At 68.4% G+C, this 52,821-nt stretch carries 66 protein-coding genes, 2 tRNA genes and 1 other RNA gene (2 of these 69 running past the window's edge); 33 read left to right on the top strand and 36 right to left on the bottom strand.

The features are described 5' to 3' along the window. On the top strand, positions 1-882 hold the 3' portion of the coding sequence (gene glnA, locus AACZ75_RS07040) for a type I glutamate--ammonia ligase (RefSeq protein ID WP_339872071.1). The gene continues 525 nt to the left of window position 1, outside the view; 882 of the gene's 1,407 nt are visible here — the last part of the coding sequence; the start codon falls outside the window, past its left edge; the stop codon is at positions 880-882. A 73-nt stretch (positions 883-955) separates the two neighbouring features. On the opposite strand, the gene AACZ75_RS07035 is transcribed toward glnA, so the two are convergent. The 6 genes from AACZ75_RS07035 to AACZ75_RS07010 form a co-directional block, all read right to left on the bottom strand. Next, positions 956-1,222, bottom strand: coding sequence for a hypothetical protein (locus AACZ75_RS07035; RefSeq protein WP_339872070.1), 267 nt, complete (start codon positions 1,220-1,222; stop codon positions 956-958). 59 nt (positions 1,223-1,281) lie between these two features. After that, on the bottom strand, positions 1,282-2,166 hold the full coding sequence (gene tatC, locus AACZ75_RS07030; RefSeq protein WP_339872069.1) for a twin-arginine translocase subunit TatC: 885 nt from the start codon (positions 2,164-2,166) through the stop codon (positions 1,282-1,284). Next, positions 2,163-2,699 (bottom strand): Sec-independent protein translocase protein TatB, encoded by a 537-nt coding sequence (tatB, locus tag AACZ75_RS07025; RefSeq protein WP_339872068.1) that lies wholly within the window; start codon positions 2,697-2,699, stop codon positions 2,163-2,165. The genes tatC and tatB overlap by 4 nt, the downstream gene beginning before the upstream one ends. A 25-nt stretch (positions 2,700-2,724) precedes the next feature. After that, a complete protein-coding gene (locus AACZ75_RS07020; protein WP_339872067.1) occupies positions 2,725-2,943 on the bottom strand; it encodes a twin-arginine translocase TatA/TatE family subunit in 219 nt (72 codons plus the stop codon). 93 nt (positions 2,944-3,036) lie between these two features. Further along, positions 3,037-3,432, bottom strand: a complete 396-nt coding sequence (locus tag AACZ75_RS07015) for a type II toxin-antitoxin system death-on-curing family toxin (RefSeq protein ID WP_339872066.1) — start codon at positions 3,430-3,432, stop codon at positions 3,037-3,039. Then, positions 3,429-3,656 carry an AbrB/MazE/SpoVT family DNA-binding domain-containing protein gene (locus AACZ75_RS07010; RefSeq protein WP_339872065.1) on the bottom strand — a complete coding sequence of 76 codons (228 nt, stop codon included), beginning with the start codon at positions 3,654-3,656 and terminating at the stop codon, positions 3,429-3,431. The genes AACZ75_RS07015 and AACZ75_RS07010 overlap by 4 nt, the downstream gene beginning before the upstream one ends. A 60-nt stretch (positions 3,657-3,716) precedes the next feature. Here AACZ75_RS07010 and rnhA point away from each other — a divergent pair, with 60 nt between their 5' ends. Then, positions 3,717-4,169: a ribonuclease HI gene (gene rnhA, locus AACZ75_RS07005; protein ID WP_339872064.1), complete on the top strand. Its 453-nt coding sequence runs from the start codon at positions 3,717-3,719 to the stop codon at positions 4,167-4,169. On the opposite strand, the gene AACZ75_RS07000 is transcribed toward rnhA, so the two are convergent. From AACZ75_RS07000 to AACZ75_RS06990, 3 genes are all read right to left on the bottom strand, one after another. Then, positions 4,166-4,624: an NfeD family protein gene (locus AACZ75_RS07000; protein WP_339872063.1), complete on the bottom strand. Its 459-nt coding sequence runs from the start codon at positions 4,622-4,624 to the stop codon at positions 4,166-4,168. The genes rnhA and AACZ75_RS07000 overlap by 4 nt on opposite strands. Before the next feature lie 3 nt (positions 4,625-4,627). After that, entirely contained in the window at positions 4,628-5,650 is a 1,023-nt protein-coding gene (locus tag AACZ75_RS06995; RefSeq protein ID WP_339872062.1) for an SPFH domain-containing protein, read from the bottom strand. A 105-nt stretch (positions 5,651-5,755) separates the two neighbouring features. Then, positions 5,756-6,178, bottom strand: a complete 423-nt coding sequence (locus AACZ75_RS06990) for an NUDIX hydrolase (protein WP_339872060.1) — start codon at positions 6,176-6,178, stop codon at positions 5,756-5,758. Positions 6,179-6,266: 88 nt separating this feature from the next. On the opposite strand from AACZ75_RS06990, the gene AACZ75_RS06985 reads away from it, so the two are divergent. Further along, on the top strand, positions 6,267-7,673 hold the full coding sequence (locus tag AACZ75_RS06985; protein WP_339872059.1) for an FAD-binding oxidoreductase: 1,407 nt from the start codon (positions 6,267-6,269) through the stop codon (positions 7,671-7,673). A 117-nt stretch (positions 7,674-7,790) separates the two neighbouring features. Here AACZ75_RS06985 and AACZ75_RS06980 read toward each other — a convergent pair whose 3' ends face one another. Together AACZ75_RS06980 and AACZ75_RS06975 are read right to left on the bottom strand one after the other, a co-directional pair. Beyond that, positions 7,791-8,114 (bottom strand): hypothetical protein, encoded by a 324-nt coding sequence (locus tag AACZ75_RS06980; RefSeq protein ID WP_339872058.1) that lies wholly within the window; start codon positions 8,112-8,114, stop codon positions 7,791-7,793. A gap of 50 nt (positions 8,115-8,164) precedes the next feature. After that, positions 8,165-8,383 (bottom strand): hypothetical protein, encoded by a 219-nt coding sequence (locus AACZ75_RS06975; RefSeq protein WP_339872056.1) that lies wholly within the window; start codon positions 8,381-8,383, stop codon positions 8,165-8,167. Positions 8,384-8,520: 137 nt separating this feature from the next. On the opposite strand from AACZ75_RS06975, the gene yaaA reads away from it, so the two are divergent. Together yaaA and AACZ75_RS06965 are read left to right on the top strand one after the other, a co-directional pair. Further along, positions 8,521-9,297 carry a peroxide stress protein YaaA gene (gene yaaA / locus AACZ75_RS06970; RefSeq protein ID WP_339872055.1) on the top strand — a complete coding sequence of 259 codons (777 nt, stop codon included), beginning with the start codon at positions 8,521-8,523 and terminating at the stop codon, positions 9,295-9,297. Between the two features lie 71 nt (positions 9,298-9,368). Further along, positions 9,369-10,217 (top strand): 3-hydroxybutyrate dehydrogenase, encoded by an 849-nt coding sequence (locus AACZ75_RS06965; protein WP_339872054.1) that lies wholly within the window; start codon positions 9,369-9,371, stop codon positions 10,215-10,217. Between the two features lie 51 nt (positions 10,218-10,268). On the opposite strand, the gene AACZ75_RS06960 is transcribed toward AACZ75_RS06965, so the two are convergent. Together AACZ75_RS06960 and AACZ75_RS06955 are read right to left on the bottom strand one after the other, a co-directional pair. After that, positions 10,269-11,210: an L-threonylcarbamoyladenylate synthase gene (locus AACZ75_RS06960; RefSeq protein ID WP_339872053.1), complete on the bottom strand. Its 942-nt coding sequence runs from the start codon at positions 11,208-11,210 to the stop codon at positions 10,269-10,271. Continuing rightward, positions 11,207-11,767 (bottom strand): cytochrome b, encoded by a 561-nt coding sequence (locus AACZ75_RS06955; RefSeq protein ID WP_339872052.1) that lies wholly within the window; start codon positions 11,765-11,767, stop codon positions 11,207-11,209. Before AACZ75_RS06955 ends, AACZ75_RS06960 begins: the two co-directional genes overlap by 4 nt. A 134-nt stretch (positions 11,768-11,901) precedes the next feature. On the opposite strand from AACZ75_RS06955, the gene AACZ75_RS06950 reads away from it, so the two are divergent. Beyond that, entirely contained in the window at positions 11,902-13,686 is a 1,785-nt protein-coding gene (locus AACZ75_RS06950; RefSeq protein WP_339872051.1) for an acyl-CoA dehydrogenase, read from the top strand. A gap of 13 nt (positions 13,687-13,699) precedes the next feature. On the opposite strand, the gene AACZ75_RS06945 is transcribed toward AACZ75_RS06950, so the two are convergent. Continuing rightward, positions 13,700-14,509: a serine protease gene (locus AACZ75_RS06945; RefSeq protein WP_339872050.1), complete on the bottom strand. Its 810-nt coding sequence runs from the start codon at positions 14,507-14,509 to the stop codon at positions 13,700-13,702. 91 nt (positions 14,510-14,600) lie between these two features. Between AACZ75_RS06945 and AACZ75_RS06940 the strand changes: the two genes are divergently transcribed. Beyond that, on the top strand, positions 14,601-16,814 hold the full coding sequence (locus AACZ75_RS06940; RefSeq protein ID WP_339872049.1) for a S9 family peptidase: 2,214 nt from the start codon (positions 14,601-14,603) through the stop codon (positions 16,812-16,814). Positions 16,815-16,829: 15 nt separating this feature from the next. Here AACZ75_RS06940 and AACZ75_RS06935 read toward each other — a convergent pair whose 3' ends face one another. Both AACZ75_RS06935 and AACZ75_RS06930 read right to left on the bottom strand, forming a co-directional pair. Beyond that, on the bottom strand, positions 16,830-17,258 hold the full coding sequence (locus AACZ75_RS06935) for a response regulator (protein WP_339872048.1): 429 nt from the start codon (positions 17,256-17,258) through the stop codon (positions 16,830-16,832). Positions 17,259-17,497: 239 nt separating this feature from the next. Next, positions 17,498-17,571: transfer RNA gene (locus tag AACZ75_RS06930), tRNA-Gln, on the bottom strand. Between the two features lie 156 nt (positions 17,572-17,727). Between AACZ75_RS06930 and AACZ75_RS06925 the strand changes: the two genes are divergently transcribed. The 6 genes from AACZ75_RS06925 (at position 17,728) to AACZ75_RS06900 (ending at position 20,834) form a co-directional block, all read left to right on the top strand. After that, positions 17,728-17,804, top strand: a tRNA-Pro gene (locus AACZ75_RS06925). Between the two features lie 160 nt (positions 17,805-17,964). Beyond that, positions 17,965-18,507: a DUF924 family protein gene (locus AACZ75_RS06920; protein ID WP_339872047.1), complete on the top strand. Its 543-nt coding sequence runs from the start codon at positions 17,965-17,967 to the stop codon at positions 18,505-18,507. A 99-nt stretch (positions 18,508-18,606) separates the two neighbouring features. Then, the gene (locus AACZ75_RS06915) at positions 18,607-19,488 is read left to right on the top strand and encodes a thymidylate synthase (protein WP_339872046.1); all 882 of its coding nucleotides are present in this window, start codon (positions 18,607-18,609) and stop codon (positions 19,486-19,488) included. A gap of 183 nt (positions 19,489-19,671) precedes the next feature. Further along, positions 19,672-19,968 carry a phosphoribosyl-ATP pyrophosphohydrolase gene (locus tag AACZ75_RS06910; protein ID WP_339872045.1) on the top strand — a complete coding sequence of 99 codons (297 nt, stop codon included), beginning with the start codon at positions 19,672-19,674 and terminating at the stop codon, positions 19,966-19,968. Further along, positions 19,969-20,496 (top strand): dihydrofolate reductase, encoded by a 528-nt coding sequence (locus AACZ75_RS06905; protein ID WP_339872043.1) that lies wholly within the window; start codon positions 19,969-19,971, stop codon positions 20,494-20,496. It begins immediately after the preceding gene. 17 nt (positions 20,497-20,513) lie between these two features. Beyond that, positions 20,514-20,834, top strand: coding sequence for a YbjQ family protein (locus AACZ75_RS06900; protein ID WP_339872042.1), 321 nt, complete (start codon positions 20,514-20,516; stop codon positions 20,832-20,834). Positions 20,835-20,915: 81 nt separating this feature from the next. On the opposite strand, the gene AACZ75_RS06895 is transcribed toward AACZ75_RS06900, so the two are convergent. Beyond that, positions 20,916-22,013, bottom strand: coding sequence for an NADH:flavin oxidoreductase (locus AACZ75_RS06895; protein ID WP_339872041.1), 1,098 nt, complete (start codon positions 22,011-22,013; stop codon positions 20,916-20,918). Positions 22,014-22,075: 62 nt separating this feature from the next. Beyond that, positions 22,076-23,173, bottom strand: coding sequence for an Mrp/NBP35 family ATP-binding protein (locus tag AACZ75_RS06890; protein ID WP_339872039.1), 1,098 nt, complete (start codon positions 23,171-23,173; stop codon positions 22,076-22,078). A gap of 77 nt (positions 23,174-23,250) precedes the next feature. Here AACZ75_RS06890 and miaA point away from each other — a divergent pair, with 77 nt between their 5' ends. Continuing rightward, positions 23,251-24,132, top strand: coding sequence for a tRNA (adenosine(37)-N6)-dimethylallyltransferase MiaA (gene miaA / locus AACZ75_RS06885; protein WP_339872038.1), 882 nt, complete (start codon positions 23,251-23,253; stop codon positions 24,130-24,132). On the opposite strand, the gene AACZ75_RS06880 is transcribed toward miaA, so the two are convergent. Next, a complete protein-coding gene (locus AACZ75_RS06880; RefSeq protein ID WP_339872037.1) occupies positions 24,086-24,967 on the bottom strand; it encodes a hypothetical protein in 882 nt (293 codons plus the stop codon). The two genes, miaA and AACZ75_RS06880, sit on opposite strands and share 47 nt — an antisense overlap. Before the next feature lie 84 nt (positions 24,968-25,051). Here AACZ75_RS06880 and ssrA point away from each other — a divergent pair. Both ssrA and AACZ75_RS06870 read left to right on the top strand, forming a co-directional pair. Beyond that, positions 25,052-25,419, top strand: a transfer-messenger RNA (tmRNA) gene (gene ssrA / locus AACZ75_RS06875). Positions 25,420-25,530: 111 nt separating this feature from the next. Further along, positions 25,531-26,007: a ClpXP protease specificity-enhancing factor SspB gene (locus AACZ75_RS06870; protein WP_339872036.1), complete on the top strand. Its 477-nt coding sequence runs from the start codon at positions 25,531-25,533 to the stop codon at positions 26,005-26,007. Positions 26,008-26,015: 8 nt separating this feature from the next. Here AACZ75_RS06870 and AACZ75_RS06865 read toward each other — a convergent pair whose 3' ends face one another. The 3 genes from AACZ75_RS06865 to AACZ75_RS06855 are packed head-to-tail and all read right to left on the bottom strand — an operon-like array spanning position 26,016 to position 27,054. Beyond that, entirely contained in the window at positions 26,016-26,381 is a 366-nt protein-coding gene (locus tag AACZ75_RS06865; RefSeq protein WP_339872035.1) for a RusA family crossover junction endodeoxyribonuclease, read from the bottom strand. Next, a complete protein-coding gene (locus tag AACZ75_RS06860; protein ID WP_339872034.1) occupies positions 26,378-26,788 on the bottom strand; it encodes a type II toxin-antitoxin system VapC family toxin in 411 nt (136 codons plus the stop codon). Before AACZ75_RS06860 ends, AACZ75_RS06865 begins: the two co-directional genes overlap by 4 nt. Next, positions 26,788-27,054 carry a type II toxin-antitoxin system prevent-host-death family antitoxin gene (locus AACZ75_RS06855; RefSeq protein WP_339872033.1) on the bottom strand — a complete coding sequence of 89 codons (267 nt, stop codon included), beginning with the start codon at positions 27,052-27,054 and terminating at the stop codon, positions 26,788-26,790. The genes AACZ75_RS06860 and AACZ75_RS06855 overlap by 1 nt, the downstream gene beginning before the upstream one ends. Positions 27,055-27,157: 103 nt before the next feature. Between AACZ75_RS06855 and fumC the strand changes: the two genes are divergently transcribed. The 4 genes from fumC to AACZ75_RS06835 are packed head-to-tail and all read left to right on the top strand — an operon-like array spanning position 27,158 to position 29,899. After that, positions 27,158-28,549, top strand: coding sequence for a class II fumarate hydratase (gene fumC / locus AACZ75_RS06850; protein ID WP_339872031.1), 1,392 nt, complete (start codon positions 27,158-27,160; stop codon positions 28,547-28,549). Between the two features lie 56 nt (positions 28,550-28,605). After that, entirely contained in the window at positions 28,606-28,851 is a 246-nt protein-coding gene (locus AACZ75_RS06845) for a type II toxin-antitoxin system CcdA family antitoxin (protein ID WP_339872030.1), read from the top strand. Then, positions 28,848-29,162 (top strand): CcdB family protein, encoded by a 315-nt coding sequence (locus tag AACZ75_RS06840; protein ID WP_339872029.1) that lies wholly within the window; start codon positions 28,848-28,850, stop codon positions 29,160-29,162. Before AACZ75_RS06845 ends, AACZ75_RS06840 begins: the two co-directional genes overlap by 4 nt. A 2-nt stretch (positions 29,163-29,164) precedes the next feature. Continuing rightward, positions 29,165-29,899 carry an AAA family ATPase gene (locus tag AACZ75_RS06835; protein ID WP_339872028.1) on the top strand — a complete coding sequence of 245 codons (735 nt, stop codon included), beginning with the start codon at positions 29,165-29,167 and terminating at the stop codon, positions 29,897-29,899. Here the strand turns inward: AACZ75_RS06835 and AACZ75_RS06830 are convergent, their stop codons facing one another. Further along, positions 29,900-30,292, bottom strand: coding sequence for a YccF domain-containing protein (locus tag AACZ75_RS06830; protein WP_339872027.1), 393 nt, complete (start codon positions 30,290-30,292; stop codon positions 29,900-29,902). Positions 30,293-30,482: 190 nt separating this feature from the next. Here AACZ75_RS06830 and AACZ75_RS06825 point away from each other — a divergent pair, with 190 nt between their 5' ends. Further along, the gene (locus AACZ75_RS06825) at positions 30,483-30,659 is read left to right on the top strand and encodes a DUF4169 family protein (protein WP_339872025.1); all 177 of its coding nucleotides are present in this window, start codon (positions 30,483-30,485) and stop codon (positions 30,657-30,659) included. Positions 30,660-30,822: 163 nt separating this feature from the next. Here the strand turns inward: AACZ75_RS06825 and AACZ75_RS06820 are convergent, their stop codons facing one another. After that, the gene (locus tag AACZ75_RS06820) at positions 30,823-31,701 is read right to left on the bottom strand and encodes a DMT family transporter (protein WP_339872024.1); all 879 of its coding nucleotides are present in this window, start codon (positions 31,699-31,701) and stop codon (positions 30,823-30,825) included. A gap of 241 nt (positions 31,702-31,942) precedes the next feature. On the opposite strand from AACZ75_RS06820, the gene AACZ75_RS06815 reads away from it, so the two are divergent. Beyond that, complete coding sequence (locus tag AACZ75_RS06815; RefSeq protein WP_339872022.1) at positions 31,943-33,808, top strand: sodium:proton antiporter; 1,866 nt, start codon at positions 31,943-31,945, stop codon at positions 33,806-33,808. Then, complete coding sequence (locus AACZ75_RS06810; RefSeq protein ID WP_339872021.1) at positions 33,805-34,350, top strand: OmpA family protein; 546 nt, start codon at positions 33,805-33,807, stop codon at positions 34,348-34,350. The genes AACZ75_RS06815 and AACZ75_RS06810 overlap by 4 nt, the downstream gene beginning before the upstream one ends. Before the next feature lie 10 nt (positions 34,351-34,360). Here AACZ75_RS06810 and AACZ75_RS06805 read toward each other — a convergent pair whose 3' ends face one another. Beyond that, entirely contained in the window at positions 34,361-35,125 is a 765-nt protein-coding gene (locus AACZ75_RS06805) for a Coq4 family protein (RefSeq protein ID WP_339872020.1), read from the bottom strand. A gap of 161 nt (positions 35,126-35,286) precedes the next feature. On the opposite strand from AACZ75_RS06805, the gene AACZ75_RS06800 reads away from it, so the two are divergent. Both AACZ75_RS06800 and AACZ75_RS06795 read left to right on the top strand, forming a co-directional pair. Next, positions 35,287-35,499, top strand: coding sequence for a ribbon-helix-helix domain-containing protein (locus tag AACZ75_RS06800; protein WP_339872019.1), 213 nt, complete (start codon positions 35,287-35,289; stop codon positions 35,497-35,499). Between the two features lie 48 nt (positions 35,500-35,547). After that, positions 35,548-36,264 (top strand): SIMPL domain-containing protein, encoded by a 717-nt coding sequence (locus tag AACZ75_RS06795; protein ID WP_339872018.1) that lies wholly within the window; start codon positions 35,548-35,550, stop codon positions 36,262-36,264. A gap of 3 nt (positions 36,265-36,267) precedes the next feature. On the opposite strand, the gene AACZ75_RS06790 is transcribed toward AACZ75_RS06795, so the two are convergent. After that, positions 36,268-36,540 carry a hypothetical protein gene (locus AACZ75_RS06790; RefSeq protein WP_339872017.1) on the bottom strand — a complete coding sequence of 91 codons (273 nt, stop codon included), beginning with the start codon at positions 36,538-36,540 and terminating at the stop codon, positions 36,268-36,270. A gap of 8 nt (positions 36,541-36,548) precedes the next feature. Next, positions 36,549-36,749 carry a hypothetical protein gene (locus AACZ75_RS06785; protein ID WP_339872016.1) on the bottom strand — a complete coding sequence of 67 codons (201 nt, stop codon included), beginning with the start codon at positions 36,747-36,749 and terminating at the stop codon, positions 36,549-36,551. A 167-nt stretch (positions 36,750-36,916) separates the two neighbouring features. On the opposite strand from AACZ75_RS06785, the gene AACZ75_RS06780 reads away from it, so the two are divergent. From AACZ75_RS06780 to AACZ75_RS06755, 6 genes are all read left to right on the top strand, one after another. Next, positions 36,917-39,253 carry a UvrD-helicase domain-containing protein gene (locus AACZ75_RS06780; protein ID WP_339872015.1) on the top strand — a complete coding sequence of 779 codons (2,337 nt, stop codon included), beginning with the start codon at positions 36,917-36,919 and terminating at the stop codon, positions 39,251-39,253. Positions 39,254-39,302: 49 nt separating this feature from the next. Beyond that, positions 39,303-39,575, top strand: coding sequence for a hypothetical protein (locus tag AACZ75_RS06775; protein ID WP_339872013.1), 273 nt, complete (start codon positions 39,303-39,305; stop codon positions 39,573-39,575). Next, the gene (locus tag AACZ75_RS06770) at positions 39,572-39,850 is read left to right on the top strand and encodes a type II toxin-antitoxin system RelE/ParE family toxin (RefSeq protein WP_339872012.1); all 279 of its coding nucleotides are present in this window, start codon (positions 39,572-39,574) and stop codon (positions 39,848-39,850) included. The genes AACZ75_RS06775 and AACZ75_RS06770 overlap by 4 nt, the downstream gene beginning before the upstream one ends. A 152-nt stretch (positions 39,851-40,002) precedes the next feature. After that, the gene (locus AACZ75_RS06765; protein ID WP_339872011.1) at positions 40,003-41,280 is read left to right on the top strand and encodes an O-antigen ligase family protein; all 1,278 of its coding nucleotides are present in this window, start codon (positions 40,003-40,005) and stop codon (positions 41,278-41,280) included. Then, entirely contained in the window at positions 41,246-43,345 is a 2,100-nt protein-coding gene (locus tag AACZ75_RS06760) for a DNA topoisomerase IV subunit B (protein ID WP_339872010.1), read from the top strand. Before AACZ75_RS06765 ends, AACZ75_RS06760 begins: the two co-directional genes overlap by 35 nt. 32 nt (positions 43,346-43,377) lie before the next feature. Continuing rightward, positions 43,378-44,199, top strand: coding sequence for a hypothetical protein (locus tag AACZ75_RS06755; RefSeq protein ID WP_339872009.1), 822 nt, complete (start codon positions 43,378-43,380; stop codon positions 44,197-44,199). 49 nt (positions 44,200-44,248) lie between these two features. Here the strand turns inward: AACZ75_RS06755 and AACZ75_RS06750 are convergent, their stop codons facing one another. Then, positions 44,249-44,587, bottom strand: a complete 339-nt coding sequence (locus tag AACZ75_RS06750; RefSeq protein WP_339872008.1) for a hypothetical protein — start codon at positions 44,585-44,587, stop codon at positions 44,249-44,251. A 252-nt stretch (positions 44,588-44,839) separates the two neighbouring features. Here AACZ75_RS06750 and AACZ75_RS06745 point away from each other — a divergent pair, with 252 nt between their 5' ends. Next, entirely contained in the window at positions 44,840-46,525 is a 1,686-nt protein-coding gene (locus tag AACZ75_RS06745) for a DEAD/DEAH box helicase (protein WP_339872007.1), read from the top strand. Between the two features lie 107 nt (positions 46,526-46,632). Then, complete coding sequence (locus tag AACZ75_RS06740; RefSeq protein ID WP_339872006.1) at positions 46,633-47,691, top strand: GGDEF domain-containing protein; 1,059 nt, start codon at positions 46,633-46,635, stop codon at positions 47,689-47,691. On the opposite strand, the gene AACZ75_RS06735 is transcribed toward AACZ75_RS06740, so the two are convergent. The 8 genes from AACZ75_RS06735 to sufB form a co-directional block, all read right to left on the bottom strand. Beyond that, positions 47,692-48,075 (bottom strand): TfoX/Sxy family protein, encoded by a 384-nt coding sequence (locus tag AACZ75_RS06735; protein ID WP_339872005.1) that lies wholly within the window; start codon positions 48,073-48,075, stop codon positions 47,692-47,694. It abuts the gene before it with no gap. A 3-nt stretch (positions 48,076-48,078) separates the two neighbouring features. Next, the gene (locus AACZ75_RS06730; RefSeq protein WP_339872004.1) at positions 48,079-48,474 is read right to left on the bottom strand and encodes an iron-sulfur cluster assembly accessory protein; all 396 of its coding nucleotides are present in this window, start codon (positions 48,472-48,474) and stop codon (positions 48,079-48,081) included. A 10-nt stretch (positions 48,475-48,484) separates the two neighbouring features. Next, positions 48,485-48,805, bottom strand: coding sequence for an SUF system Fe-S cluster assembly protein (locus AACZ75_RS06725; RefSeq protein WP_339872326.1), 321 nt, complete (start codon positions 48,803-48,805; stop codon positions 48,485-48,487). An 80-nt stretch (positions 48,806-48,885) separates the two neighbouring features. Continuing rightward, positions 48,886-50,253 carry a cysteine desulfurase gene (locus AACZ75_RS06720; protein ID WP_339872003.1) on the bottom strand — a complete coding sequence of 456 codons (1,368 nt, stop codon included), beginning with the start codon at positions 50,251-50,253 and terminating at the stop codon, positions 48,886-48,888. Beyond that, a complete protein-coding gene (sufD, locus tag AACZ75_RS06715; protein WP_339872002.1) occupies positions 50,232-51,254 on the bottom strand; it encodes a Fe-S cluster assembly protein SufD in 1,023 nt (340 codons plus the stop codon). Before sufD ends, AACZ75_RS06720 begins: the two co-directional genes overlap by 22 nt. Then, complete coding sequence (gene sufC, locus AACZ75_RS06710) at positions 51,251-52,000, bottom strand: Fe-S cluster assembly ATPase SufC (RefSeq protein ID WP_339872001.1); 750 nt, start codon at positions 51,998-52,000, stop codon at positions 51,251-51,253. Before sufC ends, sufD begins: the two co-directional genes overlap by 4 nt. A gap of 45 nt (positions 52,001-52,045) precedes the next feature. Continuing rightward, the gene (locus AACZ75_RS06705; RefSeq protein ID WP_339872000.1) at positions 52,046-52,732 is read right to left on the bottom strand and encodes a TIGR02466 family protein; all 687 of its coding nucleotides are present in this window, start codon (positions 52,730-52,732) and stop codon (positions 52,046-52,048) included. After that, positions 52,729-52,821 carry the 3' portion of a Fe-S cluster assembly protein SufB gene (gene sufB, locus AACZ75_RS06700; RefSeq protein WP_339871999.1) on the bottom strand. It continues 1,374 nt past the right edge of the window, so the window shows 93 of its 1,467 coding nt (coding positions 1,375-1,467); its start codon lies beyond the right edge, outside the window; it ends in the stop codon at positions 52,729-52,731. Before sufB ends, AACZ75_RS06705 begins: the two co-directional genes overlap by 4 nt.

Below are 52,821 nucleotides of genomic sequence, written 5' to 3'. Positions count from 1 at the left end.
TCCAAGGGCGGCTATTTCCCGGTCAATCCGGTCGACAGCGCCCAGGACCTGCGCGGCGAGATGCTGGGCGTGATGAAGGAGCTGGGCCTCGATCCCGAGAAGCACCACCACGAGGTGGCCCCGGCCCAGCACGAACTGGGTCTGAAATTCAGCGACCTGCTGACCATGGCCGACCGGCTGCAGCTGTACAAATACGTGGTCCACAACGTCGCCGCCGCCTATGGCAAGTCGGCCACCTTCATGGCCAAGCCCATGTACGGCGACAACGGCTCGGGCATGCATGTGCACCAGTCGATCTGGCGCGACGGCAAGCCCCTGTTCGCCGGCGACAAATACGCCGGCCTGTCGGACATGTGTCTGTGGTACATCGGCGGCATCATCAAGCACGCCAAGGCCATCAACGCCTTCGCCAACTCGACCACCAACTCCTACAAGCGCCTGGTGCCCGGCTATGAAGCCCCGGTGAAGCTGGCCTATTCGGCCCGCAACCGCTCGGCCTCGATCCGCATCCCGCACGTGTCCAGCCCCAAGGCCAAGCGTATCGAGGCGCGCTTCCCCGATCCGATGGGCAACCCCTATCTGACCTTCGTGGCCCTGCTGATGGCCGGCCTCGACGGGATCGAGAACCGCATCGATCCGGGCGCGCCCGCCGACAAGAACCTCTATGACCTGCCGCCGGAAGAGCGCGGCAACATCCCCGAGGTCTGCGGCAGCCTGCAGGAGGCGCTGGACAACCTCGACAAGGACCGGGCCTTCCTCAAGAAGGGCGGCGTGATGGATGACGACTTCATCGACAGCTATATCGCGCTGAAGCAGGAGGAGGTGCTGCGCCTGCAACTGCACCCGCACCCGGTCGAATTCGACCTCTACTACAGCTGCTGATCGGCACGCTGAGCCGACAAAAAAGCCCCCGGACGGGAAACCGTCCGGGGGCTTTTCGATGATCGCTGTGAAATCAGCGGTTGGTGGTCTCGACCTCGATGCCGTCGCGCCCGGCGCGCACGGTCGTGGTGTCGCCGGTCTCGCCGTCGCGCTCGATGACGACGGGCGGGCTCTCACGCTCGATCACCACGGGCGCGGCGGGAACCTCGCGGGTTTCGACGATCGTGTGGGTGGTGTCAGTGCTGGTCGCGGTCTCGTCGGCGGCCGGGGTACAGGCCACGGCACCGACGGTGACGACGGCAAACGCGGCGGTGACGATCGCGATATGGCGAGGGTTCATGAATGGACTCCTGAGGGATGGTGTCCCCTGCAAACGGCCACGCTCGCCGTCGGTTCCGCTCAGGTGCGCCCTTCGACCGGCTCCCGCCTGCGCTTGCGCAGCTCGATCAGGCGCACGCACCAGATGCTGACCTCGTAGAGCAGCACCAGCGGCACAGCCAGCATCAGCTGACTGACCGGATCCGGCGGGGTGACAATGGCGGCGACCACGACCACGGCGACGATCGCATAGCGGCGCCCCAGGGCCATCATCTTCGAATTGACGATGCCGGCCAGCCCCAGCAGCGTCATCACGACCGGCAGCTGGAAACACAGGCCGAAGGCCAGCAGCAGGGCCGTCACCAGGCTGAGGTAGTCCGACACCTTGGGCAGCAGCTGGGCCGAGACCCCGCCGCCCGTGATCTGCTGGCTCAGCGAGAACCACATGACGAACGGCAGCATGACGAAATAGACCAGGGCCGTACCCAGCAGGAACAGCAGCGGCGCGGCGAACAGGAAGGGCAGGAAGGCCCCCTTCTCGTTGCGATACAGACCCGGGGCCACGAACCGGTACATCTGCCAGGCCAGGATCGGGAACGACACGATGAAGGCCCCGAAGCCGGCCAGTTTCATCTTGGTGAACAGGATCTCCAGCGGGGCCGTATAGATCAGCTCGACCATCTGGCCGTTGACGACCGGCAGGGCCTTGAGGCCGGCGGTGCCGAGGATCAGGTCCAGCGGCGACACATGGGTGCCGGGGGCCAGGCTCTGGTGGAAGGCCGCGGCCACGGCGAACGGCTTGACCAGGAAGATGTACAGCGGCTCGGCGAAGGCGAAGCACAGGATGAAGCCGAGGATGAAGGCGATGACGCAGATCAGCAGCCGCCCGCGCAGCTCGATCAAATGATCCATCAGCGGGGCGCGCGAGGCCTCGATTTCGGACTCGTCCAAGTCGGGGGCGCTCACAGGTCCACCTTCTTCGCCCGGATCGCCTGCGACTTACCGGCCGCCTTCCTGGTCGATGCGGCGGCGGGCTTGCCCCCGGATTTGGGTTTGGGCTTGGCCCCGGACCTGGGCTTCGCCTTGACCGGCGGTTTCGGCTCCGGGTCCGCCGGGGCCGCCAGCGGCGTCATCGCCGGTCCGGCATCGGGCCATTCATTGGGCGCAGGGGTCATGGCCGGTGCCGGGCTGGCGGTCAGGCCCGAGTCCAGGTCCTTGCCGATCTCGCGGAAGGCGGCGTCGGCGTCGGCCCCGAGGGCGTGGATGCCCTGGTTGGTGCGCAGGGCCTCAACCTCCTTGCGCAGCTCGTCCAGCTCGGACTGGCGCGCCATTTCGTCGAAGCTGGCGCGGAACTCATTGGCCATGCCGCGGGCCTTGCCCATCAGCTTGCCCAGCTTGCGCATCAGCGCAGGCAGGTCCTTGGGCCCCACGACAAGCAGGGCCACCAGGCCGATTACCAGGATTTCCGCGCCACCGAGACCGGGGCCGAGACCACCCATGCGTCAGACTCCGACGTTCAGGGGGCTAGTTTTTCAGGTCTTCTTTTTCGGCCTCGGTCCGCGGCAGCGAACTGGTGCCGCCCGACGGGCCGTCCTTGCTGTCGTCGTCCTTGAGGCCGTCCTTGAACGCCTTCACGCCCTTGGCCGCGTCGCCCATCAGGCCCGACAATTTGCCGCGCCCGCCGAACAGCAGGGCCACGACGATAATCACGATGGCCCAGTGCCAGATGCTCAAACTGCCCACGGTACGCTCTCCTCAGACGGGCCCTTACGGCCCGCATCAAATCTGTCCCGCCATATAGGCCACCTGATGGCGCCGCGCCAAGGGAATGCCGCGTCAGGTCGCCGCGCTGTTGGCCCGAATCCATTCGGCAAGGGTGTCGATATCGATCTCACCGGCCGCGACCGCCTGCACAGTGCGGATTGCCTCGACCCGGTCCGGCTGCAGCGGCGTGCCGTTCAGGGCCAGGAACAGGATCATCGCCTGATAGGGCGCACGCTTGTTGCCGTCGACGAACGGATGATTCGACGCCACGCCCACAGCATAGGTCGCGGCCAGCACCGCGAGGCTGGGCTCATCGTCATGGAGGCGACGATGAATCGGTCGCTGCAGAGCCGAGTCCAGCAAGCCCTCGTCCCTAATACCGGGCGGGCCACCGTGCAGGGCCAGTGTGCGATCATGCAGGGCGATCAGGGCCGCCTTTTCGAGCCAGACCGGCTCAGAGGGACTCATTTGGCCAGGGCGCGGAACACGTCGCGATGCGCATCCATCAACTGTTCACCCAGGGCGATCTGCTGCTGGACCTTGTCATCATAGGCCGAGACCCGCATGGACCCGTCTGGAGCGCGCGTCAGGTACAGAGTGTCGCCCTTGGTCGCGCCGAGTTCGGTCAGGGCCTCCTTGGGCAGGACGACACCGACAGAATTTCCCACCTGGGTGATCTTGAGAGCAATCATGGCTGGCCTCGTTTCCAGCGCCCTATATTACATACGTTATAACGCCTTGCGAGTTTCAGCTTGTCCCACGTGATCATCCACACTGACGGTGCCTGCAAGGGCAATCCGGGCCCCGGCGGCTGGGGCGCGATCCTGCAGACCGGCCAGGGCCACGAGAAGACGCTGTGGGGCGGCGAGGCCCTGACCACCAACAACCGCATGGAGCTGACCGCCGCCATCATGGCGCTGGAGGCCCTGTCCCGCCCCTGCAAGGTCGAGCTGCACACCGACAGCAAATATGTGATGCAAGGCATCGACCAGTGGATCCACGGCTGGAAGGCGCGCGGCTGGAAGACGGCCGACAAGAAGCCGGTCAAGAACGAGGACCTGTGGAAGCGGCTCGACACCGCCCGCCAGCGGCACAATGTCCACTGGCGCTGGGTCAAGGGCCACTCGGGTCATGAACTGAACGATCGCGCCGACGCCCTGGCCAACCGGGGCGTCGACGAGGTGCTGGCGGCGAAGGCTCGCTAGACGGCGCGCACCCTCAGCATCGGCCCGGCCACCGATTCGACGATCACGGTCTCACCGGCCAGGGGTTGGGCCCCCTCGATCACCGCCGGCCATTCCGAACCCGAGATGAAGACCCGGCCGCGGCCGTCGATGAAGGCCTCGACCACCTGGGCCTTGAGCCCGACCAGTCTCAGGTCGCGGTCGTTGATGTCCGGCGAATCGGTCGGATTGACGCGCTGGATCAGGCGGCGCGACATCAGGGTCGAGACCAGGGTCAGGGCGGCGAAAATGCCCAGCTCGATCCCGAAGCCCCAGCGCAGGCCCAGGGCCGTCAGCACCGCTACGACCCCGGCCGAGACCGCCGGCCACAACAGCCATTCGGTCGAGAAGGCCGCCTCGACGGCCAGCAGCAGGACGCCGACGCCCAGCCAGATCCAGAACGGCTGGGCGATATAGAGATCGATCAGCGGGGTCATCACCTACTCCGTCGTCGGCACCGAACCGCCGGGGCGGCGCGGGGCGCGGGTCTGGACCGGCGGGGGCGACCGGGTGGTGGCCGGAGCCGGAGCCGCCTCGCGACGGCCCTGCTGCGACGCCTGCTGCCCGCGGGCCAGACCGACCAGTTCGCCGATGCCGGCGATGGAGCCGACCAGCGCCCCCATCTCGGCCGGAACGATGACCGTCTTGGCCGTGGTGTTGCGGGCCAGTTCGCCGAAGGCCTCGACATATTTCTGGGCGACGAAATAGTTGATGGCGTTGACGTCACCGGCGGCGATGGCGTTGGACACCATCTCGGTCGCCTTGGCCTCGGCCTGGGCCAGACGCTCACGCGCCTCGGCGTCGCGCGAGGCGGCTTCCTTGCGGCCCTCGGCCTGCAGGATGGCCGACTGCTTGGCCCCCTCGGCGCGGGCGATGGCGGCCTGTTTCTCGCCCTCGGCCTCGGTGATGACGGCCCGACGCTCGCGCTCGGCCTTCATCTGCCGCGCCATGGCGTTGGTGATGTCGACCGGCGGGGTCAGGTCCTTGATCTCGATCCGGTTGACCTTGACGCCCCACGGCTCGGTGGCGGCGTCGATCACGGTCAGCAGGCGCGAGTTGATGTTGTCGCGCTGGAACAGCACCTCATCCAGATCCATCGAACCGACCACGGTCCTGAGGTTGGTCGAGCACAGCTGGGTGATGGCATAGGGCAGGTTCTCGACCCGGTAGGCCGCGGCGGCCGCGTCCATCACCTGGATAAAGACGATGGCGTCGACCTTCACCATGGCGTTGTCCTTGGTGATCACCTCCTGCTGGGGCACGTCGAGCACCTGCTCCATCATGTTCATGCGCCGGCCCGTGCGCTCGATGAACGGGGCCAGGAAGGTGATGCCGGGCTTCAGCGTCCGGGTGTAGCGACCGAAGCGTTCGATCGTGAATTCACGGCCCTGGGGCACGATCTTGACCACGCTGAACAGCAGCACAAAGGCCAGAACCACCAGGGCAATAGCGAAATAACTCATGTCGTCCTCCAGTTGCGATCAAGGGTATCCCCCGGGCGTCACCCACGCCACCGAAACCGGATTCGGCGAACATGACATCGCTGTAATGAATTGCGCCGACACGCCTCAGCCGGAGGTCCCGGCCCGCCGCACCGCCTCGGCGATGACCCGCCGGGTTTCCGACCAGCTGACCAGGCCGTCGACGTCGGACAGCGCCACGAATCGCGCCTCCAGCGCGTCATCCCCGGCCACCGGCTCGCCCGAAAGCCAGCGCGCGGCATAGTCGATCAGCAGAAAGTGACGACCCGAGTCCGGGAAGATGCCGTCGACCACATCGATCAGGCCGGTCAGCTGGGCCACCACCCCGGTCTCCTCGACCAGTTCGCGCAGGGCCGCGTCCACGGCGCGTTCGCCCGGCGCGATGCGGCCGCCGGGCAGACTCCAGCTGCCCAGCATCGGCGGCTTGCCGCGCCGGATCAGCAGGACCGCGTCGCCGCGCAGACAGACGACGCCGACGGCGGGCACGGGGGCTGGCAGGGACGATGTCATTCCTCCCCTCTAGCCGGTCGCCCCCCGACCTGTCGCCCCGATCACGCTGCGGACTGGCGCAAGCCGGGCAGCCTTGGCACAACGGGACATGGCCTCCCCCTCGCCCGCCGCCCTCGCCGCCCTGAAGTCTGCCGTCGGTGACGGCGGCTGGACCGACGATCCGACCGCGATCGCACCCTGGCTGACCGAATGGCGCAACCGCTGGGCCGGCCACACACCGCTGATGCTGACGCCGCGGTCGACGGTCGAGGTCGCCCGCGCCATCGCCGTCTGTGCCGAACATGGTGTCGCCGTCGTGCCCCAGGGCGGTGACACCGGCCTCGTCGGCGGCCAGATCCCGTTCGGCGAGGTGCTGCTGTCGACGCGCAGGCTGCGCGCCATCCGCGACATCACCCCGCTGGACGACGCGATGACGGTCGAGGCCGGGGTCACGCTGCTGGAGGCCCAACAGGCCGCGGCCGCCGTCGACCGGATGTTCCCGCTCAGCCTCGCCGCCGAGGGCAGCGCCACCATTGGCGGCGTCATCTCGACCAATGCCGGGGGCACGGCGGTGATCCGCTACGGGGTGATGCGCGACCTGGTGCTGGGCATCGAGGCGGTGATGCCGGACGGCCAGGTGTTCAACGGCCTGAAACGGCTGCGCAAGGACAACACCGGCTATGACCTGAAACAGCTGCTGATCGGGGCCGAGGGCACGCTGGGCGTGGTCACCGCGGCCACGTTGAAGCTGTTCCCGGTGATGCGCAGCCGCGCCACCGCCGTGGTCGGGCTCGACGACCCGGCCGCCGCCATCCAGCTGCTGGCCCGCGCCAAGGCCGAGACCGGTGGCGGCGTCGAGGCCTTCGAACTGATGAAACGGATCGGCGTTGAGTTTGTACTGGCCAACATCCCCGACACGCGCGAGCCGCTGGACAGCACCCCGCCCTGGTCGGTGCTGATCGAACTGGTGTCCGGCGAACCGGGCGCGGCCGATGCGGCGATGGAGCGGTTGCTGAGCCACGCCTTCGAGACCGGCCTGGTCACCGACGCCGCCATCGCCCAGAACGAGGCCCAGCGCACCGCCTTCTGGAAGGTGCGCGAGGAACAGTCAGCCGCCCAGAAGCCCGAGGGCGGCGGCTGGAAGCACGACGTCTCCGTGCCCGTGTCGCGCATCGCCGAATTCCTGGATGAGGCCACAGCCGCGGTCGAACGCTTCCACCCCGGGGCCCGGGTCAGCGCCTTCGGCCACGTCGGCGACGGCAACCTGCACTACGACGTCCTGTGCCCGAAGGGCGGCGACCACGCCGCCTTCATCGCCCGCTGGGAGGAAGGCTCGCAGATCGTCCACGACATCGTCGCCCGCTATGACGGATCGATCAGCGCCGAGCACGGCCTCGGCCGTCTGAAGACCGACGAGGCGCGCCGCTACAAGTCGCCGCTGGAGATCGCCACGATGCAGGCCATCCGCACGGCGATCGATCCGCAGCGGATCATGAACCCGGCGGTGCTGTTCTAGGGCGACATCGGCCGGGCCGGACGTCGTCCAGCCCGGCTCAGTTACGCGGCCGCCTGATGCTGGACCCTTGTCCGGGTGCGCGGCGATTCGATCCGAAACCAGCGTGATCCCGGGGACTCAGTGACCCCGCTTGTCGTCCTGCTTGCCGAAGACCCGGTCCAGCGCCGTGGTCATCTTGCGCAGGGCCCCGCTGACCGCCAGGTCCGGCGTGGCGGCATGGTCGGTGACGGTCATCGGGTCCTGCCCCTGGGGGCGGGCCTCGATCATACAGCGGGTATCGCCGCCACCGGACGGACCGCCGCTCTCATCGCCGATATGGAGCTCGATCCGGGTCAGCCGGTCGCCGAAGCGGGACAGGCCGGCGCGGACGTCCGCCTCCACCGCGGCCACAAGGGCTTCGCGCCCGTCGATGTTGTTCGCCGTATTGATCTGAATTTGCATGGTGTCTCCGTCGTCATGGGAATCGGGGAAATCGGGGTCGCGGGACCGGGTCAGCGGACCTTGCGCGACCGCTCCAGCACGGGGCGCTGGCCCTCGGCACCAAACGCGCCCGACGGGGCGATGCCGGCGCGCGGCGTCGCGGTCATGCCCTCGTCCGCCGTCTGCCCGGGATCGGGATGGGCCGGTTCGGGCGCCGCGGCCTTCATGGCCATGGCCTTCTCGGCCAGGTCTTTCTGGGTTTCGGTCGGGGTCTCTTTGCCCTTGGTCATGGAACACGCTCCTTGCTGTGGGGATACAGGAACAACCCCCGCCATCCCCAGGCGTTCCGGTGCCATGACGTCGCGCCACGGTTCAATTCGTCGTCAAACCCGCCTATGTGACGGCCCTCGCCGCCCGGAGCCCCGCCTTGCTGATCGTCCTGTCCCCGGCCAAGCGGCTGGATTTTACCGACGTCGCGCCGTCCCTGCCCGCAACCACGCCGCGATTCGTCGAGGACACGGCCACGCTGTCGAAAGCCACCCGCCGGCTGACCCGGGCCGATCTGCGCCGGCTGATGTCGATCTCGGACAAGCTGGCCGACCTGAACCGCGAACGCTTCCAGGCCTTCGATCCCGAACCCGCCGACGATCTGGGCGTGCAGGCCGCCCTGGCCTTCGCCGGCGACACCTATGAGGGGCTGGCCGCGCGCGACCTCGATGCCGACGGCCTGGTCTGGGCCCAGGACCGGGTGCGCATCCTGTCGGGTCTGTACGGCCTGCTGCGTCCGCTGGACCGGATCCAGCCGTACCGGCTGGAGATGGGCACGCGGCTCAAGACCCGGCGCGGCGGCAGCCTGTATGACTTCTGGGGCGATCGCATCTCGCATCAGCTCAATGCCGACGCCGAGGGCCATGCCGATCCGGTGCTGATCAATCTGGCCAGCCAGGAATATTTCGGGGCGATCGACGCCCGGGCCCTGAAACTGCCGGTCATCACCCCGCATTTCCGTGAGGAAAAGGACGGTGAGAGCCGGATTATCTCCTTCTTCGCCAAGAAGGCGCGCGGCGGCATGGCCCGGTTCGCCATCGACGAGCGGATCGACCGCAGCGAGGCCCTGAAAGCCTATGATCGCGACGGCTACCGTTTCGCCCCCCTTGCCTCCACGGCCACCGACTGGATATTCACCCGATCAGGAAATAACTGATCCGGACCTGTCGCCTTCGCGCCCGCGAAAGGCTAGGCTGGGTTCCCAAGACAAGACGGACGACACCTCCCATGTTTCAGAGGCCCAAACGCGGCGACGGCCCCGACGCCGCACCGCTACCCTTTCGTGAAATCGGGGACCTTGCGGGACAGGTGGCGGTCATCTCGGGCTCAACCTCGGGCATCGGCCTGGCGCTGGCGCGGTCGGTCGCCTCGCGCGGCGGCGAGGTCGTGCTGAACGGGCTCGGTGACCCGGCCGGGATCGAGACGACCCGGGCTGAACTGGAATCCGCCTGTGGCGTCCGCGTCCGCTATCACCCCGCCGACATGCGCAAGGGCGACGAGGTCGCCGACATGGTCGCCTATGCCCAGCGCGAGCTGGGCCGGGTCGACATCCTGGTCAACAACGCCGGAGTCCAGCATGTCGAGGCGGTCGAGCATTTCCCCGGCGACAAATGGGAACAGATCATCGCCATCAACCTGTCGTCGACCTTCTATGCGACGCGGGCGGCCATCCCGATCATGAAGGCCCAGGGCCGCGGCCGGATCGTCAACATCGCCAGTGCCCACGGCCTGGTCGCCAGCCCGTTCAAGTCGGCCTATGTCGCCGCCAAACACGGGGTTCTGGGCTTCACCAAGACGGTGGCGCTGGAGCTGGCGCAGGACAACATCACCTGCAACGCCATCTGCCCCGGCTTCGTCGAGACCCCGATCGTCGCGAAGCAGATCGCCGACCAGGCCCGGACCCGCGGCCTGTCGAAAGAGGCGGTGCTGAAGGACGTTATCCTCGGTTCCCAGCCGACCAAGCGGTTTGTCACCACGGATGAACTGGCCGGTATTTTTCTCTATCTGGTCAGTGACCTGGGGGCCTCGGCCAACGGGGCCAGCTTCTCGATCGACGGCGGCTGGACGGCGCAGTAGACGCCCCTCCACCGCTTCGCGGTCCCCCTCCCCGCGAGCGGGGAGGAAACTCTAGCCCACGAACCCCGCCGCGCGTCTGAGCCGGTCGTTGATCGCCTCGCCCAGTCCGTGATCGGGCACCGGGGCCACGGCGATGCCGGCCGGGTGCTCGCGATCGGCCTCCCGCAACATCCGGAACAGATTGGCCGCCGCCTCGCGCAGATCCCCCGTCGGGCTCAGGCTCCAGCGCGGGTCACCGCTGCCCGGGCCGAAGCCGAGCAGGATTTCGCCGCCGCGCGCCGCGGTCGCCGCGATCCGCACCGGGGCGTCGGGCGCATAGTGCAGGGCCAGCCGGCCGGGCGAGCGATGCCCCTCCCCGCCCGTGTCCAATGCCCCGACCCGGGCCTCGATCTCGGCCCGGGTCACCGCCCCGGGCCGCAACAGGGACACCCGCCCGTTCAGCACCGAGACCACGGTGCTCTCGACCCCGACGGCACAGTCACCCCCGTCGATTGCGGCGGCGGCGGCCCCACCCGTCTCCTCGACCGCATCGGCATAGGTGGTCGGGCTGGGCCGGCCCGAACGGTTGGCCGAGGGGGCCACGACCGGGCCGCCGAAGGCCGCGATCACCGCCCGGGCGCGACGATGGCCGGGGACCCGGATCGCGACACTGTCCAGCCCGGCCCGGGCCAGGTCGCAGACCCGGTCACGGTCGCGCACCGGGACCACCAGGGTCAGGGGGCCGGGCCAGAAGGCCGCGGCCAGGGCGCGGGCCCGGTCGTCGAACACACCGATGCGCTCGGCCTCAACCGCATCGGCGACATGGGCGATCAGCGGATTGAAGCGCGGCCGGCCCTTGGCCTCGAAGATGGCGGCGACGGCCACGGGATTGCTCGCGTCGGCGGCCAGGCCGTAGACGGTCTCGGTCGGCAGGATCACCAGTCGCCCGGCCCCCAGGGCGGCGACCGCCGCGCGGTCGGCCGTCGCGGCCCCGAGGTCGTCGCGCGCCCTCACGGTCGCGGATGAATGAACGGCAGCATCCGGCGCAGGACATTGTCGCGGTCGACGAAATGGTGCTTCAGCGCGCCGATCACATGCAGGGCGATCAGGGCGATGAGCGCCTTGCCGGCGACCTCATGGGCCTCGATAATGGTCCCGGCCAGTTCCCGATTCAGCGGCATCGGCAGGCCGGGCCAGGTGAACAGGCCGAACCACTCGATGGCGCGCCCCGCCGCGGACGAGGCGGCCCAGCCCCCGAGCGGCAGGCCGATCAGCAGGACATAGAACAGGACCTGGGTGGTGCGGGCGAGGATCCGCTGCCAGCGCGGGACGGTCGTGGGCAGGGGAATGACCGGGTTCATGATCCGCCACGCGAGTCGGGCCAGGGTCAGAACCAGAATGCTCAGCCCGACCGACTTGTGCAGGCCCATATAGGTCCCGGCCAGCGGATCACTGGCCGCGTCGTATCCCTCATAGGCCATGATCAGGCCGATCTGGACCACAACCAGCAGGGCGAGTCCCCAGTGGAAGACCAGGGACACAGTCGAATAGCGGTGCAGGGGTTCGGCCATGACTCTTCCTTTCCGTGACGGCAGGGCGTCAGATTGCGGCGTGAACCCGGGTTTGCCAAGCGCGCTTGCGTCGTTCCCGTCTACACCGGCACATAGCCGCCGATACACCGAAGAAATCGTCCAGGATCCACCCGATGACCTACCGCGCCCCTGTCCGCGACCTCGCCTTCACCCTAGAAGCCATCGCCGGCATCGACATGGTCGCCGCCAGCGGGGCCTTCCCCGACTATGACAGCGAACTGATGGGGGCCGTGCTCGAGGCCGCGGGCCAGTTTTCCGAAGGCGTTCTGGCCCCGCTGAACCGCAGCGGCGACCTGCAGGGTTCGACCTGTGTCGACGGGAATGTCACCGCCGCCGACGGCTTCGCCGACGCCTACCGCCAGTTCGCCGCGGGCGGCTGGACCGGCCTGTGTGCCTCGACCGAAGCTGGTGGCCAGCAGCTGCCCAAGGCGCTGGAGCTCGCGGCCTACGAGACCGTGCATGCCGCCAACATGGCCTTCGGCCTGTGCCCGATGCTGTCGCTGGCGACGATCGAGGCGCTGGAGGCGCACGGCACCGAATCCCAGAAGGCCACCTATCTGACGAAACTGGTGTCCGGCGAATGGACCGGGGCCATGGTCCTGACCGAGCCCCAGGCCGGATCGGACCTCGGGGCCCTGACCGCCACGGCCGTGCCCAAGGGCGACGGCACCTATGCCCTGAGCGGCCAGAAGATCTTCATCACCTGGGGCGACCACGACGCCACCGACAACATCGTTCACATGGTGCTGGCCCGCCTGCCCGACGCCCCGGCCGGACCCAAGGGCATCAGCCTGTTCCTGGCGTCCAAATTCCTCGTCAATGCCGACGGCTCGCTGGGCGCGCGCAACAGTTTCAAGCCGGTCGGGATCGAGCACAAGCTGGGCATCCACGCCTCGCCCACCTGCGTGATGAGCTATGAGGGCGCGACCGCCGAACTGGTGGGCCAGCCCAACCAGGGCCTGTCGCATATGTTCGTCATGATGAACGCCGCCCGCCTGGCCGTCGGCATGGAGGGGGTCGGCATCGCCGAACGCGCCTATCAGCATGCCCTCGCCTATGCGTCGGACCGCCGCCAGGGCCGGTCGATCTGGACCGGCGAGAAGAACGCCCCGATCCTCGACCACCCCGATGTGCGCCGCACCCTGTCGGTGATGAAGGCCAAGATCGCCGCCGCCCGTGCCCTCTGCCTGTCGACCGGGGTGGCCGCCGATCTGGCCAAACACGCCCCGACCGAGGAAGAGCGGCAGGCCTGGAAGGGCCGTGAGGACCTGTTCACCCCGATCGCCAAGGCCTGGTCGACCGACGTCGGCTGCGAGGTCGCCTCACTGGGCGTGCAGATCCACGGCGGCATGGGCTTCATCGAGGAAACCGGCGCGGCCCAGTACTATCGCGACGCGCGCATCGCCCCGATCTACGAAGGCACCAACGGCATCCAGGCCATGGACCTGGTCGGTCGCAAACTGGGTCAGGACGGCGGGGCCTCGGCCAAGGCCCTGATCCTGGTCCTCAAGACCACTTTGCTGGACCTGCCGCGCCTTTACGAGGGCAAGCCGGTCGAACGGTTCGCCAATGCCGTGGAGGCCGTCGAGGACGCCACCCTGTGGATCCTGGACCGCAAGGCCGCCGAGGACGGCGGGGCCGACGTGCTGGCCGCCGCCGACGCCTATCTGAAACTGCTGGGTGATGTGATCGGCGGCTGGATGCTGGCCAAGGGGGCGCTGGCCGCCAAGGCCCGGCTCGACGCCGGCGACGGCGACGCCGTCTGGCTCAACGGCAAGATCGCCCTGTACGAGGTCTATGCCGCCAATGTGCTGGGCCATGTCACCAGCCGCCTCGCCACCATCGGCCAGGGCGGGGCCCTGCTGGAACGGATGTCGGCCGAGGTTCTGGCCGGCTAGGCCGGCCCCTCTCTCACGGACCCGCGGCGGCGTCCATCCGGGCGATGGCCTCGCGCACATAGCGGGCGTGCGCCACCACCCCGATCCCGAGGCCTTCACCGTCGACCTCGACCGCCTGGACCAGCACCCCGGCGATGAAGGGGTGGTCCGGCACCGGCGTGCCCGGCAGCCGTCGCGCGCCCGGCGTCCAGAACACCGGCCCGCCCGAGTTCCCGGCGTGGACGGGGAAGTCGAGCAGGAAGGTGGGAAAGGCCGCGATCGGCGTCAGCGGCCACGAGGCGATCCGCCCGACCCTCAGGATCGGAAACCCGGCCCGGTTGGCCGACAGGCCACGCGGGAAGCCCAGCGACAACAGTTCGTCGCCCGGCCCGACCTGCCAGCGGTCGAACTCGGTGGCCTCGGCCAGCCAGCCCAGCGGAATGGCCGCCCGCGCGAAAGCCTCCGGGGCGACGATCTCCATTACCGCGATGTCGCGCTCCGGATGACGGGTCCAGACCGGTGTCCGGTCGGCCTCGCGGATCCGCAGGGGTTCCGGCGTGAACCGCCAGGCCCCGTCCGGCAGGGCGATGCGCCAGCCGATCCGCGCCTCGCTGTCCGGCATCCGCTCCAGCACATGGGCGGCGGTGACCAGTACGGTGCGTGGCGTGCCGTCCGGCCGCGGGGCGTCGACCAGGAACCCGGTCCCGACCGTGCGCCGACCGTTGCCGTCCGGCTGATCCAGCTGCACCGTGGCGTCGATCAGCCCGCGGGTCAGGTCCCAGGACGGGGTCGAGATCGGGGTCGGGACCGGCGCGGGCGCGGGCGGTATCTGGATCACGAACATGGACACTCCGGCGGCCACAGCGGCTGAACTTCATTTGACGGCGCGGGGGTGCCGCGCACAAGGTCCGCTGACACCGACAGGAGCCTGGCCCATGAACCGCCGTGAACTGATCGCCACCGCCGCCGCGACTGCCCTCGCCGGCCCTGCCCTCGCCCGCCAGCCTACCGGAGCCTCGATGACCCGTCCCCAAGCCCCCGTCGCGAAGAAGATCCCCGTGACCATCGAACAGCTGGGCCGGGTGCGGACCGATGACTACCAGTGGATGAAGGACGACAACTGGCAGGCGGTGCTGCGGGATCCGACCCTGATCAAGGCGGATGTGAACGAACATCTGACGGCCGAGAACGCCTATCGCGAGGCGATGATGGCCGCGACCCTGCCGCTGCAGGCGACGATGTTCGAGGAGATGAAGGGGCGGATCAAGGAGGATGACTCCAGCGTCCCTGCCCCTGACGGCCCGTGGGAGTATTTCATCGAATACCAGACCGGCGACCAGCACCCCCGGTACATGCGCAAGGATCGAGTGTCTGCCTATCGTGTCGACGGTGAAACCGTTGTTCGCCCCCATCTCCGGCCTCGCGTGCAGATGCTGCTCGACGCCAATGCCCTGGCCGAGGGCAAGGCCTATTCCCGGGTCTCGGCCGCCGACCACAGTCCCGACCACACCCTGTTCGCCTATGCCGAGGACGCCCAGGGCTCGGAGGTGCACCAGATCTACATCCGGGACCTGGCCACCGGCGACCTTCTGCCGGATCCGATCGGCTCGGCCACCGGCGACTTCACCTTCTCGCCGGACAGCCAGTGGATCTTCTGGACCAACCGCAACGACAATGGTCGCCCGGACAAGATCTTCCGTCGTCCGGTCCGGGGCGGTGACTCGACCCTGGTCTATGAAGAAGCCGACGAGGGCATGTTCATCAGCGTCGGCCGCACGTCCGACGACGCCTTCGTGGTCATCTCCATCGCCAACCAGGAGACGTCGGAGACCCGGCTGATCCCGGGCGCGACCCCGACCGCCGCGCCGGCCGTGCTGGAATCGCGCCATACCGGCCGTCTGTATGACGCCGACCACTGGGGCGACCGGTGGGTGATCCGGACCAATGCCGACGACAGTATCGACTTCAAGATCGTCGAGGCTCCGACCGCGACGCCGGGCAAGGCCCACTGGACCGACCTCGTCGCCCATACTCCCGGTCGCTACATCGAGGGTGTGGCCCTGGTGAAGGCCTTCATCGGCCGCCAGGAACGGGCCGACGCCAACACCACCATCGTCATCCGCGACCGTGCGGGCACCGAGCACCAGATCGCGGTCGACGAGCCGGCCTATGCCCTGTCGCTGCGCGGGGCCTCCGAGTTCGACACCACGGTCATGCGCTACGGCTACAGCTCGCCGTCGACGCCGAACTCGACCTATGACTACGACCTGGCCACGCGCGACCGGACCCTGCGCAAGGTGCAGGAAGTGCCCTCGGGCCACGATCCGGCCGACTATGTGGTCGAGCGGCTGAACGCCCCGGCCGCCGACGGGGCGCTGGTGCCGGTGACCATCGTGCGGCGCCGATCGACGCCGGTCGACGGCTCGGCCCCGCTGCTGCTGTACGGCTACGGCTCCTACGGCATTCCGATGTCGGCCAGTTTCTCGACCAACCGGCTGTCGCTGGTCGACCGCGGCTGGATCCATGCCATCGCCCACATCCGCGGCGGTTCCGACAAGGGCTGGGGCTGGTTCCTCGACGCCCGGCGCTTCACCAAGAAGAACACCTTCACCGACTTCATCGCCTGCGCCGAACACCTGATCGGCAGCGGCCACGGCCGGGCCGGTCACATCGTGGCCCAGGGCGGCTCGGCCGGGGGGCTGCTGGTCGGGGCGGTCAACAACATGCGGCCCGATCTGTGGGCCGCGGTGATCGGTCAGGTGCCGTTCGTCGATGTGATCAACACCATGTCGGACACCAGCCTGCCGCTGACGCCGCCGGAGTGGCCCGAATGGGGCAATCCGATCGAGGACCCCGAGGCCTACGACTACATGATGAGCTACAGCCCCTACGACAATGTCGAGGCCAGGGCCTATCCGGCCGTGCTGGCGACCGGCGGCCTGTCCGACCCGCGCGTCACCTACTGGGAACCGGAAAAATGGGTGGCGAAGCTGCGCCCGGCCACGACCTCGGGCAAGCCGGTGCTGCTGAAGATCAACATGGAGGCCGGTCACGCCGGATCGTCGGGGCGGTTCGACTATCTGAAGGAGGTCGCCCACGACTACGCCTTCGCGGTCTGGGCGATCGACAGGGGCTGGGAGGCGGTCTGAGCCGCGCCGCCCGGTTCAGTGGGGCCGGACGCCCGCATCCGACTGCGTCATCCAGGGGGCCATCCGGAACCGGCGCGGTGCGGTGCCGACCGTGTGATTGACGATGAACTCGCGGGCAAAGCCGACGACGTCAGCGACGGTCCGCTCGTCGATCGGCTTGGACATCACGCCCAGCGCCCCGGCGAAGCCATCGGGAATCTGTTCGGGGTTGGCGGTCAGGAAGACAACCGTCGCCCCGAATTGTTTGATGAGGGCCTGGGCCACCAGCGGCCCGGTCATGCCGTCCAGCAGATTGATGTCGACCAGCGCCAGGTCCGGCCGCTCCCGCTCGGCGAGGGCCAGGGCCCCGGCGCGGTCCATGGCGCAGCCCACGACCGCGCAGCCCGAGTCGGCCAGCACCAGTTCAAGTTCCATGGCCAGCAGGGCCTGGTCTTCGACGATCATGACCCGAAGGCCAGGCTTTGCGGACAATAGGCGATCCAATTCGCAAAACGCCCGGTCCATGCAGGTGTCGGGTCGCAGACAGCCTCAACGCGCCCGGCACCGAAGGGTTCACGCAGATTATCCATACAGACCCAGGACCTGGAGCGGGGCCGGATAGGGAAATTTCAGGGGCGTCGCCGGCCGCGACCTTCACCGGTCGCCCGGGGACCGGCCATGCCGCGACTCTCGCGACGGACGGATGGCTGGGGAACAAGGACTCGAACCTTGAACGACGGTACCAAAAACCGCTGTGTTACCATTACACCATTCCCCAGCAGGTCCGGCAGCCCTGACGGCAGTGCGTCAGGAGGCGGTCGGGATACGCGAACGTTGCGGGCGATGCAACACCCGCTTTTCAGACAATTTTCGCAGCGCCAATATCCCCGCTTGCGGCGGTCTGGCACCACCGTTATAAGCCGCGTCCTTAAGTCGGAGTGTGGCTCAGTCTGGTAGAGCACTGCCTTCGGGAGGCAGGGGTCGGAGGTTCGAATCCTCTCACTCCGACCATTTATCCGGTTTCCCCCCGGATCGGACCGTCGAAGCGCCCGGCTTCCGTCCGCCCCATCGTACCGAAACCCCGCCCGGCCCGCTGCACAGCGGCATCCGGCGCATCCTTGCCCGCGGCTTGCGGCTGGACCCGCGCATCGGGTCGCTCCATGCTCGACCCATGACCCTCGAGATCAGCCCCCGGGCCGTCGTCAGCTTCTGGACCGACGCGGGCCCCGCCAAATGGTTCGCCAAGGACGACGCCTTTGACGCCGGGTTCCGCCGTCGCTTCGAAACGGCCCATTTCGCCGCCGCCCGGCGTGAGCTGGACGCCTGGATGGAGACGCCGGACGGGGCCCTGGCCCTGCTGATCCTGCTGGACCAGTTTCCCCGCAATGTGTTTCGCGGCACCGGCCACGCCTTCGCCACCGATCCGCTGGCCCTCAGCCTGGCGCGCGAGGCCGTCGGGCGCGGGCATCACGATGCGGTCGATCCGGCCCTGCGCAACTTCCTGCTGTTGCCGTTCGAGCATTCCGAGCGGCTGGAGGATCAGGACCGCTATCTTGAGCTGGTCGCCGGCAACGCCGACTCCGAGAAATGGGGCCGTATCCACCGCGACATCATCGTCCGCTTCGGTCGCTTCCCCCATCGCAACGCCGCACTCGGCCGCGAGACCACGCCGGAGGAACAGGCTTTCCTCGACGGCGGCGGGTTTGGTGGCTGAAACCCGAACCGCCCCCTGACGCGGAAATCGGTCACCTTTCTGTGGGCAAGCGAATCAGACGGCTGATCGCGCGCACGAATCAGCGGCATCCTTCGGGGCATGAACGCCCTGGCCCAGATCGCTGACCTGCAGACCCGCACCGGGGCGATTCCGGCCGCGCCGGCCGATCATCCCGAATTCCAGTATCTGAACCTGCTGCGCGACATCCTCGACAACGGCGTGCGGCGCGATGATCGCACCGGCACCGGGACGCTGGGCGTGTTCGGCCGCCAGATCCGCTTCGACCTGGCGCAGGGCTTTCCGCTGCTGACCACCAAGAAGCTGCATCTGCGGTCGATCCTGGTCGAACTGCTGTGGTTCCTGCGTGGTGACACCAACATCGCCTGGCTGCAGGCGAACGGCTGCTCGATCTGGAACGAATGGGCCGATGACAGCGGCGACCTGGGCCCGGTCTACGGCAAACAGTGGCGCAGCTGGGCCACGCCGAACGGCGAGACCATCGACCAGATCACCCGGCTGGTCGAAGGGCTGAAGACCAATCCCAACAGCCGCCGGCATATCGTGTCCGCCTGGAATCCGGGCGACATTGACGACATGGCCCTGCCGCCCTGCCACTGCCTGTTCCAGTTCTTCGTCGCCCCAAACGGTAAGGGGGGCGGCAAGCTGAGCTGCCAGCTGTACCAGCGCAGCGCCGACGTCTTCCTCGGCGTGCCGTTCAACATCGCCTCCTACGCCCTGCTGACCCTGATGGTGGCCCAGGTGTGCGGGCTGGAGCCGGGCGAGTTCGTGCACACCTTCGGCGACGCCCACCTGTATCTGAATCATGTCGAACAGGCCGAGCTTCAGCTTACGCGCCAGCCCCTGCCCCTGCCGGTGATGACCCTCACCCCGCACGACGACCTGTTCGCCTACGAACCCGCCGACTTCGTACTCAGCGACTACGCGCCCTGGCCGCACATCAAGGCCGCGGTCGCGGTGTGACCGCCGATCTCCTCCCTGTTCGCGCAGCGAATGGGGAGGTGGCGCGGCGCAGCTTCGCGCCGTGACGGAGGGGCCAAGGGCTCGGCGCCGGAGCTTCACCCCTCCACCCCTTCGGGGTCCCCCTCCCCACCGCTACGCGGCAGGGAGGAGACAGGGCCGCCATCGAGCCTGTAGGACCGTCCCATGCACCTCTCCGACCTCACCGCCGACGTCCTGCGCATCTCCGACCTCTATGCGGCCGAGCATTCCATCGACCGCGATCGCGACTGGGCCCTGCTGAAGCTGCAGGAGGAGCTGGGCGAGCTGACGGCCGAGCATCTGCGCCTGACCGGCCGGGCGCGCGGAACGCCGGACCGGGACAAGCTGGGCGACGAGGCGGCGGATGTGCTGGGCATGTTGCTGCTATACTGTGATCGTGCGGGCATCGATCTCGAGACCGCGATGCAGCGGAAATGGCTGCACTGGCTGGAGCCCCGCTGAATGCCCGTCCCCACCCTCGCCCTCGTCGTCGCCCGCGGTCGCAACGGGGTGATCGGCCGTGACGGGGACCTGCCGTGGAAGCTGCGCAGCGACCTGCAGCGCTTCAAGGCCATCACCGTGGGCAAGCCCTGCATCATGGGCCGCAATACCTGGGAGAGCCTGCCGCTGCGGCCCCTGCCCGGCCGGCTCAACATCGTGCTGACCCGCGACGAGGGCTATGAGGCCGACGGCAAGTCGCGCGGGGCCCTGGTCTGCACCACCCTGGACGAGGCGCTGGACATCGCCCGCGAGCACGGGGCCGAGGACGGGGTCGACGAGATCTGCGTCATCGGTGGCACCGCCCTGTTCGCGGCCACCCTGGGCCGGGCGAAGACCCTGTACATCACCGAGGTCGAGGCCGAGCCCGCGGGCGACGCCCTGTTCCCGGAATTCGACGAGTCGGCTTTTGAAGAAGTCGCCGCCGAGCGGCATGAGCCGGGTGAGAAGGACGACCACGCCTTCACCTTCCGCGTCCTGAAACGACGCTAGGTATCGGGAGATACGAAATGATCGTAGCAACCACCAACGATCTGGCCGGCTATCGTATCGTGCGGCATGTCGGTCTGGTGCGCGGCATCACGGTGCGCTCGCGCAGCATCGTCGGCAATGTCGGCGGGGCCATCCAGTCGGTGTTCGGCGGCAAGCTGTCGATCTATGTGAACCTGGCCGAGACGGCCCGGCAGGAGGCGCTGGAGCATCTGATCGAACACGCCACGGAACAGGGGGCCAACGCCATCCTGGCCATGCGTTATGACGCCAATGAGATCATGGACGGCATCACCGAGGTGCTGGCCTATGGCACGGCGGTGGTGGTGGAGGCTGAGTAGGTTGTAGGAGTTAGGGCTTGGGTCTTAGGAGGCGATCGCCCTAATTCCCAAGCCCCAAGCCCTAAGCCCTACTCACTCAGCTCAGGTGAGCACCGCCATGGCCGAGCGATCAAAGTCCTTCAGCTCGTCCATCCGGCCGTCGCGGATCTTGTGAACCCACTGCGGATCGGCCAGCAGGGCGCGGCCGACGGCAACCATATCGAACTCCCCGGCCTCCAGACGTTTGATCAAACCGTCCAGCGACGCCGGCTTCGACCCGGCCCCGCCGAAGGCGGCGATGAACTCGCCGTCCAGTCCGACCGAGCCGACAGTGATGGTCGGCTTGCCGGTCAGCGTCTTGGCCCAGCCGGCGAAATTCAGGTCCGACCCCTCGAACTCCGGCTCCCAGAAGCGGCGTTGCGAGCAGTGGAAGACGTCGACCCCGGCCTCGGACAGCGGCGTCAGCCATTCGCTCATCTGGTCGGGGGTTTCGGCGATACGGGCGTCGAAATCCTGCTGCTTCCACTGCGACAGGCGCAGGATCAGGGCCATGTCCTCGCCCACGCCTTCGCGCACGGCCTTGACCACCTCGGCCCCGAAGCGGGCGCGCTCGCCGATGCTCGGGCCACCCCAGCGGTCGGTGCGGTCATTCAGGCCGCTCCAGAAGAACTGGTCGATCAGATAGCCGTGGGCCCCGTGGATCTCGACGGCGTCGAAGCCCAGGTCCCTGGCGGCCCGGGCCGCGCGACCGAAGGCGGCGATGGTGTCGGCGATGTCCTCCTCGGTCATCGGCTCCAGGCCGCGCTTGCCGGGGGTGGTGAAGCCCGACGGGCTGTCGACCCTGCCCAGCGGCGACCAGTCCGCGCCCTGGCCGCGGGCCGAGCCGACGTGCCAGATCTGCGGCGCGATCAGACCGCCGGCGGCGTGAACCTCGTCCACGACCTTCTTCCACTGCGGCAGGGCCTCGCCGTGAAAGACCGGCACATTGGCGTCGTTGCGCGCGGCGGGCCGGTCGACGACCGTACCCTCGGTGACGATCAGGCCGACGCCCCCCTCGGCCCGGCGACGGTAGTAGGCGGCGACGTCGTCTGTCGGAATGCCCCCCGGCGAGAAGGATCGGGTCATCGGGGCCATGACGATGCGGTTGGGCATCTTCAGGGACTTGACCTGGAAGGGCTGGAACAGGGCGTCGACGCTCATCGGGCTTCCTCACGGGATACTGGAACCGACAAGGTGGCGATTAGAGTTGCGTTTGGAAACCCTCAGAAACCGAGTTTTTCCGCCAGCGCCCCCGCGACGGCCCCGAAGCGTCGCGCCATGTCCCCGTCCGGCTCGACCGCGACCAGAGGGCGTCCGGCGTCGCCGCCCTCACGCAGGGCCTGGCTGAGCGGCAGGTCACCGAGGAAGGCGACGCCCAGCCGTTCCGCCTCGTCGCGGGCCCCGCCGTGACCGAAGATCGGTATCAGCTTGCCGGTGACCGGATCCGGGAAGCCGCTCATGTTCTCGACCAGGCCCAGGGTCTTCGCCCCCACCTTTTCGAACATCGTGTGGGCCCGCCGGGCATCGGCCAGGGCCACCTCCTGCGGGGTCGAGACGATCACCATGCCGTCGAGCAGGGTCTTCTGCACCAGGGTCAGATGCACATCGCCGGTGCCGGGCGGCAGGTCGACGACCAGCACGTCCAGCGGGCGATCCTCGCTGCCCCAGCGGGTCTGGGTCAGCATCTGGGTCAGGGCCTGGGAGGCCATCGGCCCGCGCCAGATCATGGCGTCTTCCGCCTTCGTCAGCAGGCCCACGGACATCACCTTGAGCCCGAAGGCCTCATGCGGAACGATCGCCCCGTCGACATAGTCGGGCTTGCCCGAGACACCGAGCATGGTCGGCAATGACGGACCATAGACATCCGCATCGAGCAGGCCGACGCGCAGGCCGCGCGCCGCCAGGGCGCAGGCCAGGTTGACGGCCACGGTCGACTTGCCGACCCCGCCCTTGCCGCTGGCCACGCCGATGACCCGCCGCACATGGGCCGGGCGTTCGGTCGCCACGGGTGCCCTGGCCCGCGCCTGATCCATGGCCTGGGATGACAGTCCGGCGGTGCGCCGCGCGGGAGCCGTCACCGCCTCGGCGGTCAGGACGACGGACACCCGGGCCATGCCGGGCAAGGCTTTCAATGCCGCCTCGGCCGCATCGCGGACCGGGGCATAGCGGCCGGTCTCGCCCGCCGGCACCTCGATGACGAAGCCGGCCCGGTCCGCCGCCACCACCAGGCCCTGGACCAGGCCCGCCGCGAACAGGGGCCTGCCCGATTTCGGATCGATCACGGCCTCGAGGGCGGCGAGAACGGCGGCACGGTCAATCACGGGGAAACTCCGACAAACCTTGAGGCGGGGGCCGGGGCGTTCTATCGCCCCCGGACACAAACCGCGAGCCCGCCGCCTTGACCCACCCCCTGATCCAGCTGATCGCCGGTCCGACCGCCTCGGGCAAGTCCCGGCTGGCGCTGGAAACCGCCGAGCGAAACGGGGCGGTGATCCTCAATGCGGACAGCCAGCAGCTGTACGCCGACCTGCGCATCCTGTCGGCCCGGCCGACGGCCGAGGACGAGGCCAGGGCCGAGCACCGGCTGTACGGTATCGCCGACGCCGCCGACGCCTGGTCGGTCGGCCGCTGGAGCCGGGCGGTGATGCCGGTGCTGGCCGAACTGGCCGCCGCGGGCCGCCCGGCCCTGCTGGTCGGCGGCACCGGCCTGTATTTCAACGCCCTGACGCGCGGCCTGGCCGACATTCCCGACATTCCCGATTCGGTGCGCGACGAGATCAGCGCCCTCTATGACTCGGCCGGTGAAGGCTCGGTGCGGCGGCGTCTGGTCGAGGCTGACCCGGAGTCCGAGGCCGCCATCGCCTCCGGCGACCGCCAGCGGCTGATCCGCGCCCTCGCCGTCCTGACCGTCACCGGCCAACCGCTCAGCGTCTGGCGGGCCGACACCCGCCCCCTGCTGGCCGAAGGCAGCTGGGAGGCCGTCGTGATCGAGCCGCCGCGCGACCAGCTGTACGCCGCCTGCGACGCCCGGGTCGCGACCATGGTCGAACAGGGGGCGCTGGACGAGGTCCGGACACTGGTGGCCCGGCGTCTGGATCCGACCCTGCCGGCGATGAAGGCGGTCGGGGTGCGCGATTTCGCCGCCCATCTGCGCGGCGAGGTCAGCCTGGCCGAGGCGATCACCGCCGTGCAGCAGGCGACCCGCAACTATGCCAAACGCCAGCTGACCTGGTTCAGGAACCAGACGCCGGACTGGCGGCGGGCTCCGACCCCGGCCTGAGGCCCGCCGCCAGCAGGCCGACGCCCAGCCAGAAACCCAGGATCGGGCTCATCCCGATCCCAAGCAGAGGCACCGGAAACGCCCCGAACAGGGTGGTCGCCGTCGTGGCCAGACCATAGGCCGACAGGGCCAGCCCGCCGGCCTGTCCGGCCCGGCCGGGCGAGCGGGCAAGGACGGCCGGCACGAGCAGGGTCGCGATCAGCAGGGCGACCGACAGCAGCGCCAGTCCGGGGCTGACGGCATAGGCCAGCCCGACGATCCCCTCGACCTCCGGGATCGCCGCGAGCGGGTCCGGACGCAGCCAGCTGGCGGCAGCCAATGCGGCGGCCAGCCCGATGATCCCGCCGCGGTGCCGGGTCGCCAGCGGGGCCCGCAGCGCCACGACCCCGAGCGCAAGCCCGAACGCCGTCGCCTGGGACGCATCGGGTTGAACGACAAGCAATCCCTGAAGGACCAGGGCGAGGCCCCAGGCCCACAGCCGTTCCCGATGCCAGGCCAGGGCCACGACCGCGGCGGGCAGGACGAGGAAGGCGACATTGATGTGCAGGGGGCCGATATCCAGCCAGCGATGCACACCCTGCTGCGCCGCGCCCGCCAGACTGGCCCCCAGACCGACGACCGCGAGCCCGAGCAGGACCAGGGCGGTGCGTCGACCGGCCACGGCGGCCAGACCGCCCGCCGCCGCGGCCCCCACGACCCAGGCGACGAGGTTCCGGAGCCAGGACCCGGCCGGTACCCCCGACAGGGCACAGACCAGACAGCCCGCCGCCACGGTCAGCAGGCCGAGCAGGCCGAAGATCACTGGCAGTCGGGAGGCGGATTGAAACGCGGGCATGAAGACTGATTATGGGCCCCACACACGGCCGTCCAGCCGCCAGAGGGGCCCCGGCTCCCGGTCCCGACGGTTCCGCCGGTCCAACCCCTTGGAAGCCGGAACCAAAGCGCCTATATTGGGTGTGCCGGGGCTTGCTCCGGATATGGCGATAAACGTGCTTGTAATAAGCGGACCGGACCCGGGTGCGATTCCCGGCGGCTCCACCATTCCTTCCCCGCGTTATCGGCGGAGCGAGCATGGGGCCGACTAGCATCGACGGACGTGTAAAAAGGTTTCTTTCGCCCGTCCTGGCCTACCGTATCGGGCCATTTTCTAACTGCGAACGATAACTTCGCTGGAGAAGTCCGCCTCGCCGCGTAATGCGGTTCGGTTGATTTCGAACTCTTAAGTCCTCAGGGATCAGTTCCTGGGGCGGGGCCGCCAGGGGGCCCGCCAACAGAACCCCTGGCACTTTTCCGGTTTCCGGCCCCGATAGAGGCCACCGGACTGACAATTCCTTTCATCACCACCTTCCGCCGACTGCCCGGCACGGCTATCAGTCACGGCGAACAACCGAGGTGACGATGGCCGACGAGACCCCCCCGGTCGACGAGATGCACTATGAGCAACTCGCGCAGGACGCCCTGCGCGGCGTGATCCGTGCTGCGCTGGATCTGGCCGCGGGGCCGAGCGGCATCCCCGGTGCCCACCATTTCTACATCACCTTCAAGACCCGGGCCCCCGGTGTCAGCGTGCCGCCGGACATCCTGGCCAAATACCCGGACGACATGACGGTCATCCTGCAGCACCAGTACTGGGACCTGAGCGTCGATGCGGACCGGTTCAGTGTGATGCTGAAATTCGGCGGCATGCCCAAGGTGCTGAACGTGCCCTATTCGGCCGTGACCCGGTTCTATGACCCGGCGGTGCAGTTCATGCTGCAGTTCGAGGCTCCGGAGACGATCGAGGACCTGACCGCCGAACCCGAACCCACCCCGCCGCCGCCGTCAGGCGATGACGGCCCCAAGGTCGTATCGCTGGACCAGTTCCGCAAGAAATAGCCGGCAATTCAGCCGTCGGCCGTGATCCGGGGAAACACCCGGATCGTGATCTGTTCGCGTTCGCCCTGTCGCCGCTCGACCAGCAGACGGGCGACCTGGCTGTCGTCGTGGAACAGATAGCCCTTGATCGCGTCCAGCAGGGCCTTGGCCAGGTTGTCGAGGTCCAGCCACGGCGGATCGCCGACATGCTCCATCACGATCTCGACCGTGTAGTCGCCATAGCTGGGGCGGGACGTCCATTCCTTGCGAAAGAACTCATAGGCCAGCGGCTTGTAGTATTTGGCCTGGGTGGTCAGGCCGTCGATGGTGATCTCGACCACGTCGCCGGTCGCGCGGGCGCGGACCTTGCCCGTGCCGATCCAGTCCGGGCTCAAGGGTGCAGCACCACATTTTCGGCACCGGCCGCGCGCCGCAGATCGTCATCAAGCGTACCGAGCGGCGCATCGTGTCTGAGCGCCAGCTCAAGGTAGGCGGCGTCGTAGACAGTCAGATCGTGCTTGTCGGACAACCTCACCGTCTCGCGTAGCACGGTCGGATCATAGGCCTCCAGATCCCGGGCCACGGCCGCCTTGTCGAGCTGATCGAGCGCAGCGTCGCGATAGATGGCGTCAAGCCGTCCCCGGCGCAGGTTGGACCTGAGCGCATTGGCCACTTCCAGCGGAAACAGGGCCGGCGCGATCGCGCCGCTCCGCCTGGCGAGGACCATCACCGTCTCGGCCTTGTCGGTCTCTTCGTCCGGCAGCAGCCAGGCGAGCGCGATGGAGGCGTCGACGACGAACATCAGAAGCGTCGCCCCTCGTCGCGATCCCGCTTGCTCTCGCGCCAGGATGTCGTGAAGGTCGCGGAGGCCCGCAGACGTCGCGCGCCGGCGAGCATCTCGTCGATCTCGGCCTGGTTGACCTCGGGCCGGGCCGGGACGAGTCGAACGATCGGCTGGCCATGCCGGGTCACGGTAACGGTCGCGCCGTGAACGACCCGGCGGATCAGTTCGGAGAACCGGTTGCGGGCTTCGAGGACGCCGACGCTGATTTCCTCATCTAACGCCATAACTCTAGCCATATCATTTCCGGGCCCGCGCAACAAGGGCGCGGCTTGCCCGCCCCTGATCTGGTGTTAAGACCACCCGGTTCGCCCAGCCTGAGAGATTGCCATGACCAAGACCCGTACCGAAACCGACACCTTCGGCCCCATCGCGGTTGCCGCCGACCGCTACTGGGGCGCGCAGGCGCAGCGGTCACTGGGCAATTTCAAGATCGGCTGGGAGACGCAGCCGCTGCCGATCGTGCGGGCGCTGGGCATCGTCAAACGCGCCGCGGCCGAGACCAATATGGCGCTGGGCAAGCTGGATCCGGCGATCGGCGACACCATCGTCAAGGCCGCCGATGAGGTAATCTCGGGCCGGCTCAACGACCATTTCCCGCTGGTGGTCTGGCAGACCGGTTCGGGCACCCAGTCGAACATGAACGCCAATGAGGTGATCTCGAACCGCGCCATCGAGATGCTGGGCGGCGAGATGGGCTCGAAAAAGCCGGTCCATCCGAACGACCACGTCAACATGAGCCAGTCGTCCAACGACACCTTCCCCACGGCCATGCACGTCGCCTGCGCCGAACAGCTGGTCAACGACCTGATTCCGGCCCTGAAGCATCTGCACGCGGCGCTGGACGCCAAGGCCAGGGCCTGGGCCCACATCATCAAGATCGGCCGGACGCATACGCAGGACGCGACCCCGCTGACGCTGGGCCAGGAGTTCGGCGGCTATGCCCAGCAGGTCGCCAACGGCATCGAGCGGATCGAACAGACCCTGCCGAAACTGATGGAACTGGCCCAGGGCGGCACCGCCGTCGGCACCGGGCTGAACGCCCCGGTCGGCTTCGCCGAACAGGTGGCCGAGCGGATCGCGGCGATCACCGGCCTCGACTTCACCACGGCCCCCAACAAGTTCGAGGCCCTGGCCGCCCACGACGCCATGGTGTTCAGCCACGGGGCCATCAACACGGTCGCCGCCTCGCTGTTCAAGATCGCCAACGACATCCGCTTCCTCGGCTCGGGCCCGCGTTCGGGTCTGGGCGAACTGGCCCTGCCGGAAAACGAGCCGGGCAGTTCGATCATGCCGGGCAAGGTCAATCCGACCCAGTCGGAAGCCCTGACCCAGGTCTGCGTCCAGGTGTTCGGCAACCATGCCGCCGTCACCTTCGCCGGCTCGCAGGGGCATTTCGAACTGAACGTCTTCAACCCGGTGATGGCCTACAACTTCCTGCAGTCAGTGCGGTTGATGGCCGATGCGGCGGTGTCCTTCACCGACAACTGCGTCGTCGGCATCGAGCCGCGCGAGGACAACATCAAGCGCGGCCTCGACAATTCGCTGATGCTGGTCACGGCCCTGAACGGCAAGCTGGGCTACGACGCCTGCGCCAAAATCGCCAAGACGGCGCACAAGAACGGGACGACGTTGCGCGAGGAAGCCGTCGGCGGCGGCTATCTGACCGACGCCGAGTTCGACGAGGCCGTGCGGCCGGAGAAGATGATCTCGCCGGGGTGATGGCTACCTACTTCGGGTTGGTAGCGAGGCCGCGGGTTTCGGCGTAGCCTCGCGCCATGGCCAAACCCGAGTTGAAGAAGATCGAGATAGAGCCGGAACTGCTGGAACAGGCCGCGCGGCTCGGCATCGACGTCACCGGCGTGGATGAGCGCAGCCTGCGCCTGTACCTTCAGAAGGTCGATCCTGCCGGAGCCGAGGCCCGCGCCAAGCGCTGGGCCGAGGAGAACGCAGAGGCAATCCGTCTCCACAACGAACGGATAGACCGCCATGGCGTCTTCGGCGAGGATTTGCGCCGCTGGTGATCCGGCAGTTCGATGTCATCGACAATCCGTCAGTGCGCTCGCGAGCGATTGCGCCGTACCTGGTCGTGGTCCAGTCGCAATTCTATGACGAAACCCCGACCCGACTCGTCGCGCCGTTGTTGAAAATGCCGATGCAAGCCGTGCTGACGAGCGTGAGCCTCAGGGTGGAGTTCGAAGGAGAACTTTTCGTACTCCTGCTCTCCGAGATCGGTGCGATAGATCGGCGACCGCCCACCCGTGCTGTTGGCTCACTGGCCCGGTATGAAGACCCCATCCGCCGCGCCCTCGACCGCCTGTTCACAGGCTTCTGAGCATGACCGCCCTAGACCGTCCCTACTGGATTGAGGCGCGTTTCGAGCGGCGTGAGGGTTGGGATGACGACGTCTATCCCTTCAACCTGCCGGTCGTGCGCACCACGAACTCCCTGGCCTTCCACCCGCGCGTGACCTTCCTGGTCGGTGAAAACGGTTCGGGCAAGTCCACCCTCATTGAAGCCCTGGCGATCGCCTGGGGCTTCAATGCCGAGGGCGGATCGAGGGACCACCAGTTCACGACCCATGCCTCACACTCGCCGCTGCACCGGTTCGTCCGGCCGGTCCGGGCACCGATCAAGGCGACGGACGGCTATTTCCTGCGCGCCGAGAGCTTCTTCAATACAGCGACCTATCTGGATGCCTCCGGCACAGGCCGGGCGGGCCAGACCGGACTGCATGAGCAGTCCCACGGCGAGAGCTTTTTCGACCTGTTCGAGAACCGGTTTCAGGGCAACGGCCTGTACATAATGGACGAACCCGAAGCGGCACTGTCACCGTCACGCCAGCTGTCTTTCCTGGCGCGGCTGCATCAGCTGGTGAACACGAAGTCCCAGTTCATCATCGCCACCCATTCGCCAATTCTGCTCGGCTATCCCGACGCCTGGATCTATCAGGCCTCGCCGCACGGGCTGGCGCGTGTCGCCTGGGAGGACACCGACCACTACCAGATCACACGTGGCTTCCTGAACCGGCCGCAGACCTATCTGGATGTCCTGCTGGCCGACGACGACTGATCACGGTTTGTCGCGGATCGTCGCCCCGACCGGCAGCATGGCCAGCTTGGCCAGCTCCAGATCCTTCAGGGCGAAGGGGATGCCGATGATGGTGATCGCCTCGAACACGGCGATCATGATGTGGGACAGGGCGATGTACCAGCCGGCGAACACGAACCAGATCACATTGAGCCCGATGCCCAGGCAGCCGACATCCTTGCCGGTCGCCTCACCGGCCCAGACGACCTCGCGGCCGAAGGGCCAGAAGGAATAGCTGGCGATGCGCCAGGCCGCGAACGTCCAGGGCAGGCCGACCACGGTCAGGGCCAGGAACGTGCCGCCGATCAGCCACAGCAGGCCGGACAACCAGCCGCCCAGGATGAACCACAGGATGTTCAGGATCAGGCGGATCACAGCGGTCGTCTCCTCAACGCCCCGGAGCGGGCGCGACACCGGGATTATGCACCGTGCCCGGCGGCTCCGGGGTGAATTCGCGGTAAGCCTGACGGGCACCGACACCGGGCCGTGGGCCTGCAGACTTGATCCCGCGGCCGTCTGCGCCCAGCCTGTCGGTCCACTGTCGCTCAGAGCCTCGGAGGCCCGAATGGCCGAGATCATCAATCTGAACCAGGTGCGCAAGGCGCGAGCCAAGGCGGAGGCCAGGGCCGACGCCGTCACAAACCGCGCCGCCAGTGGCCGCACCAGGGCCGAACGCAAGGCCGCGAGCGAGGCCAGGGACCGGGCCGCGCGCCTGCTGGACGGTCAGAAGCGGGAGGATTGAGCATGGGCGAGTCCCGTCAGCTACCGTATCCGCCACGGCCTGATCCCGGTCCTGGTGGCCCTGCGGCTCGCCGCCGAGCGCAAGGAACGCGAGGCGCAGGCGGCCCGCGACGCCGAACAGGACAAGACCGGCAAGCCGCGCAAACGCCGCCGCTGGCGCTGGTTCAGCTAGGCCGGGGGGCGCGGATCAGCAGGGCCTGGCCGGACAGCACCAGGGCCAGGCCGGCCAGGGCCGGCCAGCCGAAACTGGCCCCCTCGAACAGGACCGAGACCAGCATGGCGATCGGCGGGGTCAGGGCCGAAATATAGCTGGCCAGGGCATAGCCGCGGGACCGGGCGATGGTGAAATAGATCACGAAGGCCACGACCGAACCGAGCAGCGACAGATACAGCAGCGAGCCCAGATAGGCGGCCGTCAGCTCGATGCTCCAGTGCACCCCGGTGGCGAGGCCGTACACCCCGAGAATCCCCGTGCCATAGGCCATGGCCCAGGCCGTCGCCGGGATCACCGCCGCCCCGGCGACCTGGCCGCGCCAGGCGAAATAGTTGCCGACAGTGGAACTGGTGACGGCGATGATCGCGAACCCGATGCCGATCAGGGCCGCCGACTCCATCCGGGCCCCGACGATCTCGCTGGCGGACAGAACGGCCACACCCAGGAGGCCCAGACAGGCTCCGGCCCAGGCGATCGGCGCGGCCTTCTGGCCGGCCACGACGCGGAACAGCACCAGATTGAGAAAGGCCAGGGCGGCGAAGATCACGGCAACGATGGCCGAGGCGACGCGCTGTTCGCTGGCATAGACGAAGGCGTAGCTGATCGCGAAGACGAAGGCCCCCTGCCCCAGGGCCGCCAGATGCTGCGACCGGCTCAGGCGAATCCGGCGGCCCGTCGCCAGACAGCCGGCGAACAGCACGATGGCGGCCAGGCCGAAGCGCCAGACGACCGAGGCGACCGGATCGACCGTGCCCAGTTGCAGGGTGATGGCGAACCAGGTGGTGCCCCAGATCAGGGCGCAGACGGCTACTCCGAGAACGGCAAGCATCCCCGCGGAAGGGCGTCGAAAACCGGGGCGGGTCGGCGAGGGAAAAGGCACAGGGCGGCGAACCATCGACAGGGGCGGAAGATCCGGACACTTGAGCCGAATCCCCGGACATTGCGAGCGTCCGGCGGCCGCTGCCGGTCACATACGGTTCCGGCCGGTTTCACTCATCGACGATTCGCTGCAACGCCTGGCCGCCTGAGCCATTGGCTAGACTCACGATCTTCCGTAACATCGGGGCAGAATGGAAAATCAGGGACTGGTCCTCGCGGCAATCGGCGTGCTGGGTATCGGCGCGCAATGGATCGCCTGGCGCACCGGGTGGCCGGCGATCGCCCTGATGCTGCTGGCCGGCATCATCGGCGGTCCCCTGACCGGCTTCATCCAGCCCGAGCGCGACTTCGGTCACCTGCTGGAGCCGATCATCTCGCTGGCCGTGGCCATCATCCTGTTCGAGGGCGGGCTGAACCTGAATTTCCGTGAGCTGCGGCATGCCGAGGGCGCGGTGCACCGGCTGGTGTTCCTGGGTGTGCCGATCGCCTGGGTGCTGGGCACCCTCGCCTGCTACTATGTCGCCGGCCTGATCTGGCCGGTGGCCATCCTGTTCGCGGGCATTCTGGTGGTGACCGGTCCGACCGTGGTCCTGCCCCTGCTGCGCCAGACCAATCTGGCCCAGCGCCCGCGCGCCATCCTGAAATGGGAAGCCATCGTCAACGACCCCCTGGGGGCCCTGTGCGCGGTGCTGACCTATGAGGTGCTGCACCGGGCCGGTCAGGGCGACACCGTCGTCGGCGTCGTCGTCTCGCTGCTGCTGGCGGCGACGGTCGCCGGCCTGATCGGCTGGGGCGCGGCCCGGGCCATCGCCTGGGCCTTTCCGCGCGGCTATGTGCCCGAATTCCTGAAGTCCCCGGTGCTGCTGATCACCGTCATCGGCGTCTTCGTCGGCGGCAATATGATCCAGGACGAGGCCGGGCTGTTGACCGTGACGGTGATGGGTGTGGCCCTGGCCAATATGAACCTGGCCAGCTTCCGGGACTTCCGGCATTTCAAGGAGAACATCACCGTCCTGCTGGTGTCGGGCGTGTTCGTGATGCTTTCGGCGTCGCTGAACCTCGAGGTCCTGCGCCAGTTCGAATGGCGGTTCGCGGCCTTTCTGATCGTGTTGCTGTTTATCGTGCGCCCGGCCACCGTCCTGCTCAGCCTGGCCTTCAGTCCGGTGCCGCTGCGCGAGCAGCTGTTCATCGGCTGGATCGCCCCGCGCGGCATCGTCGCGGTCGCCATCAGCGGCCTGTTCGCCCTGCGGCTCGGTGAGTTGGGCTATGCCGACGGCAGCACCCTGGTGGCCCTGTCCTTTGCCGTGGTCATCGCCACCATCGTCGCGCACAGCTTCACCGCCAAGCTGGCGGCGCGCTGGCTCGGGGTCACGGGATCGTCGGACCGGGGCGTGCTGATCGTCGGCACGACGCCCTGGAGCCTGTCGCTGGCCCAGATGCTGACCTCGCTGAAGATCCGCGTGCTGATCGCCGATACCAGCTGGCAGCGCCTCGCCGCCGCGCGGCAGATGGGCATGCCGGTCTTCCACGGGGAAATCCTGTCGGAAGGCAGCGAGGACCATGTCGACATGGGCCAGTTCCAGGCCCTGGTCGCGACGACCGACAACGAGGCCTACAACGCCCTGGTCTGCAACGAGCTGGTCCCCGAGATGGGCCGTCATGCCGTCTTTCAGCTGGGCGATACCTCGGAAAAGAACCCGCGGGCCCTGCCCCCGGCCCTGCGTGGCCGCACCCTGTTCGCCTCGGGCCTCGGCGTCGAGGAGATCGCGCGCCGCGAACGCGAAGGCTGGGGCTTCCGCAAGACCCGCCTGAGCGAGAAATTCAGCATGGACGACGCCCGCGACGAGCTGCCCGCCGAGGCCGACCTTTTGCTGCTGGTCCGGGAAGACGGTAAGCTGCATTTCTTCAGCCATGCCTCGCGGCCCAGGCCGCAGCCGGGCGATACCGTCGTGTCCTATGTCCCGCCGCGGGATCCGGCCAAGGCCCGGGCCCGCAAATCCCCGCCCCCGAAAGGAGACGAAGGCATGACCCCACTTCCTTCGCCGGCCGGCGCATGAACCGTCATCTGCCCGTGATCGGCGTCGGCCTGGTTCTCGCCGGTCTGGCCGCCGCCTGCGACGACCGGTCCGTCGATCGCGGTCCCGCACCGGTGCCGGCGGTCGAGGCCGGCGCGCCGCCGACCGCCTCCATCATCCGCCCGTCGGTCCGGGCCGAGATCGAGAACCGCCAGGCCCCGGCACCGGAACCGGTCGAGGCCCGGGTCCTGTTCGACTACGGCAGCGCCGAACTGTCCGAGGCCGCGCGGGCCAGTCTGGACGCTGTGCTGGCGACCGAAGGGCTCGTCGACAACGGCTGGTCGCTGACCCTGACCGGTCGCACCGACAGCCGCGGTGGAACCCGGGCCAACCAGCGCATGGCCCGCGAGCGCGCCGAGGCGGTGCGCGACTATCTGGTCGAGCGGGGTCTTGCGGTCGGGCAGATCACCGTCGTCGCGGCCGGCGCGGTCGAACCCGCGCCGGACCAGGCCGGAACGGATGGGTCCGAAGCGCGCCGCGTCGACGTCCTGGCCACCCCGCCGCCGCCGACCTTACGTCCGTGAACGGGCCGGATCAGGCCGAGCGCAGCTTCAGGCCCTGACGCACGGCCACCGGCACCGCGTCATAGACCGTCGGCGGACGGATGCCGAGCGTCTGACGCACTTCGGTCAGCGGCCGCTCGAACAGGGCTTCGTAGTCGAGCGCCGGCAGCCAGCGCGCGGCGCGGCCGTTGCGCCACGCCTGCAGCACGGCCTTGCGGGCCGGGATGCTGCGGTTCTCGCGCTGGACCTCGCGGGCCGCGCCCCAGCCGATGAAGGCGAAGCCCAGATTGTGGGTCTGACCATAGGAAAACGACACGACGCAGGCCTCGCCCAGGGCGTCGGTCTCATAGCCGGTCAGCACGTGCCAGATGTCGTGGACGTCGCGCAGGCGACGCGAATACCAGATCAGCGGATGGGGGGCGTCGATGAAGGGCACCACCTCGCGCTCGACCGCGGCCAGGCCGTCGGCGGTAAAGCCCCGGGCGTTGCGGAACGACCGGTAGGCCCCGCCGACCGTGCCCTCGGGAAACCGGGCCAGCCACTCGGGATCGTCGAGCTTGTGGGCCAGTTCCTCGTGCAGGAAGGCCTGCCGTCCGCCCTCGGTGGTCTTCAGCAGCCGGTAGTAGCCGCGCGACACCGAGCGGCCGCTGAGCGCCTTCATGATCTCGAACACCTGGGCGGTGTCCTCCTTGTCGCGGATCAGCCGGCCGAAGGCCTGGAGGGCCTTGATCGGGCGCAGGCGTTCGGAACGCTGGCGCATGAAGTCTTCGGAGCCGGTCGCGGTGGTCATCGTCATGCCAGAGGCCTTCCTGATCACTGACAACATAGCGGCTTTCGCGTCGCACGGGAACGGGCATGGCGACCCGGACCGACTGGTCCGCGACGGGACGATCGCGCTAGGGATATCCACCGGCGATCACGCCGTCCGGGCACGGTCGCCATGCTGGAGCGGAGTGGATGCTGAAGAAGCGGTCGGTCATGCTGTCGGGCCACGCCACCTCGGTGGCGCTGGAACCGGAATTCTGGGTCATCCTGGACCGGGTCGCCGCCGCCCGCGGCCTGAGCCATGCGGGACTGCTGGCCTGGATCGACACGACGCGGGGTCGGCGATCCCTGGCCTCGGCCTGCCGGCTGCTGGCGCTGGAACAGGCGGCGCGCCACGGCGATTGACAGCTTCCCGCATCGGCGCATCCTCCGCCCCTGAACCCGGAGGCGACCATGCGCGACCATCCCCTGATGCCGGCCCTCGTCGTGGGGGCCCTGCTGGCCGTGGGCCTGATCGGCAGCGGGGCCTTTGTCGGCCAGGGTCTGGTCAATGCCCGGATCGGTGATCGATCGGTCACCGTGCGGGGCCTGGCCGAACGGGACGTCCGGGCGGATCTGGCGGTACTGCCGTTGCGCTTCACCGCCTCGGGCGATGTGCTGTCCGAGGTCCAGGGCCGTATCGACGGCGATCTGGTTATCGTGCGCCGCTTCCTGACCGCCCAGGGCTATCCGGAGGACGCCGTTTCGCTGGGGCGGCTGGAAGTGGCCGACACCCGATCCCGCGAATACGCCAGTCAGTCCGGCGGGCCGCGCTTCATCCTGGCCCAGACCGTGGGGGTGCGCAGCACGGACGTCGACCGGGTGCAGGCCACCAGCCGGGCGCTGAACGAACTGGTGCGACAGGGGGTGGTGCTGCAGGACTACGCCGGCCCGACCTATATCTTCACCCGGCTCAACGCGGTGCGCCCGGCGATGATCGCCGAGGCCACGGCCTCGGCCCGGACCGGGGCCGAGCAATTCGCCAAGGATTCCGGCGCGCCCCTGGGGCCGATCCGCCAGGCCAACCAGGGCTCGTTCCAGATTCTGGCCCGCGACGAGGTCGGCGACGAAAGCACGTCGCCGGACAAGAAGGTGCGGGTCGTAACGACGATCAGCTATCGCCTGCGCTAGGACTCACGGAGCCGGATCGGTCGCCGGAGCGGGTGCCACGCGCCGGTCAACCGGCGGCACGATCGGACCGTCCGGCAGGCGCGGCGTATCCGGCAGGGTCGGCTGCGGCAGGGGAAGGTCGACCTGGACCGGTCGCCGAGGCGACAGCGGCGCGGCCGCCCTGACGATCAGCACGATGAGAATGACCGCCAGCCCGACCAGCAGCCCCGCGACCACCAGTCCCCGCCAGCCGGGGCCGGCCCGGTGACCGGACGTGGTGTCGCGGGGCGCGGTCATGGCCGGATTCAGCCGGCCGGGGCGGGAACGGACGGGGCCGAGACCTCCGGCAGGCTGACATCGACGTCCACCTGCTTCGGCTCGGGCGAGGCCCCGGTGAAGACGAAATAGGCGACGATGGCCAGAACCACGACGATGCCGCCGACGATGAAGGCCAGGCCGGCATTGCCGCCGCCGCTGTTGCCGCTGTTGGTGTTGTTGTCGGTCATTTTGATCTCCTGATCCGGTTCGGTTGAAAGGCAAACGACGGTCAGGCTTGGCGGTTCCAGCACCGATGCCCGTGGGCAGGGGATGTCGGGAGCCGGTCGACGGATGTGCTCATTATGTTCTAGACATCGCCCTCCCCGCTCCCGACTGATCCGGAACCCCGCCACCCGTGACCGACCTGCCTGTTCCCAAGATTTCCGACCTCGCCCGCGCCCGTCCGCCGGGCGGCGGGACCGGCGACTATCTGGCCGGACTGAACCCCGAACAGCGGCTGGCGGTCGAGAGCGTCGACGGCCCCGTGCTCGTTCTGGCCGGGGCCGGAACCGGCAAGACCCGGGTGCTGACGACGCGACTGGCGCACATCCTGGCGACGGGACGCGCGAAACCGTGGGAACTGCTGGTCGTCACCTTCACCAACAAGGCCGCGCGCGAGATGCGCGAGCGGATTACCCATCTGATCGGCCCCTCGGCCGAGGGGTTGCGCTGGCTGGGCACCTTCCACTCGGTGGCGGCCCAGATCCTGCGCCGGCACGCCGAACTGGTCGGGCTCAAGTCCAGCTTCACCATCCTCGACACCGACGATCAGGAACGGGTCTGCAAACAGCTGCTGGAAGCGGCCAATCTCGACACCAAACGCTGGACGCCCAGGTCGCTGAACGGGCTGATCGACCACTGGAAGAACCGCGGCTGGACGCCCGAAACCCTGCCCCCGGCCGAGGATTTCGCCAACGGCAAGGGCCACGGCCTCTATGCCGCCTATCAGGCGCGGCTGCGCAGCCTGAACGCCTGCGACTTCGGCGACCTGTTGCTGCACAACCTGACCATATTGTCCCAGCATGCGGATATCGCCGAGGAATACCGGCGGCGCTTTCGCTATATCCTCGTCGACGAGTACCAGGACACCAATGTCGCCCAGTATCTGTGGCTGCGGCTGCTGACGGCCTCGACCGGCAATGTCTGCTGCGTCGGCGACGACGACCAGTCGATCTATGGCTGGCGCGGGGCCGAGGTCGACAACATCCTGCGCTTCGAACGCGACTTCCCGGGCGCGAAGGTCATCCGGCTGGAGCGCAACTATCGCTCGACCCGGCACATCCTGGGGGCCGCCTCGGGCCTGATCGCGGCCAATCGCGACCGGCTGGGCAAGACGCTGTGGACCGAGGACGACAGCGGCGACAAGGTCCAGGTGCGCGGCGTCTGGGACGGCGAGGCCGAGGCCCGGCTGATCGCCGACGAGATCGAGACCGCCCGCCGCCCCCATGCGGGCGAGCCCGGCATGAAATACAGCGACATGGCCGTGCTGGTGCGGGCCTCGTTCCAGATGCGGGCGTTCGAGGAACGGTTCGTGATGCTGGCCATCCCCTATGTGGTGATCGGCGGGCCGCGCTTCTACGAACGGGCCGAGATCCGCGACGCCCACGCCTATCTGCGGCTGATCAATTCCGAGGACGACGACCTGGCCTTCGAGCGCATCGTCAATGTGCCCAAGCGCGGCATCGGCGACACCAGCGTCCAGAAGGTGCTGTCGATCGCCCGCCAGTCGGGCGTCTCGGCCATGGCGGCGGTGCGCGACCTGATCACCTCCGACGAGTTGCAGGCCCGCACCCGCACCGCCCTGTCGAATTTCGTGCGCGACATCGACCGCTGGCGCGCCATGGCCGTCGACTCCCCCCACTGGGAGGTGACCGAGACCCTTCTCGAGGAGAGCGGCTACACCGACATGCAGAAGGCCGACCGCGCCACCGGCCAGACTCGGCTCGACAACCTCAAGGAACTGACCCAGGCGATGCAGGCGTTCGAGACGCTGGGGGCCTATCTGGAACATGTGTCGCTGGTCATGGAGATCGACCGCGGGGCCGGTGACGACGCGGTCCAGATCATGACCCTGCACGGGGCCAAGGGGCTGGAGTTCCCGCTGGTCTTCCTGCCCGGCTGGGAGGAAGGCGTGTTCCCGTCGCAGCGCTCGATCGACGAGAAGGGCGAGAAGGGCCTCGAGGAGGAACGCCGCCTCGCCTATGTCGGCGTGACCCGGGCCAAGGCCAGCGCCCGCATCAGCTTCGCCGCCAACCGGCTAGTTTACGGTCGCTGGACCAGCCAGCTGCCCAGTCGCTTCGTCGACGAACTGCCGATGGCCCATGTCGAGGCCCAGAGCGAGACCGGCTACTACGGCGCGTCGGACGGGATGAAGGAGGCCAGGTCGCGCTGGGACGAGGCCCCCAGCTTCGGGGCCGGTTATTCGTCACCCGGCTGGAAACGGGCCCAGAGCTTCACCGCCGGCGCGACCCCGCGCGACCGCCAGGCCCGCAAGACCGTGATCGAGGGCCAGGGCCGGCTGATCGCCACCGCCGACCCGAAGGCCGCTTCGAAATGGGCCAGGGGCGAGCGCGTCTTCCACCAGAAATTCGGCTACGGCACCGTGCGCCTCATCGAGGGCAACAAGCTGCTGGTCGATTTCGAAAAGGCCGGCGAGAAGCGGGTCATCGACAGTTTCGTGGAGAAGACGTGAGAGCGTTTCCATCGACCACTCAACACTGAAACATGCTAGTCTGATCGTCATGGCTGACGGCGCTCTGACACTCAAACTCGACCCCTACGCCACCGCAAAGCTGGCGAAGAAGGCGAAGGCCGCGGGCGTGTCCCCCGAAGAGCTCGCGACGTCGCTGCTGAGCGCCCAACTCTTCGACTACGACGATTTCGAATGGCCGGAGGGCGGCGACCCCCGCACGGCGGTCGCAGAACCCGTTGTCGAGGAAGGGGCTCGGGACTGGGATGAGGTGCGGCCGGAACTCGAAGCCTACCTCGAGGAGAAGCTGAAGGCCCGGCGTTGAAAGTCCGGCTGACCAGCCGGGCCCATCTCGATCTTCGTCTCCAGATCGACTGGCTGACCGACCGGTCGCCGCGTTCCGCCCGAAAGGCGGTCCGCGCCATCTTCGACACGATCAGTCGACTCACGAGCCATCCACTTTCGGGTCATGCAACCCCCGGCGATGAGCGCGAGGCGCAGGTGCGGTTCGGCCAGTTTGGTTTTGTCATTCGCTATGAGGTTCGGCAAAACGAGGTGATCATCGTGCGGGTCTTCCATGGGGCTCAGGATCGGTCCTGAACCGGCACCATCCAAGGCCTGGAACGTCGCACGCGCATCCCCGTCCCAACACTTCGTTAAGCACGACCGCGCACCCTGCGCCGGTGCGCCCGTCCCGTCCTGATTCCCGGCTGACCGATCGCGAACCGCTCCTGTGGGAGCGGGTCGGGGCGATGATCTGTATCGCCATGCTGACCGGGGCCCTGATCGGGCCGGTATTCGCCCCGGACCAGGGCGAGACGCCGATGCTGCGCCTGATCTGGCTGCCGGTCTATGCGATCATTTTTGGCCTGATCCTCGCGCGGTTCGAGCAGGTCGTGCGCGTCTGGCCCGCGTGGCTGGCGCTCGCCGGGCTGGTGGCCCTGGTCTATGCGTCGAAATTCTGGTCGATCGACCCGGCCGTGACCGGGCGCCGGGTCATCGCCATGACCATGACCGGCAGTTTCGCCCTGTACCTGGGCACCGCCTTCACCGGTGATCGCCTGCCGCGCCTGCTGATGCAGACCATGCTCGTCCTGGCCGTCGGCAGTCTGGTCATGGTGTTCGCCTTCCCGACCATCGGCGTGCACCAGCAGGACAACGCCGGCCTGTGGCGGGGCCTCTGGTACGAGAAAAACCAGATGGGGATCGTCATGGTCGCCGGGGCCACGGCCGCGGCGGCCTGCCTGGCGGCGGAGACCGGACGCTGGAAGGCCCCGGCCCTGACCCTGGTGCTGACCACGGCCCTGGTGGTCGCGACCCAGTCCAAGACCTCCCTGCTGTGCCTGCTGCTCGGTCTGGGTCTGGTCGCGGCCCTGTGGACCATGCGCCGGGGCGGACCGGTCTTCACCGTCGTCTGCGTGTGGCTGGGCATCGTCGTCGCCGGGATCGGCATGTACGTCTTCCTGACCGAGCCGGAGTCGATCCTGGTGGCGCTGGGCAAGGATCCCTCCCTGACCGGGCGCACCCACATCTGGGACAGCCTGATGCGCCGCGTCGGCGAGCGACCGTGGACCGGCTATGGCTACAGTGCCTTCTGGGGTCGGGAATCGGTGCCGGCCGCCTTCGTGCGCCAGGAGACCGGCTGGCTGGTGCCCTCGGCCCACAACGGCTGGATCGACCTGCTGGTGCAACTGGGCTGGCCGGGCGCGGTCGCGGTCGCCGGCCTGTTCGTCACCGCCACCGTGGTGACCCTGGTCCGGCTGGGGTCGGCCGGGCTGCGCGAGGGCTATTGGGCCATCGCCTATCTGGCGGTTTTCCTGCTGCTCAGCCTGTCGGAGAGCGTTCTGCTCAGCCATGCCAGCCTGCCGTGGACCCTGTTCCTGGCGATATTGGCGCGCGCCCTGTCACCGCAGGCGCTGGCGATATCCACATCGCTTGCCCCGAACCCGCAGGCGGCCTACCAGACCCGTTCCCGAATCGCCGCACAGTATGCCCATGGGCCAGCCCGCAGACCTCTTCTCAGCCTTTGACGACGACCAGCCGACGCCGGTGACGACCGCGGCTGCGCCCGCCACAGCCACGCCCGGTCCTCCGCCGGCCCCGGCGGCGGCGGACCCTGCCCCGCAGTCGGCACCGGCGAGCCCGCCCTCGGCCCCGCCGGTCCCCGGCAGCTATTCGGCCTCGTCGATCGAGGTGCTGGAAGGCCTCGAGCCGGTGCGCAAGCGGCCCGGCATGTATATCGGCGGCACCGACGAGCGGGCCCTGCACCACCTGTTCGCCGAAGTCCTCGACAATGCCATGGACGAGGCCGTGGCCCGCCATGCCAAGCTGATCACCGTCGACCTCGACGCCGACGGCTTCCTGTCGGTGCGCGACGACGGGCGCGGCATCCCGGTCGACCCCCACCCCAAACATCCCGGCAAGTCGGCGCTGGAAGTGGTGATGACGGTGCTGCACTCGGGCGGCAAATTCTCGGGCAAGGCCTATGAGACCTCGGGCGGCCTGCACGGCGTCGGCGTCAGTGTCGTCAACGCCCTGAGCGAGCGACTCGACGTCACCGTCTGGCGCGACGGTCATGAGTGGAAACAGTCGTTCTCGCGCGGTCTGCCGCTGGGCCCGATCGAGCGCGGCGTGCCGTCGAAGAAGAAGGGCACCTTGATCCGCTTCCGCCCCGACGAGCAGATCTTCGGCACCGGCGCCGCCTTCAAGCCCGCCCGCCTGTTCCGCATGGCCCGGTCCAAGGCCTATCTGTTCCGCGGCGTCGAGATCCGCTGGAGCTGCGCCCCGGAACGGATCACCGACCACACCCTGACCGAGGCGGTGTTCCACTTCCCCAACGGCCTGGCCGACGCCCTGGCCGAACGGATCGGCGATCTCGAGACCGTGACTCCCGCCTTCGAGGGTCGGGTCGAGCGCAAGGGCGAGGCCGGGGCGGTCGAATGGGCCGTGACCTGGTCGCCGATCGGCTTCGGCGAGTCCGACGGCTTCGTCCAGTCCTACTGCAACACCGTCTCGACGCCCGACGGCGGCACCCACGAGGCCGGCTTCCGCGCCGCCCTGGTCAAGGGGCTGAAGTCCTACGGCGAACTGAGCAACGAGAAGCGCGCCAGCCTGATCACGGCCGAGGACGTGATCGCCAATGCCGGGGCGATGATCTCGGTGTTCGTGCGCGATCCCGAATTCCAGGGCCAGACCAAGGACCGCCTGTCGTCGCCGGACGCCCAGCGTCTGGTCGAGCAACTGCTGCGCGATCCGCTCGACCACTGGCTGACCGAAAGTCCGAAACAGGCCAACACCCTGCTGGGCTTCGTCATCGAACGGGCCGAGGACCGGCTGCGTCGCCGCAAGGACAAGGAGGTCCAGCGGGCCCAGGCCACGCGCAAGCTGCGCCTGCCGGGCAAGTTGTCGGACTGCTCGCGTCAGTCGGCCAACGGCACCGAACTGTTCATCGTCGAGGGCGACTCGGCCGGTGGCTCGGCCAAACAGGCGCGCGACCGCACGACCCAGGCCATCCTGCCCCTGCGCGGCAAGATCCTGAACGTCGCCTCGGCCACGGCCGACAAACTGCGCCAGAACATCGAACTGTCGGACCTGCAGCTGGCGCTGGGTGTGATCACCGGCCCGCGATTCAACATCGACGACCTGCGCTACGAGCGCATCGTCATCATGACCGACGCCGACGTCGACGGGGCCCATATCGCGGCCCTGCTGATCACCTTCTTCTATCGCGCCATGCCCGAGGTCATCCGTCAGGGCCGGCTCTACATGGCCCTGCCCCCGCTGTACCGGATCAGCGCCGGGGCCCTGTCGGACTATGCCCGCGACGACGCCCACCGCGACGAACTGCTGGCCACCACCTTCAAGGGCCGCAAGGTCGAGATCGGGCGGTTCAAGGGCCTGGGCGAGATGATGGCCTCCCAGCTGAAGGAGACCACCATGGATCCGAAGAAGCGCACCCTGGCCCGCGTCACCCTGCCCGAGAGCGAGGACGAGATCGAGGATCTGGTCGAGCGACTGATGGGCAAGAAGGCCGACGCCCGCTTCCGCTTCATCCAGGACAATGCCCAGTTCGCGGTGGCCGACCTGGACGTGTAGCGCTAGGGTCGGCCCGCAACCCGGAGCTGTCCATGCGTCTCGCCGCCTTCGTTGCCGTCCTCGCGCTCGGCTGGCCCGCCCACAGCCTGGCCCAGACCCCGTCACAGCGTGACGCGGGTGCCCCATTGCCCGAGCCCGTTCCGATCGAGGCGTGGTCGACCGACAAGGTGTCGCGCATCGGTCTGGAGATGTACCGGCTGGATCGTGCGGCATGGCTGGCCACCGACGCCCTGCGCGACGCCATCCCCGGGCAGGCGCTGACCTCCGTTCGCGGCTGGCTGATCGAGTCGGCCGGAAACGGGCACAGGGTCCGGTTCTATCGCGACGGTGACCCCGATCCCGTGCCCGGCTGGGACGTCGTCGTGACCCGGACCGCCGGGCCCGCAACGCCCGCGACCGCGACCACCCTGACCCCGGGCGAGCTGGCGCAGACCCGCGCACTGGCGACGGCCCGGGCCAACATCGGCGAGCTCCGGTGCGCGGCGCGCGTCAACACCGTCATCATGCCGGATCCGGACAGCGATGACTGGCTGGTCTGGCTGCTGGTGCCGACACCGGAGAGCGGGGCCATCCCCGTCGGCGGACACTACCGCTTCCGGATCAGCCCGGACGGTCAGTCAGTGCTGCGCCGTGATCAGCTGAGCAACGGCTGCTTCTTCGCCGACCCGCCGCCCGAGGGTACCCGGGACACCATGCTGTTCTATACCCAGATCGTCTCCAGCGGCCCGACAGAGACCCAGGTCTTCCTGTCGATCCAGAAGCAGATGACGTTGGTGATCGTGGCGGGCGGGCGCTATTTTTCCGTCGGCGGTGCCCGGATCGCGGACATCACGGACAGGGTCAAACCGCGTTAGGCCGTCATGCCGGGCGGGCCCGCCGATCCGTCCGTCCGAAGCGGTTCGCCTAACGCCCCGCCTGCAGCTCGTTCTGGACGCGGCGGCCCAGCGGGTCGCGCGCCGGCCAGGTTTCGCCGACCGAGGCGTCGATCATCGGCGTGCAGAAGCGGGGAATGAGCATGCTGGGCTCGATCCGGTTCAGGCAGACGCGATCCCCGTTGACCGCCCACTGGGCCCGAAGTTCACGACCGTCGGAAAACCGGGCGAGGTAGGAGCCGTCCCGGTTGAACCAGTGCTTGACCCAGCCGCCGTCGGGATAGCGGCTGACGACCGTGTTGCCGAAGACCACATCGATACCGGCATGGCCGGGCGAGGCCATAAGGCATCCGGCCAGTGCGATGATCATGCCGAAAAGCCGCATGGATAAAGCCCCCACTTCCATCCCCGGAAACGACTATTAACGAACTGTAAGGAATTGCCAAGGGCCGCGCGATCCCGAACCCGACCCGCAAAACTTGACTTGGACGTGGGGTCTTCTATACCGCTGACATCCGGAACAGGTCTGGCGAATCCGCGCCGCCCGCTCGCCCATTGAGGGGCGGTTCCGCGCATTTGCCGCCGCCCCCTGACGAGGGGCGCCTATTGTTCCCAAGGATCCATGACAGAATTCAATCAACTGGGCCTCTCGCCCACGACCCTCAAAGCGGTCGCCGATACCGGCTACACCACGGCCACCCCCATTCAGGAGCAGGCCATTCCGGTCGCCCTGGCCGGACGCGACGTGCTGGGCATCGCCCAGACCGGCACCGGCAAGACCGCCGCCTTCACCCTGCCGCTGATCGACCGTCTGGCCAAGGGCCGGGCCCGGGCCCGGATGCCGCGGGCCCTGGTGCTGGCCCCGACCCGCGAACTGGCCGACCAGGTCGCGTCCAGCTTCGAGAAATACGCCAAGGGCACCAAGCTCAACTGGGTGCTGCTGATCGGTGGCGTGTCGATGGGCGAGCAGGTCGCGGCCCTGAACAAGGGCGTCGACGTGCTGATCGCCACCCCGGGCCGGCTGCTGGACCTGTTCGAACGCGGCAAGATGCTGCTGACGGGCGTCGAGATCATGGTCGTCGACGAAGCCGACCGCATGCTGGACATGGGCTTCATCCCGGACATCGAACGCATCTTCAAACTGACGCCGCCGCGGCGCCAGACCCTGTTCTTCTCGGCCACCATGCCGCCCGAGATCACCCGGCTGACCACCCAGTTCCTCAAGGATCCGACCCGGATCGAGGCCTCGCGTCCGGCCATGACCGCCGAAACCATCGCCCAGTATCTGGTGCGGGTCCCCAACAGCGATCCCAAGACCAAACGCGCGGCCCTGCGGGCCCTGATCGGCCGCGACGACGTGCGCAACGGCATCGTCTTCTGCAATCGCAAGTCCGAGGTCGACGTCGTCGCCAAATCGCTGAAGTCGCATGGCTTCGATGCGGCCCCGATCCACGGTGACCTCGACCAGTCGCTGCGCATGAAGACCCTGGCCGACTTCCGCTCGGGCGAGCTGAAGATCCTGGTCGCCTCGGATGTGGCCGCGCGCGGCCTCGACATTCCCGACGTCAGCCATGTGTTCAACTATGACGTCTCGCATCACGCCGACGACTATGTGCACCGCATCGGCCGCACCGGCCGGGCCGGCAAGAAGGGTCAGACCTTCATGATCGTGACCCCCGGCGACGACAAGTCGCTGGATAAGGTGCTGAAGCTGATCAAGATGGATCCGGAAGAATTGGTGCTGGATCTCGATTTCGGGGCCATCAAGACCGGCGCGCCGCGTCGCGAGGAGGGCCGGTCGGGCCGGGGCCGCAGCGAGCCCCGTGCCGAGAGCCGCAGCGAGAGCCGGGGCGGTCGCACGCCGCGCGCCAAGGCCGTGGACGCCCCCGCCGTCGAAGCGCCGGTCGCCAGGGTCGCGGCAGCACCGTCCCCGCCCCCGTCGGATGCCGGGACCGAGGAGGCCCCCCGCCGGGCCCGCAGCCGCCGCACGCCCAAGAGCGCCGCGGCCTGCCCGGCCCCGATCGATGCGCCCGTCGCCGAGCCTTCAGCCGCTCCGGCCGCGCCCGAACGCACGCGCAGTCGCACCCGGAGCCGGTCGGCAAAGCCCGACCGTGCGCCCCAGGTCGACGCGGCACCGGTCGTGCCGGAGGCACCGGCCGCCCGGCCGGTCCAGGAACCGCGCCTGCGCCAGGTCGACCGCCGTGCCGGTGCCGAGGCCGCCGAACCGGCGATCGCGGGCACCGGCAAGGCCTTCGGCGAATCCGACGTTCCCGCCTTCCTGCGCCGGCCCGCGACGCTCAAGGGCTGAACCGGGCCGGTGTGCCGGCTTTTGGCGCCGGTTTAACCCGACGTTACGGAAGCCGGGCCTAGTCTCTCCGCATCTAGGACCACTCCGACGGTCTGCGGGGGCTAAGAATGGCTGCACAGGTGGAAACCACGCTTCGGGGACCGGATTCCTACTCGCTGGCGCGTCGCGTCATCGAGGCGATGGAAGCCGCCGAAGTCTGGCCGACGCCGGTCAATTTCGAGCTCTGGCTCTACTATCTCGGCGAACCCGACGGGCCCCTGGGACGCGAGATCCAGCGCCTGCTCGAGACGCGCGAGCCGTTCAGCGAAGCCACCGCCGACATGCTGGCCGCCGAATACCTGCCCCGGGGCCGGCTGTCCGAGGAGATCCGCGACGCGGGCCGGGTGCTGGACCGCGAACTGTCCAGCGTCGCCGACGCGATTTCCGACGCCCACAGCAGCAATGTCGCGTTCAGCGCCACCCTGGCCGAGGCCTCGGCCAATATCGAAAGCGCCGACGACCCGGAGCAGCTGAAGATCCTCGTCACCGGCCTGACGGCGGCGACGCATCAGGTCCAGGCCGAGAACGCCAGTCTCGAACAGCGACTGGACACCTCGACCCAGGAAGTGGCCCGGCTGCGCGAACACCTGGAACTGGTGCGACGCGATGCGATGACCGACGCCCTGACCAACCTGGCCAATCGCAAGGCCTTCGACATCCAGCTCGAATCCGCGACCAAGGCGGCCGAGACCGGCTCGTCGTCCCTGGCCCTGGCGGTGCTCGATATCGACCATTTCAAACGGTTCAACGACACCTGGGGCCATCAGACCGGCGATCAGGTGCTGCGCTATGTCGGCAGTGTGCTGGCGCGGGTATCGCCGGAACCGCGCTTCGCCGCCCGCTACGGCGGCGAGGAGTTTGCGCTGATCTTCCCGGCCGAGAAGACGACTGCGGTGCTGGCCGCGCTGGAATGCGTGCGCAAGGAAATCCGTTCGCGCGCCCTGCGCCGGCGCTCGACCAATGACGACCTGGGGGCCGTGACCATCTCGATCGGCTTTGCCGAACGCCTGCCGGGCGAGACCGCCATGTCCCTGCTCGAACGGGCCGATGCCGCCCTGTACGAATCCAAACACGGGGGTCGCGACATGACGACCCGCGCGCGCAACCAGCAACAGGCCGCCGCCTGATCATCCGGTCCCGTCGGTCCGGGCCTTGGGCTTTCGCGGTGTCGTCTTGCGCGCCGCCTTGCGCACCGCCGCCTGCATGGCCCCGCGCGCCCAGCGGACGGCCTCGTCGGCGTCGTCGGCGGCTCTGTCCGGCAGGCTCCAGTAGGCCATCGCCATCGACCGGCCGTCTTTCGCGGAATAGGCAAATTGGCGCGCGCCCGCCGCGATCAGGGCCGGCGCGTTCCCGTCATCGGCCTTGAGCCAGACCACGCCGTCGTCGAGCAGGGCCCAGATCAGGCCGTTGGCATAGACGCTGGCCGCGCCGAACATCGGCTTGATCTCCAGCGGCCCCAGGGCGGCGAAATGTTCCCGAACCCAGTCGCCGAAGGCCCGGTCATAGGCCACGGTTCAGTCCTCGAGCGCCGCGGCCGGGATGATGGTGACGCTCTCACCGCAGCCGCAGGCGTCGGTCTGGTTCGGATTGCGGAAAACAAATTTCGACGACAGGGTCGTGGTCTCGAAATCGATCTCCGAGCCGATCAGGAACAGGATGGCCTTGGGGTCGATCAGGATGGTGACGCCCTTGTCCTCGACCACCTCGTCCAGCGGCTCGATCGTGTCGGCATAGGCGAAGGTGTACTCCTGACCGGCACAGCCGCCGTTCTTGACCCCGACGCGCAGCCCGACCCGCGGGGTCTCGGCCCGGGCCATGATCTCGCGCACGCGCGCGGCGGCGGCGTCCGTCAGGGTCACGACCTTGGGGCGGGGGCGGCGCGGGCGGGGAGCGGTCTGAAGGTCGGTCAATGATTGATCCTCAGAACATGTTCAGGGCCAGCTTGGCCTCGTCACTCATCTTGGACGGTTCCCACGGCGGGTCGAACACCAGGCTGGCGCGTGCCGACTTGATGCCGGGCACCCGCATAACCGCCTCCTCGACCCAGCCGGGCATTTCGCCGGCGACCGGACAGCCGGGGGCCGTCAGGGTCATGTCGATCAACACGTCCTTGTCGTCGGAAACGTCGACCTTGTAGATCAGGCCCAGCTCATAGATGTCGACCGGGATCTCCGGGTCGAACACCGTCTTCATCGCGGTGATCAGATCGTCCGTCAGCTGGTCCAGCTCGGCCTGCGACATGGCGCTCCTGGCCGACTCGTCCCAGGTCTCGGCGAAGGTGCCACTGCTGGTGGTAAGGGTTCCGTCGTCCATATCGTCCGTCATACAAAAAACTCGCGCGCCCTGATCAGCGCATCGACAAAGGCATCGGCGTCCTCTGTCGTATTATATAGGGCGAAACTGGCCCGGGCGCTTGAACTCACCCCAAATCGTTTCGCCAGCGGCTCGGCGCAGTGCAGCCCGGCCCGCACCGCCACGCCGTAACGGTCCATGATCTGCGCGATGTCATGGGCGTGGGCGTCGGCCACGGTGAAGGTCAGGATGGCCCCCTTCCCGTCTGCCGTGCCGAGGATGCGCAGCCAGTCGAATTCGGCCAGCCGCTCGCGGGCGTGATCATACAGGGCCTGCTCGTGCGCCGCGATCGCGGCCCGGTCGAAGCCGGACAGCCAGTCCAGCGCCGCGCCCAGGCCGATGGCCTCGATGATCGGCGGGGTCCCGGCCTCGAACCGGTGCGGAACCCCGGCATAGGTGACCCGGTCCTGTTCGACCGTGGCGATCATCTCGCCTCCGCCCTGATAGGGCGGCAGGGCCTCCAGCGCCGCACGTTTGCCGTACAGACCGCCGATCCCGGTCGGGCCATACAGCTTGTGGCCGGTGAAGACATAGAAGTCGGCGTCCAGCGCCTGGACGTCCGGCGCGCAATGCACCGCCCCCTGGCAGCCGTCGACCAGCACCAGCGCCCCGGCCGCATGGGCCAGGTCGGCGACGGCGCGCACGTCAGTCACCGTGCCCAGCACATTGGACATATGGGTGACGGCGACCAGCCGCGTGCGCGGCCCGATCAGGCCCGCCAGCGCCGCCATATCCAGGGCCCCGTCGTCCAGCACCGGGGCCCATTTCAGCACCGCGCCGAACCGTTCGCGCAGCATGTGCCAGGGCACGATATTGGCGTGGTGCTCCATCTGGGTGACCACGATCTCGTCGCCCGGTTTGATGGACGGGCCCAGACCGGCCGCGACCAGATTGATGGCCTCGGTCCCGCCCTTGGTCCAGACGATCTGCTCGGCGGATTCCGCGTTCAGGAACCGGGCCAGCGTCTCACGCGCCTTCTCGAACGCCTCGGTCGTCTCATTGGCCAGGGTGTGCAGGCCGCGATGGACGTTGGCGTAGTGCCCCTCCATCAGCCCGGTCATGGCGGCGATCACCGCGCGCGGCTTCTGGGCCGACGCGGCCGAGTCCAGATAGACCAGCGGCTTGCCGTTCACCGTCCGCGACAGGATCGGGAACTGGGCCCGGGCGGCGTAGGGGTCGAATGCCGGCGTTCCTCCCCCCCCGGGGGAGGGGGACCGCGAAGCGGTGGCGGGGGTCTGCCGCGCCGCCGGTGTCAGGGTCTGACCCCCTCCACCATGCTGCGCATGGTCCCCCTCCCCCGATGGGTGAGGAATAATCACAGCCGCCCCGTCAACCATTGATTCACCACATCCCGTACCGCCTCCGGCTCGATCCGGTCGGTCACCTCCCGCAGGAAGGCCTCGGTCAGCAGGGCGCGGGCCTCATCCAGCGGCAGGCCGCGCTGCTGCAGGTAGAACAGGGCCGCCTCGTCCAGATTGCCGACGGTATTGCCGTGCGCACACTGCACGTCATCGGCATAGATCTGCAGTTCCGGCTTGGCGTCGACCTCGGCCCGTTCACCCAGGATCAGGGCGTGGTGGCCCATGCGCGCGTCGGTGCCGTCGGCCCCGCGTTCGACGATGATCTTGCCCTGGAAGACGCCGCGGGCGCTGTCGCGCACCACCCCCTTGGTCAGCTGCGCGGTCAGGCCGTCGGGGCCGACATGATCGACGACCGTGGTCTGGTCGGACTGGCGGCTGTCGGACAGAACATACAGGCCGTCGAGCCGCACATCGGCCGCGTGGCCGTCATGGGTGACCTGGGTCTCCAGCCGCTGCAGCCGGGCACCGGTCGTCAGGATGGTCTGGCGATAGCGCCCCCCCTGCCCGACGTTGACCGTGGCCTGGGTGATCGAGACGGCGTCCCCGGGTTCGTCGACCAGGACGATGCGGGTAACCGTCGACCGGGGCGCGACGTCGATCGTCAGGCGGTTGTGGGCCGCATAGGCCGAACCCCGGCCCTCATGACTCTCGAGGATCAGCAGGTCGGCGTCCGGCTGGGCCGCGATGCGGACCGTGGTCGTATGGCCGGTCCCGACCGCGTCCGAAACGAAGCGCAGCCGCAGGGTCTTGCGGCCCCGGCCGACATAGGCGTCGGCCCCGACCGCACGCCCGTTGGCGAACACGATCCCGTCGCCACCCAGGGCGAAGAAGGGACCGCTCCCGTCGACCACACCCGGTGGCGACGGCGGCGGCGCGTCGCGCAGTCCGCGCTGCAGGTCCGTGTATTTCCAGGTCTCGACCCGCTTCGACGGGAAGGTGGAAACGTCGTTCAGATCGATGCGGACGGGCGCGTTCACGCCGCCGCCGGAAGGTACTGGTCGTAACCCTCCGCCTCCAGCTGATGCGCCAGTTCCGGGCCGCCCGAGGCGACGATGCGGCCGGCAACCAGCACATGCACCCGGTCGGGTTTGATGTAGTCGAGCAGGCGCTGATAGTGGGTGATGACCAGCATGGCCCGGTCGGGCGAGCGCATGGCGTTGACGCCCTCCGAGACGATCCGCAGGGCGTCGATGTCGAGGCCGGAATCGGTCTCGTCGAGGATCAGCAGCGACGGCTCCAGCAGCGCCATCTGCAGGATCTCCATCCGTTTCTTCTCGCCGCCCGAGAAGCCGACGTTGAGCGGCCGCTTCAGCATGTCGAAATCCATCTTCAGCGCCGCCGACGCCGCCCTGACCTGTTTCAGGAAGGCCGGGGCCGAGACCTCCTCCTCGCCACGGGCGCGCTTCTGGGCGTTCAGCGCCGTGCGCACGAAGGTCAGGGCCGGGACGCCGGGAATCTCGATCGGATACTGGAACGACAGAAACACGCCCCTGGCCGCGCGTTCGGACGGGTCCAGGGCCAGCAGATCCTCGCCCTTCCAGGCCACGGAACCCTCGGTCGCTTCATAGCCGGGCCGTCCCGACAGGGCATAGCCCAGCGTCGACTTGCCGGCCCCGTTCGGCCCCATGACGGCGTGCACCTCGCCGGCCGGGACGTCGAGCGTCAGGCCCTTGAGGATGGCTTTGTCACCGATGGCGACGTGGAGGTTGTTGATGGAAAGCACGTCAGGGCCTCGTTGGGAGAGATGCGGGTTTCGGGGCGGAGGCGGTCACTGAAGCGGGCCCGGCCTGGGTCGTGCCGGCGACACGGCATTCAGGTTCATCGCGATGCTGATGCGTTCGCCGGAGCCGGTGTAGGTCGATACCCCGTGCTTGAGCCACGAGGGGGACAGCACCAGGTCGCCGATCGCCGAACTGACCGTCAGCGCCCCGTTGTACCGGGCCCCGGAGGCGTCGGTCAGGCGGAAGCCCCGGTGCTGCATACTGGGCAGCGGATGGCGCGGATCCTCGAAATGCAGCCGTCCGCCCACGTCCTCGCCCGCCGCGGCCTCGCCCAGGTCGACGTAGAAGACCGCCGCCCACAAAGAGCCGGGATGGACGTGGATCGCGTTCGAGGCCCCGGGCCCGGAAATGTTGGCCCACATCTCAACCGTCCAGTCGAAGTCGTCCGGCGAAGCGTCGGCAAAGGCCGAGGCGCTCTTGGCCAGGCCGACGGACAGTCGGGCCAGGGTCCGCGCCGCCGAGCCGCCCCAGTCCATCATGTCATAGGTCGAATGCCAGCCGCCGACATTGGTCTTGGCCACACCCGGATGACTGTCGCGCCGGGCGCGGGTGACCGTCCCGAGGTCGCGCGCCAGCGCTTCGCCGCCGGCGATCTTCCCGACCACCAGCGGCGTCGAGAACAGATGGCTGACCTGGACCGTCATGTCGACGTCGGCGGCGGCGGGAGTCGTCATCCGACACTCCCCTCCAGCGAGATCGCCACCAGCTTCTGCGCCTCGACCGCGAACTCCATCGGCAGCTTCTGCATCACGTCACGGACGAA

This window comes from uncultured Brevundimonas sp. (genome assembly GCF_963975535.1).
In the GTDB taxonomy this organism is placed as follows: domain Bacteria; phylum Pseudomonadota; class Alphaproteobacteria; order Caulobacterales; family Caulobacteraceae; genus Brevundimonas.
Note: the sequence above shows the minus strand (reverse complement) of the source record. Positions and strands in the feature narration are given on the sequence as shown.

Coding starts and splice junctions, on each gene's coding strand:
- AACZ75_RS07035 (WP_339872070.1), bottom strand. CDS start 1,222: ATGAACCCTCGCCATATCGCGATCGTCACCGCCGCGTTTGCCGTCGTC.
- tatB (WP_339872068.1), bottom strand. CDS start 2,699: ATGGGTGGTCTCGGCCCCGGTCTCGGTGGCGCGGAAATCCTGGTAATC.
- AACZ75_RS07015 (WP_339872066.1), bottom strand. CDS start 3,432: ATGAGTCCCTCTGAGCCGGTCTGGCTCGAAAAGGCGGCCCTGATCGCC.
- AACZ75_RS07010 (WP_339872065.1), bottom strand. CDS start 3,656: ATGATTGCTCTCAAGATCACCCAGGTGGGAAATTCTGTCGGTGTCGTC.
- AACZ75_RS07000 (WP_339872063.1), bottom strand. CDS start 4,624: ATGACCCCGCTGATCGATCTCTATATCGCCCAGCCGTTCTGGATCTGG.
- AACZ75_RS06995 (WP_339872062.1), bottom strand. CDS start 5,650: ATGAGTTATTTCGCTATTGCCCTGGTGGTTCTGGCCTTTGTGCTGCTG.
- AACZ75_RS06990 (WP_339872060.1), bottom strand. CDS start 6,178: ATGACATCGTCCCTGCCAGCCCCCGTGCCCGCCGTCGGCGTCGTCTGT.
- AACZ75_RS06985 (WP_339872059.1), top strand. CDS start 6,267: ATGGCCTCCCCCTCGCCCGCCGCCCTCGCCGCCCTGAAGTCTGCCGTC.
- AACZ75_RS06980 (WP_339872058.1), bottom strand. CDS start 8,114: ATGCAAATTCAGATCAATACGGCGAACAACATCGACGGGCGCGAAGCC.
- AACZ75_RS06975 (WP_339872056.1), bottom strand. CDS start 8,383: ATGACCAAGGGCAAAGAGACCCCGACCGAAACCCAGAAAGACCTGGCC.
- AACZ75_RS06965 (WP_339872054.1), top strand. CDS start 9,369: ATGTTTCAGAGGCCCAAACGCGGCGACGGCCCCGACGCCGCACCGCTA.
- AACZ75_RS06955 (WP_339872052.1), bottom strand. CDS start 11,767: ATGGCCGAACCCCTGCACCGCTATTCGACTGTGTCCCTGGTCTTCCAC.
- AACZ75_RS06950 (WP_339872051.1), top strand. CDS start 11,902: ATGACCTACCGCGCCCCTGTCCGCGACCTCGCCTTCACCCTAGAAGCC.
- AACZ75_RS06945 (WP_339872050.1), bottom strand. CDS start 14,509: ATGTTCGTGATCCAGATACCGCCCGCGCCCGCGCCGGTCCCGACCCCG.
- AACZ75_RS06940 (WP_339872049.1), top strand. CDS start 14,601: ATGAACCGCCGTGAACTGATCGCCACCGCCGCCGCGACTGCCCTCGCC.
- AACZ75_RS06935 (WP_339872048.1), bottom strand. CDS start 17,258: ATGATCGTCGAAGACCAGGCCCTGCTGGCCATGGAACTTGAACTGGTG.
- AACZ75_RS06920 (WP_339872047.1), top strand. CDS start 17,965: ATGACCCTCGAGATCAGCCCCCGGGCCGTCGTCAGCTTCTGGACCGAC.
- AACZ75_RS06915 (WP_339872046.1), top strand. CDS start 18,607: ATGAACGCCCTGGCCCAGATCGCTGACCTGCAGACCCGCACCGGGGCG.
- AACZ75_RS06910 (WP_339872045.1), top strand. CDS start 19,672: ATGCACCTCTCCGACCTCACCGCCGACGTCCTGCGCATCTCCGACCTC.
- AACZ75_RS06905 (WP_339872043.1), top strand. CDS start 19,969: ATGCCCGTCCCCACCCTCGCCCTCGTCGTCGCCCGCGGTCGCAACGGG.
- AACZ75_RS06900 (WP_339872042.1), top strand. CDS start 20,514: ATGATCGTAGCAACCACCAACGATCTGGCCGGCTATCGTATCGTGCGG.
- AACZ75_RS06895 (WP_339872041.1), bottom strand. CDS start 22,013: ATGAGCGTCGACGCCCTGTTCCAGCCCTTCCAGGTCAAGTCCCTGAAG.
- AACZ75_RS06880 (WP_339872037.1), bottom strand. CDS start 24,967: ATGCCCGCGTTTCAATCCGCCTCCCGACTGCCAGTGATCTTCGGCCTG.
- AACZ75_RS06870 (WP_339872036.1), top strand. CDS start 25,531: ATGGCCGACGAGACCCCCCCGGTCGACGAGATGCACTATGAGCAACTC.
- AACZ75_RS06860 (WP_339872034.1), bottom strand. CDS start 26,788: ATGTTCGTCGTCGACGCCTCCATCGCGCTCGCCTGGCTGCTGCCGGAC.
- AACZ75_RS06855 (WP_339872033.1), bottom strand. CDS start 27,054: ATGGCGTTAGATGAGGAAATCAGCGTCGGCGTCCTCGAAGCCCGCAAC.
- fumC (WP_339872031.1), top strand. CDS start 27,158: ATGACCAAGACCCGTACCGAAACCGACACCTTCGGCCCCATCGCGGTT.
- AACZ75_RS06845 (WP_339872030.1), top strand. CDS start 28,606: ATGGCCAAACCCGAGTTGAAGAAGATCGAGATAGAGCCGGAACTGCTG.
- AACZ75_RS06835 (WP_339872028.1), top strand. CDS start 29,165: ATGACCGCCCTAGACCGTCCCTACTGGATTGAGGCGCGTTTCGAGCGG.
- AACZ75_RS06825 (WP_339872025.1), top strand. CDS start 30,483: ATGGCCGAGATCATCAATCTGAACCAGGTGCGCAAGGCGCGAGCCAAG.
- AACZ75_RS06820 (WP_339872024.1), bottom strand. CDS start 31,701: ATGCTTGCCGTTCTCGGAGTAGCCGTCTGCGCCCTGATCTGGGGCACC.
- AACZ75_RS06815 (WP_339872022.1), top strand. CDS start 31,943: ATGGAAAATCAGGGACTGGTCCTCGCGGCAATCGGCGTGCTGGGTATC.
- AACZ75_RS06810 (WP_339872021.1), top strand. CDS start 33,805: ATGAACCGTCATCTGCCCGTGATCGGCGTCGGCCTGGTTCTCGCCGGT.
- AACZ75_RS06805 (WP_339872020.1), bottom strand. CDS start 35,125: ATGACGATGACCACCGCGACCGGCTCCGAAGACTTCATGCGCCAGCGT.
- AACZ75_RS06800 (WP_339872019.1), top strand. CDS start 35,287: ATGCTGAAGAAGCGGTCGGTCATGCTGTCGGGCCACGCCACCTCGGTG.
- AACZ75_RS06795 (WP_339872018.1), top strand. CDS start 35,548: ATGCGCGACCATCCCCTGATGCCGGCCCTCGTCGTGGGGGCCCTGCTG.
- AACZ75_RS06790 (WP_339872017.1), bottom strand. CDS start 36,540: ATGACCGCGCCCCGCGACACCACGTCCGGTCACCGGGCCGGCCCCGGC.
- AACZ75_RS06785 (WP_339872016.1), bottom strand. CDS start 36,749: ATGACCGACAACAACACCAACAGCGGCAACAGCGGCGGCGGCAATGCC.
- AACZ75_RS06775 (WP_339872013.1), top strand. CDS start 39,303: ATGGCTGACGGCGCTCTGACACTCAAACTCGACCCCTACGCCACCGCA.
- AACZ75_RS06765 (WP_339872011.1), top strand. CDS start 40,003: ATGATCTGTATCGCCATGCTGACCGGGGCCCTGATCGGGCCGGTATTC.
- AACZ75_RS06760 (WP_339872010.1), top strand. CDS start 41,246: ATGGGCCAGCCCGCAGACCTCTTCTCAGCCTTTGACGACGACCAGCCG.
- AACZ75_RS06755 (WP_339872009.1), top strand. CDS start 43,378: ATGCGTCTCGCCGCCTTCGTTGCCGTCCTCGCGCTCGGCTGGCCCGCC.
- AACZ75_RS06750 (WP_339872008.1), bottom strand. CDS start 44,587: ATGATCATCGCACTGGCCGGATGCCTTATGGCCTCGCCCGGCCATGCC.
- AACZ75_RS06745 (WP_339872007.1), top strand. CDS start 44,840: ATGACAGAATTCAATCAACTGGGCCTCTCGCCCACGACCCTCAAAGCG.
- AACZ75_RS06740 (WP_339872006.1), top strand. CDS start 46,633: ATGGCTGCACAGGTGGAAACCACGCTTCGGGGACCGGATTCCTACTCG.
- AACZ75_RS06725 (WP_339872326.1), bottom strand. CDS start 48,805: ATGTCGCAGGCCGAGCTGGACCAGCTGACGGACGATCTGATCACCGCG.
- AACZ75_RS06720 (WP_339872003.1), bottom strand. CDS start 50,253: ATGGTTGACGGGGCGGCTGTGATTATTCCTCACCCATCGGGGGAGGGG.
- AACZ75_RS06705 (WP_339872000.1), bottom strand. CDS start 52,732: ATGACGACTCCCGCCGCCGCCGACGTCGACATGACGGTCCAGGTCAGC.